At 51.9% G+C, this 56,792-nt stretch carries 58 protein-coding genes, 1 tRNA gene, 1 pseudogene and 1 riboswitch (1 of these 61 running past the window's edge); of the genes and pseudogenes, 18 read left to right on the forward strand and 42 right to left on the reverse strand.

Annotated elements, in window-relative coordinates:
- The first annotated feature begins 201 nt into the window (after positions 1 to 201).
- Positions 202 to 1,113 carry a LysR family transcriptional regulator gene (locus WMO20_RS03280; protein WP_308564249.1) on the forward strand — a complete coding sequence of 304 codons (912 nt, stop codon included), beginning with the start codon at positions 202 to 204 and terminating at the stop codon, positions 1,111 to 1,113.
- A gap of 54 nt (positions 1,114 to 1,167) precedes the next feature.
- Here WMO20_RS03280 and WMO20_RS03285 read toward each other — a convergent pair whose 3' ends face one another.
- The gene (locus WMO20_RS03285; protein ID WP_349185834.1) at positions 1,168 to 1,959 is read right to left on the reverse strand and encodes a YoaK family protein; all 792 of its coding nucleotides are present in this window, start codon (positions 1,957 to 1,959) and stop codon (positions 1,168 to 1,170) included.
- Between the two features lie 182 nt (positions 1,960 to 2,141).
- Here WMO20_RS03285 and WMO20_RS03290 point away from each other — a divergent pair, with 182 nt between their 5' ends.
- From WMO20_RS03290 to pyrB, 3 genes are all read left to right on the forward strand, one after another.
- Positions 2,142 to 2,552 carry a NifB/NifX family molybdenum-iron cluster-binding protein gene (locus tag WMO20_RS03290; RefSeq protein ID WP_316540645.1) on the forward strand — a complete coding sequence of 137 codons (411 nt, stop codon included), beginning with the start codon at positions 2,142 to 2,144 and terminating at the stop codon, positions 2,550 to 2,552.
- A gap of 185 nt (positions 2,553 to 2,737) precedes the next feature.
- Positions 2,738 to 4,039, forward strand: coding sequence for an adenylosuccinate synthase (locus WMO20_RS03295; protein ID WP_349185835.1), 1,302 nt, complete (start codon positions 2,738 to 2,740; stop codon positions 4,037 to 4,039).
- Complete coding sequence (gene pyrB / locus WMO20_RS03300) at positions 4,036 to 4,983, forward strand: aspartate carbamoyltransferase (RefSeq protein WP_435387752.1); 948 nt, start codon at positions 4,036 to 4,038, stop codon at positions 4,981 to 4,983. The genes WMO20_RS03295 and pyrB overlap by 4 nt, the downstream gene beginning before the upstream one ends.
- A gap of 67 nt (positions 4,984 to 5,050) precedes the next feature.
- On the opposite strand, the gene WMO20_RS03305 is transcribed toward pyrB, so the two are convergent.
- From WMO20_RS03305 to WMO20_RS03320, 4 genes are all read right to left on the reverse strand, one after another.
- Positions 5,051 to 5,932 (reverse strand): aldose epimerase family protein, encoded by an 882-nt coding sequence (locus tag WMO20_RS03305; RefSeq protein ID WP_349185837.1) that lies wholly within the window; start codon positions 5,930 to 5,932, stop codon positions 5,051 to 5,053.
- Positions 5,933 to 5,975: 43 nt separating this feature from the next.
- Positions 5,976 to 6,128, reverse strand: a complete 153-nt coding sequence (locus WMO20_RS03310) for a hypothetical protein (protein ID WP_005920785.1) — start codon at positions 6,126 to 6,128, stop codon at positions 5,976 to 5,978.
- A gap of 76 nt (positions 6,129 to 6,204) precedes the next feature.
- The gene (locus tag WMO20_RS03315; RefSeq protein WP_349185838.1) at positions 6,205 to 7,695 is read right to left on the reverse strand and encodes a UxaA family hydrolase; all 1,491 of its coding nucleotides are present in this window, start codon (positions 7,693 to 7,695) and stop codon (positions 6,205 to 6,207) included.
- Between the two features lie 84 nt (positions 7,696 to 7,779).
- Entirely contained in the window at positions 7,780 to 9,294 is a 1,515-nt protein-coding gene (locus WMO20_RS03320) for a tagaturonate reductase (protein WP_112090853.1), read from the reverse strand.
- A 322-nt stretch (positions 9,295 to 9,616) separates the two neighbouring features.
- Between WMO20_RS03320 and uxaC the strand changes: the two genes are divergently transcribed.
- From uxaC to WMO20_RS03335, 3 genes are all read left to right on the forward strand, one after another.
- Positions 9,617 to 11,050, forward strand: coding sequence for a glucuronate isomerase (gene uxaC, locus WMO20_RS03325; RefSeq protein ID WP_316544478.1), 1,434 nt, complete (start codon positions 9,617 to 9,619; stop codon positions 11,048 to 11,050).
- A gap of 248 nt (positions 11,051 to 11,298) precedes the next feature.
- Positions 11,299 to 12,183 (forward strand): YitT family protein, encoded by an 885-nt coding sequence (locus WMO20_RS03330; RefSeq protein WP_316544477.1) that lies wholly within the window; start codon positions 11,299 to 11,301, stop codon positions 12,181 to 12,183.
- 72 nt (positions 12,184 to 12,255) lie between these two features.
- A tRNA-Pro gene (locus WMO20_RS03335) sits at positions 12,256 to 12,331 on the forward strand.
- A gap of 278 nt (positions 12,332 to 12,609) precedes the next feature.
- On the opposite strand, the gene WMO20_RS03340 is transcribed toward WMO20_RS03335, so the two are convergent.
- Positions 12,610 to 12,858 carry a DUF6061 family protein gene (locus WMO20_RS03340; RefSeq protein WP_349185839.1) on the reverse strand — a complete coding sequence of 83 codons (249 nt, stop codon included), beginning with the start codon at positions 12,856 to 12,858 and terminating at the stop codon, positions 12,610 to 12,612.
- Between the two features lie 63 nt (positions 12,859 to 12,921).
- On the opposite strand from WMO20_RS03340, the gene WMO20_RS03345 reads away from it, so the two are divergent.
- Genes WMO20_RS03345 through WMO20_RS03360 form a run of 4 tightly spaced genes read left to right on the forward strand, consistent with a single transcriptional unit; the run spans position 12,922 to position 16,369 of the window.
- Positions 12,922 to 13,497 (forward strand): RNA polymerase sigma factor, encoded by a 576-nt coding sequence (locus WMO20_RS03345; RefSeq protein ID WP_349185840.1) that lies wholly within the window; start codon positions 12,922 to 12,924, stop codon positions 13,495 to 13,497.
- Positions 13,494 to 14,225 carry a hypothetical protein gene (locus tag WMO20_RS03350; RefSeq protein ID WP_349185841.1) on the forward strand — a complete coding sequence of 244 codons (732 nt, stop codon included), beginning with the start codon at positions 13,494 to 13,496 and terminating at the stop codon, positions 14,223 to 14,225. The genes WMO20_RS03345 and WMO20_RS03350 overlap by 4 nt, the downstream gene beginning before the upstream one ends.
- Before the next feature lie 12 nt (positions 14,226 to 14,237).
- Positions 14,238 to 15,119, forward strand: a complete 882-nt coding sequence (locus WMO20_RS03355) for an ABC transporter ATP-binding protein (protein WP_349185842.1) — start codon at positions 14,238 to 14,240, stop codon at positions 15,117 to 15,119.
- Positions 15,116 to 16,369, forward strand: a complete 1,254-nt coding sequence (locus WMO20_RS03360; RefSeq protein WP_349185843.1) for a hypothetical protein — start codon at positions 15,116 to 15,118, stop codon at positions 16,367 to 16,369. Before WMO20_RS03355 ends, WMO20_RS03360 begins: the two co-directional genes overlap by 4 nt.
- A 554-nt stretch (positions 16,370 to 16,923) precedes the next feature.
- Here the strand turns inward: WMO20_RS03360 and WMO20_RS03365 are convergent.
- The 11 genes and pseudogenes from WMO20_RS03365 to WMO20_RS03415 all read right to left on the reverse strand — a co-directional run bounded on the left by WMO20_RS03365 (position 16,924) and on the right by WMO20_RS03415 (position 26,288).
- Complete coding sequence (locus tag WMO20_RS03365; RefSeq protein WP_349185844.1) at positions 16,924 to 18,198, reverse strand: SLC13 family permease; 1,275 nt, start codon at positions 18,196 to 18,198, stop codon at positions 16,924 to 16,926.
- 359 nt (positions 18,199 to 18,557) lie between these two features.
- Positions 18,558 to 19,184, reverse strand: coding sequence for a L(+)-tartrate dehydratase subunit beta (ttdB, locus tag WMO20_RS03370; RefSeq protein WP_349185845.1), 627 nt, complete (start codon positions 19,182 to 19,184; stop codon positions 18,558 to 18,560).
- On the reverse strand, positions 19,184 to 20,083 hold the full coding sequence (ttdA, locus tag WMO20_RS03375) for a L(+)-tartrate dehydratase subunit alpha (protein WP_044953528.1): 900 nt from the start codon (positions 20,081 to 20,083) through the stop codon (positions 19,184 to 19,186). The genes ttdB and ttdA overlap by 1 nt, the downstream gene beginning before the upstream one ends.
- 74 nt (positions 20,084 to 20,157) lie before the next feature.
- A complete protein-coding gene (locus tag WMO20_RS03380; protein WP_349185846.1) occupies positions 20,158 to 21,426 on the reverse strand; it encodes an SLC13 family permease in 1,269 nt (422 codons plus the stop codon).
- 427 nt (positions 21,427 to 21,853) lie between these two features.
- Positions 21,854 to 22,474 carry a DUF1847 domain-containing protein gene (locus WMO20_RS03385; protein ID WP_044953533.1) on the reverse strand — a complete coding sequence of 207 codons (621 nt, stop codon included), beginning with the start codon at positions 22,472 to 22,474 and terminating at the stop codon, positions 21,854 to 21,856.
- Positions 22,475 to 22,493: 19 nt separating this feature from the next.
- Entirely contained in the window at positions 22,494 to 23,138 is a 645-nt protein-coding gene (locus tag WMO20_RS03390) for a GntR family transcriptional regulator (RefSeq protein ID WP_317393322.1), read from the reverse strand.
- Positions 23,116 to 23,694 (reverse strand): GntR family transcriptional regulator, encoded by a 579-nt coding sequence (locus WMO20_RS03395; protein ID WP_154258460.1) that lies wholly within the window; start codon positions 23,692 to 23,694, stop codon positions 23,116 to 23,118. The genes WMO20_RS03390 and WMO20_RS03395 overlap by 23 nt, the downstream gene beginning before the upstream one ends.
- 202 nt (positions 23,695 to 23,896) lie before the next feature.
- Positions 23,897 to 24,147: pseudogene (locus WMO20_RS03400) on the reverse strand (DUF6061 family protein).
- A 214-nt stretch (positions 24,148 to 24,361) separates the two neighbouring features.
- Positions 24,362 to 25,594, reverse strand: a complete 1,233-nt coding sequence (locus WMO20_RS03405; protein ID WP_349185847.1) for a site-specific integrase — start codon at positions 25,592 to 25,594, stop codon at positions 24,362 to 24,364.
- 107 nt (positions 25,595 to 25,701) lie between these two features.
- The gene (locus WMO20_RS03410; protein ID WP_435387753.1) at positions 25,702 to 25,989 is read right to left on the reverse strand and encodes an excisionase; all 288 of its coding nucleotides are present in this window, start codon (positions 25,987 to 25,989) and stop codon (positions 25,702 to 25,704) included.
- A 77-nt stretch (positions 25,990 to 26,066) separates the two neighbouring features.
- Positions 26,067 to 26,288 carry a hypothetical protein gene (locus WMO20_RS03415; RefSeq protein ID WP_349185848.1) on the reverse strand — a complete coding sequence of 74 codons (222 nt, stop codon included), beginning with the start codon at positions 26,286 to 26,288 and terminating at the stop codon, positions 26,067 to 26,069.
- Positions 26,289 to 27,350: 1,062 nt separating this feature from the next.
- Positions 27,351 to 27,465: riboswitch (FMN riboswitch) on the forward strand.
- A gap of 151 nt (positions 27,466 to 27,616) precedes the next feature.
- Here WMO20_RS03415 and ribD point away from each other — a divergent pair.
- From ribD to WMO20_RS03445, 6 genes are read left to right on the forward strand one after another with little or no spacing between them, the layout of a single operon-like run.
- Complete coding sequence (gene ribD, locus WMO20_RS03420; RefSeq protein ID WP_349185849.1) at positions 27,617 to 28,741, forward strand: bifunctional diaminohydroxyphosphoribosylaminopyrimidine deaminase/5-amino-6-(5-phosphoribosylamino)uracil reductase RibD; 1,125 nt, start codon at positions 27,617 to 27,619, stop codon at positions 28,739 to 28,741.
- Positions 28,705 to 29,346: a riboflavin synthase gene (locus tag WMO20_RS03425; RefSeq protein WP_349185850.1), complete on the forward strand. Its 642-nt coding sequence runs from the start codon at positions 28,705 to 28,707 to the stop codon at positions 29,344 to 29,346. The genes ribD and WMO20_RS03425 overlap by 37 nt, the downstream gene beginning before the upstream one ends.
- A gap of 12 nt (positions 29,347 to 29,358) precedes the next feature.
- On the forward strand, positions 29,359 to 30,555 hold the full coding sequence (locus WMO20_RS03430; protein WP_349185851.1) for a bifunctional 3,4-dihydroxy-2-butanone-4-phosphate synthase/GTP cyclohydrolase II: 1,197 nt from the start codon (positions 29,359 to 29,361) through the stop codon (positions 30,553 to 30,555).
- A 21-nt stretch (positions 30,556 to 30,576) separates the two neighbouring features.
- Positions 30,577 to 31,053: a 6,7-dimethyl-8-ribityllumazine synthase gene (gene ribH, locus WMO20_RS03435; RefSeq protein WP_005944123.1), complete on the forward strand. Its 477-nt coding sequence runs from the start codon at positions 30,577 to 30,579 to the stop codon at positions 31,051 to 31,053.
- Positions 31,054 to 31,073: 20 nt separating this feature from the next.
- Positions 31,074 to 31,490, forward strand: a complete 417-nt coding sequence (locus WMO20_RS03440) for a winged helix-turn-helix domain-containing protein (protein ID WP_349185852.1) — start codon at positions 31,074 to 31,076, stop codon at positions 31,488 to 31,490.
- Complete coding sequence (locus WMO20_RS03445) at positions 31,487 to 31,936, forward strand: low molecular weight protein-tyrosine-phosphatase (RefSeq protein ID WP_349185853.1); 450 nt, start codon at positions 31,487 to 31,489, stop codon at positions 31,934 to 31,936. Before WMO20_RS03440 ends, WMO20_RS03445 begins: the two co-directional genes overlap by 4 nt.
- A 552-nt stretch (positions 31,937 to 32,488) precedes the next feature.
- Here WMO20_RS03445 and WMO20_RS03450 read toward each other — a convergent pair.
- Both WMO20_RS03450 and WMO20_RS03455 read right to left on the reverse strand, forming a co-directional pair.
- Positions 32,489 to 33,724 (reverse strand): site-specific integrase, encoded by a 1,236-nt coding sequence (locus WMO20_RS03450; protein WP_349185854.1) that lies wholly within the window; start codon positions 33,722 to 33,724, stop codon positions 32,489 to 32,491.
- Between the two features lie 36 nt (positions 33,725 to 33,760).
- Positions 33,761 to 33,931: a hypothetical protein gene (locus tag WMO20_RS03455; protein ID WP_165852560.1), complete on the reverse strand. Its 171-nt coding sequence runs from the start codon at positions 33,929 to 33,931 to the stop codon at positions 33,761 to 33,763.
- A 221-nt stretch (positions 33,932 to 34,152) separates the two neighbouring features.
- Between WMO20_RS03455 and WMO20_RS03460 the strand changes: the two genes are divergently transcribed.
- A complete protein-coding gene (locus WMO20_RS03460; RefSeq protein ID WP_349185855.1) occupies positions 34,153 to 35,034 on the forward strand; it encodes an Abi family protein in 882 nt (293 codons plus the stop codon).
- 95 nt (positions 35,035 to 35,129) lie between these two features.
- Here WMO20_RS03460 and WMO20_RS03465 read toward each other — a convergent pair whose 3' ends face one another.
- From WMO20_RS03465 to WMO20_RS03575, 23 genes are all read right to left on the reverse strand, one after another.
- Positions 35,130 to 35,339, reverse strand: coding sequence for a DUF6462 family protein (locus WMO20_RS03465; protein WP_097777257.1), 210 nt, complete (start codon positions 35,337 to 35,339; stop codon positions 35,130 to 35,132).
- Between the two features lie 123 nt (positions 35,340 to 35,462).
- Positions 35,463 to 36,812 carry a DNA primase family protein gene (locus WMO20_RS03470; protein WP_349185856.1) on the reverse strand — a complete coding sequence of 450 codons (1,350 nt, stop codon included), beginning with the start codon at positions 36,810 to 36,812 and terminating at the stop codon, positions 35,463 to 35,465.
- Complete coding sequence (locus WMO20_RS03475; RefSeq protein ID WP_349185857.1) at positions 36,739 to 37,254, reverse strand: CHC2 zinc finger domain-containing protein; 516 nt, start codon at positions 37,252 to 37,254, stop codon at positions 36,739 to 36,741. Before WMO20_RS03475 ends, WMO20_RS03470 begins: the two co-directional genes overlap by 74 nt.
- Positions 37,255 to 37,359: 105 nt before the next feature.
- A complete protein-coding gene (locus WMO20_RS03480; RefSeq protein ID WP_349185858.1) occupies positions 37,360 to 39,126 on the reverse strand; it encodes a plasmid recombination protein in 1,767 nt (588 codons plus the stop codon).
- A gap of 415 nt (positions 39,127 to 39,541) precedes the next feature.
- A complete protein-coding gene (locus WMO20_RS03485; RefSeq protein ID WP_349185859.1) occupies positions 39,542 to 40,060 on the reverse strand; it encodes a hypothetical protein in 519 nt (172 codons plus the stop codon).
- Positions 40,061 to 40,136: 76 nt separating this feature from the next.
- Complete coding sequence (locus WMO20_RS03490; protein ID WP_349185860.1) at positions 40,137 to 41,393, reverse strand: leucine-rich repeat domain-containing protein; 1,257 nt, start codon at positions 41,391 to 41,393, stop codon at positions 40,137 to 40,139.
- Between the two features lie 28 nt (positions 41,394 to 41,421).
- Positions 41,422 to 42,609: a hypothetical protein gene (locus WMO20_RS03495; protein ID WP_349185861.1), complete on the reverse strand. Its 1,188-nt coding sequence runs from the start codon at positions 42,607 to 42,609 to the stop codon at positions 41,422 to 41,424.
- Between the two features lie 24 nt (positions 42,610 to 42,633).
- On the reverse strand, positions 42,634 to 43,830 hold the full coding sequence (locus WMO20_RS03500) for a hypothetical protein (protein WP_349185862.1): 1,197 nt from the start codon (positions 43,828 to 43,830) through the stop codon (positions 42,634 to 42,636).
- Entirely contained in the window at positions 43,827 to 44,567 is a 741-nt protein-coding gene (locus tag WMO20_RS03505; RefSeq protein WP_113620836.1) for an OmpA/MotB family protein, read from the reverse strand. The genes WMO20_RS03500 and WMO20_RS03505 overlap by 4 nt, the downstream gene beginning before the upstream one ends.
- Positions 44,564 to 46,573, reverse strand: a complete 2,010-nt coding sequence (locus WMO20_RS03510) for a hypothetical protein (RefSeq protein WP_349185863.1) — start codon at positions 46,571 to 46,573, stop codon at positions 44,564 to 44,566. The genes WMO20_RS03505 and WMO20_RS03510 overlap by 4 nt, the downstream gene beginning before the upstream one ends.
- 15 nt (positions 46,574 to 46,588) lie before the next feature.
- Complete coding sequence (locus WMO20_RS03515; protein WP_349185864.1) at positions 46,589 to 47,524, reverse strand: fibronectin type III domain-containing protein; 936 nt, start codon at positions 47,522 to 47,524, stop codon at positions 46,589 to 46,591.
- Positions 47,525 to 47,587: 63 nt separating this feature from the next.
- On the reverse strand, positions 47,588 to 48,817 hold the full coding sequence (locus tag WMO20_RS03520) for a protein phosphatase 2C domain-containing protein (RefSeq protein WP_349185865.1): 1,230 nt from the start codon (positions 48,815 to 48,817) through the stop codon (positions 47,588 to 47,590).
- 28 nt (positions 48,818 to 48,845) lie between these two features.
- A complete protein-coding gene (locus WMO20_RS03525; protein WP_243120177.1) occupies positions 48,846 to 49,631 on the reverse strand; it encodes a vWA domain-containing protein in 786 nt (261 codons plus the stop codon).
- A gap of 19 nt (positions 49,632 to 49,650) precedes the next feature.
- Positions 49,651 to 50,973, reverse strand: coding sequence for a protein kinase domain-containing protein (locus tag WMO20_RS03530; RefSeq protein ID WP_349185866.1), 1,323 nt, complete (start codon positions 50,971 to 50,973; stop codon positions 49,651 to 49,653).
- 22 nt (positions 50,974 to 50,995) lie between these two features.
- Positions 50,996 to 51,505: a hypothetical protein gene (locus WMO20_RS03535; RefSeq protein ID WP_349185867.1), complete on the reverse strand. Its 510-nt coding sequence runs from the start codon at positions 51,503 to 51,505 to the stop codon at positions 50,996 to 50,998.
- 6 nt (positions 51,506 to 51,511) lie between these two features.
- Positions 51,512 to 51,877 carry a TerY-C metal binding domain-containing protein gene (locus tag WMO20_RS03540; RefSeq protein WP_349185868.1) on the reverse strand — a complete coding sequence of 122 codons (366 nt, stop codon included), beginning with the start codon at positions 51,875 to 51,877 and terminating at the stop codon, positions 51,512 to 51,514.
- Positions 51,878 to 52,093: 216 nt separating this feature from the next.
- Positions 52,094 to 52,477 (reverse strand): TnpV protein, encoded by a 384-nt coding sequence (locus WMO20_RS03545; RefSeq protein ID WP_349185869.1) that lies wholly within the window; start codon positions 52,475 to 52,477, stop codon positions 52,094 to 52,096.
- 8 nt (positions 52,478 to 52,485) lie between these two features.
- Positions 52,486 to 52,713 (reverse strand): DUF6462 family protein, encoded by a 228-nt coding sequence (locus WMO20_RS03550; protein ID WP_005920629.1) that lies wholly within the window; start codon positions 52,711 to 52,713, stop codon positions 52,486 to 52,488.
- Positions 52,710 to 52,976: a DUF6462 family protein gene (locus WMO20_RS03555; protein ID WP_112148723.1), complete on the reverse strand. Its 267-nt coding sequence runs from the start codon at positions 52,974 to 52,976 to the stop codon at positions 52,710 to 52,712. The genes WMO20_RS03550 and WMO20_RS03555 overlap by 4 nt, the downstream gene beginning before the upstream one ends.
- Before the next feature lie 266 nt (positions 52,977 to 53,242).
- A complete protein-coding gene (lysS, locus tag WMO20_RS03560) occupies positions 53,243 to 54,754 on the reverse strand; it encodes a lysine--tRNA ligase (protein ID WP_349185870.1) in 1,512 nt (503 codons plus the stop codon).
- A gap of 12 nt (positions 54,755 to 54,766) precedes the next feature.
- Positions 54,767 to 55,252: a transcription elongation factor GreA gene (gene greA, locus WMO20_RS03565; protein ID WP_055186361.1), complete on the reverse strand. Its 486-nt coding sequence runs from the start codon at positions 55,250 to 55,252 to the stop codon at positions 54,767 to 54,769.
- Positions 55,253 to 55,511: 259 nt separating this feature from the next.
- Positions 55,512 to 56,150 (reverse strand): GDSL-type esterase/lipase family protein, encoded by a 639-nt coding sequence (locus WMO20_RS03570; protein ID WP_349185871.1) that lies wholly within the window; start codon positions 56,148 to 56,150, stop codon positions 55,512 to 55,514.
- Between the two features lie 7 nt (positions 56,151 to 56,157).
- Positions 56,158 to 56,792, reverse strand: the 3' portion of a protein-coding gene (locus WMO20_RS03575; RefSeq protein ID WP_349185872.1) for an ROK family protein. Its footprint extends 295 nt past the window's final position; the window shows 635 of its 930 coding nt (coding positions 296–930); its start codon lies off the right edge, out of view; the stop codon is at positions 56,158 to 56,160.

The following is a 56,792-nucleotide window of genomic DNA, read 5'->3' on the forward strand; positions in this document are numbered from 1 at the left end:
TTCTGCGCGGCTCGCGCAATCCACCCGCGCCCACCAAGAACTCCAGTATCCGAACCGGGTACTGGAGTTTCTGTTTTCCCCGGCCTTTCCCTCTCCCGCAAAAAACACTTGCATTTCCGGCACGCCGTGTTATGATACAAATCAGAAAAAGTCGTATAAAGTCATCAGGCGATATTGAAATGGAAAGAAGGCGCTGCACCCATGTATGTAGACTGGGAATACTACAAGATCTTTTACTATGTGGCAAAATACCAGAACTTTACCCGCGCGGCGCGGGTGCTGGGCAATAACCAGCCCAACATCACCCACGCCATGAACCGGCTGGAAAGCCAGCTGAACTGCGTGCTGTTCATCCGCTCCAACCGGGGCGTCACCTTAACGCCGGAGGGGGAGCTGCTGTACTCCCGCATTGCATCGGCGGCGGTACAGATCCAAGATGCAGAAGAAGAGCTGAGCGCCAGCGCCACGCTGGAGCACGGTGCCATCAGCATCAGCGCCACCGAGACCGCTTTGAACATCTACCTGTCCGAAAAGCTGCGCGCCTTCCATACCGAGTACCCGGGCATCCGGCTGCGCATCTCCAACCACTCCACCCCGCAGGCGGTGCAGGCAGTGCGCAACGGCGAGGTGGATTTTGCCATCATAACCACCCCCGCAGAGGTGGAAAACGGGCTGAAAATGGTGGAGCTGATGCCCTTTTACGAAGTTCTTGTGGGCGGCAGGACCTTTACGGCGCTGGCCAGCCAGACTTTGAGCCTGAAAGAGCTGGCCGGTTATCCCCTGATCTGTCTGAACGAAGAGAGCATGACCCGCAGCTTTTACCGGCAGTTCTTTCTGGAGCACGACGCGGTGCTGAAACCGGACACCGAAGCCGCCACCACCGACCAGATGCTCACGCTGGTCAAAAGCGAGCTGGGACTGGCCTTTATGCCGGAGCCTATGGCAGCGCCCCTGCTGGCAAGCGGGGAGCTGGTGCAGCTGCACTTGCAGGAGATCATCCCCTCCCGCTCCATCTGCCTTGTCTACGACCATCACCGCCCGCTGAACACTGCCGCCCGCAAGTTCCAGCAGCTGCTGACCAAAGCCGGTGCACGGGGTGCAGCGCACAAATAATACCAATACAGCAAGGGGCTGCTGCACCAATGATGTGCAGCAGCCCCTTTTCTCTTATTTTTTTACGCTCTGCTTCAGCTCCCGCTGTTCTTCCTGCAGTTCCTGCTTCAGGGTGCGGTCGATCTCCCGCGTCTCCTGCCGGATGGCGGTCAGATCCTTTTCGATGACCGGGTTTTCCTCCAGTTCCTCCCGGATGAACATCAGCGCAAAGCTGACCAGCAAAAAGCAGCAGGAGATCCAGATGGCTCTGCCGCCCAGCTGCGCCGCGCTTTTACTGCCCAGCCCAGCCCCCAGCGCGAACAGCAGGATGATGCCGAAGTACCGCACCATCCGGTCCTTTGCGTGGGGCTCGTGGGTCTTGCGCCAGATGCAGAAGGCTTCTACGCCGCTGCGCAGGTCTCCGATGCACATGGTGCTGGCAAAGGCATAGCCGTCCACCTTGCGGAATGCCTGCACCTGCATGGCGCAGGAGAAGGAAACGATGGCGTTTGCCAGCAGGTTCTGCGATTGCGGCAGAAAGCCCACCGCAAACAGCAGCAGCACCTCGCCCAGCACCACCAGCTGCCGCCAGTGCAGCCGCTGCATTGCCTGAAACTGCTCCCGCATTTTTTCTGCGACCAGCACCCCCAGCGCAAAAGCGCACAGGGGCACCAGATAGTGCAGCACCTTATCCCACCGGCCATCCATGATGTTGGCGCTCAGCAGCACGATATTGCCGGTCTGGGCATTGGCAAACACCTTGCCCCGGAACAGATAGGTATAGGCGTCCTGCAGGCCGCCGGACAGCGAAAGGAACACTGCCGTAAGAAAGGACTCGGACATTTGCCCGTGATGCTTTGTTTTCATACTTTTACCCTCTTTTCGGGCTCTATTATAATACATTTTACGGCAGTTTCTGATATCACTTTTACATACCGGCCATGTTTACCGCCCCAAAAGGCGCAAAAAGCGCGGGTGCCCTTCCCTATTCCAGCGCAATCTGTTAGAATAGGGAAAGAGAATCTCGCACACAGGAAGGAGTTTTTAGTATGAAGATCGCAATTCCTTATGAAAACGGTCAGGTGTTCCAGCACTTCGGCCACTCCGCGCAGTTCAAGCTTTACACCGCCGAGGAGGGCCGCATCACCGGTGCTGAGGTGGTCTCTACCGACGGGCAGGGGCACGGTGCACTGGTGGGCTTTCTGGTGCGCAGCGGCGTGAACGTGCTGCTGTGCGGCGGCATTGGCGGCGGGGCACAGATGGCGCTGGCACAGGCCGGCATCCGTCTGTGCGGCGGCATCACCGGTAATGCTGACAGCGCTGCGGCGGCTTATCTTGCCGGCACACTGGTCTTTGACCCCAACGCCCGCTGCACCCACCACGATCACGAAGAGAGCCACAGCTGCGGCGCTCACGCCTGCCACGCCGACAAGGGCGGCTGCACCGGCAGCTGCCACTGAGCAATACTTTTTTATGGCACAGCCGGATCTGCGGGTCCGGCTGTGCTCTTTTTATGTGCAGCATACAAAAAACATATCGTGACTATATGCAGGATACTTTTTACACATTCTCTTTTCCCTCGTATAATAGGCAAAGCGGTCTGAGACCGCACAAGGGAATTTATAAAAGAAGGTTATGAAGTATTATGCTTACCGCTGTTACTGGAATCAACTGGGGCGATGAGGGCAAGGGCCGCGTCATCGACCTGTTGGCTGAAAATGCCGATGTCGTGGCGCGCTATCAGGGCGGCGACAACGCCGGACACACTGTGGTGACGGAGCAGGGCAAATTTATCCTGAATCTGCTGCCCTCCGGCATCCTGCACCCGGAAGTGACCTGTGTGCTGGGCGCAGGCATGGTCATTGATCTGGATCACCTGTCCCGAGAGATCGATGCCATCGAGGAGCGCGGCGTGAAGGTCGACCCGGAAAACCTGAAGCTTTCCGATAAAGCCACCATCTCCATGCCGTGGCACAAGGTGCAGGACGGGCTGGAAGAAGATCGTCTTGCCCAGAAGGGCCGTGCGTTCGGTTCTACCCGCCGGGGCATTGCCTACGCCTACAGCGACAAGTACCGCAAAAAGACCCTGCGTCTGGGCGACCTTTTGCATCTGGACGAAGAGCGCGTCCAGAACCGCCTGCACGTGATTTTGGAATCCAAAAATCTGGAGCTTGCAGGCTGCTACCATCAGGAGCCCATGAGCTACGATGCTCTGCTGGAGTGGTGCCGGATGCAGGCCGGGCAGTTTGCACCCTTCATCTGTGACGCGGGTGCCTTTTTGCAGCAGGCGCACGACAGCGGCAAGCGCATCGTGCTGGAAGCACAGCTGGGCGCAATGCGGGATATCGACTACGGCATCTTCCCGTTCACTTCCAGTTCCAACACGCTGGCAGCATACGCGCCGCTGGGTGCAGGCATCCCCAACTGCAGGCTTGACCATGTGGTGGGCGTGCTGAAAGCCTATTCCACCTGTGTGGGTGCAGGCCCCTTTGCGGCAGAAAATGCCATGGGCGAAGCTTGGAACGAGCAGCTGCGCAAGGCCGGCGGCGAGTACGGCGCTGCCACCGGACGTCCCCGCCGGGTAGGTCCCTTTGACTGCGTGGCAAGCCGGTACGGTCTGTCCTGTCAGGGTGCGGACAAGATCGCCCTGACCAAGCTGGACGTGCTGAGCAGCATGAAGGAGATCCCGGTCATCACCGGTTACAAGCTGGACGGCGTTGAAGTCCCCCGCTTCGACCCGCTGTCCGACCTTGACCGGGTGCAGCCGGTGGTCACCCTGCTGCCGGGCTGGAACAAGGATATCTCCGGCTGCAAGAGCTGGGATGAGCTGCCCACGGCCGCAAAGCAGTATGTGGAGTTTCTGGAAAAGCAGCTGGGTCACGAAATCCAGTTCGTTTCCACCGGTGCCGAGCGCGAAAAGTTCGTGCTGAAAGGAGAATGGCTGTGAGACACTTTATTGAACCCAACAGCTTTTCTCTGGCTGAGCAGCTGGCACTGCTCGACCTTGCCGACCGGATGGAAGCTGACCCCGCGCCTTACGCCCACCTGTGCGATGGCCGCATTCTGGCCACCCTGTTCTACGAGCCCAGCACCCGCACCCGCCTTTCCTTCGAGTCTGCCATGCTGCGGCTGGGCGGTAAGACGCTGGGCTTTGCAGGGGCGCAGCTTTCCAGCGCCAGCAAGGGCGAGACGGTGGCCGACACCGCCCGCGTGGTAAGCAACTATGCCGACATCATTGCCATGCGCCACCCCAAGGAGGGTGCGCCGCTGCGCGCCTCCCAGTGTGCCCGCGTGCCGGTGATCAATGCCGGTGACGGCGGCCACGCACATCCCTCCCAGACCATGATCGACCTGATGACCATCCGCCAGCGCAAGGGGCGGCTGGATCATCTGACCATCGGCTTTTGCGGCGACCTGAAATTCGGCCGGACGGTGCACTCCCTCACCGCCGCGCTGAGCCAGTTCGAGGGCAACCGGTTCGTGTTCATCTCGCCGGAGGAGCTGCGCATCCCGCAGTACCTCAAGGACGAGACTCTGACCCCGCTGCACCAGACCTACAAGGAGACCGCCGATCTGGAAGCCGAGCTGCACGGGCTGGATGTGCTGTACATGACCCGCATCCAGCAGGAGCGCTTTTTCAACGAGGAGGACTATCTGCGGCTGAAGGGCTGCTACCAGCTGGACGCAAAAACGCTGGCACTGGCAAAGCCCGACACCCCGGTGCTCCATCCCCTGCCCCGCATCGACGAGATCAAGCCGGAGATCGACAGCGACCCCCGCGCCGCCTATTTTGATCAGGTGCACAACGGCGTGTATATTCGCATGGCGATCATACTGGCGCTGCTGGGCATTGCCGACCCCATCACCGGCAAAAAGGTGCTGGAAGCATAAAGGAGCAGTATACAAAAACGGGCTGCCGTGCAGACATTGCACGGCAGCCCGTTTTATGTTTTATACCTTATGCCTTCTCGATGGTGATGCTCCACTCGCTGGTCATGGTCTCGTCCGGCTCCAGCACCTCGTGCTTGCCTTCCTCGTTCACGCTGTTTGCCCAGCCGTTCCAAGGCTCCATGCAGACAAAGCTCTCGGCATCCTGCTGCCACAGCACGCCGTTTTCAAAGGTCTCGTCCGCGTCCACGGTCACCTTGTGGCCGTTGCCCTTGTCGGTAAAGGTCATGGGGAACTGCACACCGGTCAGCAGACGGATGGTGTTGTCTGCACCCTCCTTGCGGGTGAGGGTGATCTTTTCCGGGGCGGCAGGCTGCTCGCCCTTGGCGTTCTCGGAGCAGGTGGCGCACTTGATGTCAAACTCCACGTTCTCCAGCTTGGAGGCGGTAAAGTAGGGGTGGTAGCCAAAGCTGAATGGCATATCGGTGTTGCCCTCGTTGATGACGGTCAGGCTGACCAGAGCCTTGTTGCCCTCCAGATTATAGTTGAGCAGCAGGGTGAAATCGAACGGGTAGAGGAACTTGGTCAGCGGGGTGGACTCCAGTGCCAGCGTCACGCCGTCCGGGCCAACGCTGTCCACTTCCCATGCGCACAGGTCGGCAAAGCCGTGGGTCTCCATGGGATAAGCCTTGCCGTCAAAGATGTGCACGCCGTTGTCCGGGTTGCCGCAGCTGGGGAACAGCACCGGCACGCCAAAGCGGGGACGGTTGCACTCCGAGAAATTGGGGCGGCGGGTCCAGACGAACTCCTCGCCGTCCAGCGTAAAGCTGGTGATCATACCGCCGCGCTCGGGGGTGATGGTGAGGGCGGTCTTTGCCTCGGGGTCGGTGATGACGTACTGCTCGTAGCAGGCGCCGTTCTCGGTGATGTACCGGGTGGTGATCTGATTCATAAGTAAAAGCCTCCTATTATTGCCGCCGGGTCGCCCCGGCGGGTCATTTTTCTTGCTCGGTCTGCCGTGCATCCAGCTTTTTGAAGTAGTAATCGATGCCGTAGCGGATAAAATATTTGATCAATCGTACTACACCATAAATGATAGCCGCATAAAGCAGCAGTGTCAACAGCAGCACTCCATTTGTGCCCAACATTTCATACACTTCCTTTCTTTTTATGCACAAAAAGGCCGCCGTACCGCTTTTTGCCGTACAGCAGCCCTTTTTTCAGTTACAGAACCACGCCGTCCTTGAAGATGGAGATCTCGCGGAAGCCGTGCTTTTCCGCCTTGGTCTGCTCGCCGCTGGCCACGCGGATGACCAGATCCAGCAGATCCTTTGCAGCCTCGTCAATGGTCTTTTCACCGTCTGCGATGACACCGGTGTTGAAATCGATCCAGCCGTCCTTCTTCTCTGCCAGCGGGGTGTTGGTGGAGATCTTCAGGGTAGGAGCCGGAGCGGAGAACGGAGTGCCGCGGCCGGTGGAGAACAGGATCAGGTGTGCGCCTGCTGCCGTCATGGCGGTGGCAGACACCAGATCGTTGCCGGGGCCGTACAGCATATTCAAGCCCTTGGTCACCACGGGGTCGCCGTAGCCGATGACGTCCATGATGGGGGCGGTGCCGCCCTTCTGCACGCAGCCGCAGCTCTTATCCTCCAGCGTAGTGATGCCGCCGGCCTTGTTGCCCGGAGAGGGGTTATCGTACACCACCTCGTTGTGGCTGATGAAGTAATCCTTAAAGCCGTTGATCATGTGCTCGGCCTTGACGAATACCTCCTTGTTGATGCAGCGGTCCATCAGGAAGCCCTCTGCACCGAACATCTCGGGCACCTCGGTCAGCACGGTAGAGCCGCCACGCTGTCCCATCATGTCGGAGAATCGGCCGATGGTGGGGTTGGCGGTGATGCCGGACAGACCGTCCGAGCCGCCGCACTTCATGCCCACCACCAGCTCAGACACGGGGATGGGCTCGCGCTTGAACTGCCCGGCGTAGGCAGCCAGTTCCTTCAGGATATCGCGGGCGGCGGCAAACTCGTCCTCCACGTCCTGACAGGTCAGGAACTTGACGCGGTCGTGGTCGTACTCGCCCAGCTCTTCCACGAACTGATCGTGCTGCAGGTTCTCGCAGCCCAGATGCAGCACCAGAACGGCAGCGGCATTGGGGTGGCGCACCAGCGCAGCCAGCAGCTTGCGGGTCTGTGCGTGGTCGTGGCCGGTCTGGCTGCAGCCGAAGGGATGGGTGAAGGTGTACAGACCCTCGATGGAGCCGGTGACCAGATCCTGATTGTCGGCTACCATCTTCTTGGCGATATCGTTCACGCAGCCCACAGTGGGGATGATCCAGATCTCGTTGCGGATGGCGGCGCGGCCGTCCTTGCGGCGGAAGCCCATAAAGGTCTCCGGCTCGACCTTAGGCAGCGGAGCCAGATCCGGGGCGGGGTTATAGCTGTACTCCACCTCGCCGGACAGGTTGGTGTGCACGTTGTGGGTGTGCATCCAGGTGCCGGGGGCGGCGTCTGCGGTGGCGTGACCGATGGGGAAACCGTACTTGATGACGTTCTCGCCGTTCTTAATGGGCTTGACTGCCATCTTATGACCCTGCGGGATATCCTCCAGTGCGGTGACGGCAAGGCCGTCCACCTCCACCAGCGTGCCCTTGGCAATGGGGTGCAGGGCAACGACCACATTGTCGATGGGGCTGATATGAATTGCCTGCGGCATAGTTATTCTCCTTATCGTATCGCACAAAAGGGCTGCTGCCCAAAGCAGCAGCCCTTTGTTGTGCGGGTAGGTTGATTTTTCAGCTTACAGGCAGCTCTTGTAAGCAGCCTCGGCACCCTGAGTGCGAATCATTTCCAGATCTGCCAGCACAGCGGCCTCCAGACCCTCGATCTTGGTCAGATCCTGATCCCACATCTGGGTGTTGGTCAGCACAGCGTGCACCAGCTGGGCAGCGGTGTCATCCTTGTGTGCATAGTAGAAGTCCAGCGCCCATGCATCGTCCTGGATCTTGTAGGTGTTGCCTGCGGGGCGCTTGCAGATCAGACCATCAGCGGTGCGCTCCTGAATGTCGTTGGAGTAGAAGGCGATGTAAGCAGCCAGAGACATGGTCAGGCACTTGGGCAGCTGCTTCTGCTCCTCGATGTAAGCCAGGAAGGAGGGCATATTGCGGGCCTTCCACTTGGAGGTGGAGTTCAGGGAGATGCTCATCAGCTCGTGGTTGACGAAGGGGTTGTTGAAGCGGTCCTCAACAGCAGAGGCAAAGTCCTCCAGATCCTTCTTGTCCAGCGGCAGGGTGGGGATGATCTCCTCGTGCAGCATCTTGTTCATAAAGCCGCGCACGGTATCGTTGTGCATACAGTCGCGAACGATATCAAAGCCTGCCAGATAAGCGCCCAGCACAAAGCCGGTGTGTGCGCCGTTCAGGATGCGGACCTTGCGCTTCTTGTAGGGGGTAACGTCGGGCACGACCATAACGTTGACGCCGGCCTTCTTGAACGGCAGCTTGTCCTCCAGACCTGCAGGGCCCTCGATGACCCAGACGCCGAACACTTCGCCCACGTCCAGCACGGTATCGTGGTAGCCGTTGGCTTCTTCCAGAGCAGCCAGCTCCTGCGGGTCACGGATGCGGCCCGGAACGATGCGGTCCACCAGCGTGGAGCAGAAGGTGTTGGCAGTGTTCATCCAGTCGATGAAAGCGGGCTCCAGATCCCAATCCTTAGCGTAGTTGTTGCAGCACTTCTGCAGCTCCTTGCCGTTGTTGTCGATCAGCTCACAGCTCAGGATGACCAGACCCTTATCGGCAGCGCCGTTGAAGGCCTTGTAGCGCTCGAACAGCACACGGGTCAGCTTTGCAGGGAAGCTGTTGGGGGGAACCTGATCGAACTGGCTGTCGCCCTTGGTGTAGGCAATGCCGGCCTCGGTGGTGTTGGATACAACAGTCTCCAGATCCTCAGAGCGAGCCAGTGCCAGAACCTCGTCCCACTTGTTATCGATGTAGGGGCACACGCAGTCGGACACGCAGGAGATCACCCGCTTTGCGTCCACCTTCTGGCCCTTTTCGCTGCCGCGCAGGTACAGGGTGTACAGACCCTCCTGCTCGTTGATCCAGTCTGCCATCTGGGGGAAGTTGCCGATGGGCTGCACCAGCTTGACCTTGCCGTTGTAGCCGGCCTTCTCGTTTGCAACATCGTAGAAGTAGTCCACGAAAGCGCGCAGGAAGTTGCCCTCGCCGAACTGCATCACCTTAACGGGAGCATCCTTCAGGATGTAGCCGTTGTAGCCAGTGCCTTCCAGAACCTTGTAGTTCAAAGTTTCCATCTTATTGATCTCCTTTATAAACTTGCTTTGCATGGCAGGCTCTCGTTTCCCCTGCCATCTTCTGCTCCTATTTTATGCTGTTGTATACAAAGAAGTCAAGTGTTTTGTGCAATGTTTTTAGTCCAAAAATGGCTATTTAGCGCATTTCCAGCGGTTTATACAATTCCAAGGGTGAAATTTTGGCAGTTTTTCAGTTGTATACATCGGCATTTTCCGGTATACTAAGGATAAGGCAGCCTGCCTGTTTAAAGCAGGTGCAATTCCATGCCCGTTTTTGTCTAAATTTTAACAAAATTTATCAGAGAAAAGGAGTTAAAATCCCATGAAAGCATTTATGGATAAGGACTTCATGCTCCAGTCTGCTACCGCACAGCATCTGTATCACGACTATGCAGCTGCTATGCCCATCTGCGACTATCACTGCCACATTCCTCCCCGCGAGATCTACGAGAACCGCCGCTTCGAGAACATCGCTCAGGTGTGGCTGGGCGGCCGCAACCCGGACGGCAGCTACTTCGGCGACCATTATAAGTGGCGTGTGATGCGCTCCAACGGCGTGCCCGAGGAGTACATCACCGGCGATAAGCCCGACCGCGAGCGCTTCCAGAAGTTTGCCGAGGCTCTGCCCATGGCCATTGGCAACCCGATGTACCACTGGACCAATCTGGAGCTGCACGTTTTCTTCGGCTACGACGGCGTGCTGAACGGCGACACCGCTGAGGAAGTGTGGAACCTGTGCAACGACAAGCTGCAGCACGATCCCAAGCTGACCGTCCGCGGCCTGATCGAGCAGAGCAACGTAGCCTTCATCGGCACCACCGATGATCCCATCGATGATCTGTACTGGCACCAGAAGATCAAGGAGGATCCCACCATCAAGTTCACCGTGGCTCCTTCCTTCCGTCCTGATAAGGCCATCAACATCAATAAGCCCGGCTTTGCTGAGTACATGGGCAAGCTGGCTGCCGTTGTGGGCAAGGAAAAGCTGGCCTGCATCGACTGCGTGACCGATGCCCTGACCAAGCGCATCGAGTTCTTTGCCGAGATGGGCTGCCGCGCTTCCGACCACGGTCTGGACTACATTCCCTTCCGTGCTGCCGACAAGGACGAAGTGAACGCCATCTACCAGAAGGTGATGAAGGGCGAGAGCTGCACCGTGGAAGAGGCTGAAAAGTACCAGACCTACATCCTGATCCATCTGGGCAAGCAGTACCACCGTCTGGGCATTGCCATGCAGATCCATTACAACTGCCTGCGCGGCGTGAACCGCAAGATGAACAGCCTGCTGGGTCCCGACACCGGCTTTGACATGATCAACACCGCCACCTGCGGCGGCGAGATCGCACAGCTGCTCAGCGCCCTGAACGACACCGACGAGTGCCCCAAGACCATCATCTACAGCCTGAACCCCGCCGACGACGCACAGATCGGCACCATTCTGGGCTGCTTCCAGAACAGCGAGGTGCCGGGCAAGATCCAGCACGGCTCCGCATGGTGGTTCAACGACCACAAGATCGGCATGGAAGAGCAGATGACCCGTCTGGCAAGCCTTGGCCTGCTGGGCAACTTTGTGGGTATGCTGACCGACAGCCGCAGCTTCCTGAGCTACACCCGTCACGATTACTTCCGCCGCATCCTGTGCAACATCATCGGCCAGTGGGTCGAGGACGGCGAGTATCCCAACGACGAGAAGGCTCTGGAGAAGATCGTCAAGGGTATCTGCTTCGACAACGCAAAGCGTTACTTCAATCTGTAAGGCCTTTTCCCTTTTCCTGAATTAGATCCTTCCGCGCCGCCCGCAGACAGCTTTGTCTGCGGGCGGCGCTTTATTTTGCCCTTTTGCGCCCAAAGTGCACCGGATGTGTCGGTTTTTTTACCTTTCAGCGGCTGTTTCCCGTCTTTTTCTACAACTTCTCCTTTATCCCTTGACTTCCTTGTACAAGGAGAGTATATTTTTGCATGGCATTCAGGCCAAATCGCTGTATTTTTTGATGGAGGAACCCCATGAACGGTTTAAAAGAAGCCTTCAGCCGCGAAAATCTGCTGAAGAATCTAAATTTCTTTGCCCTGCTGAACCTCGGCCTTGTGCTTACGGCAGTAGGCATCGTATATTTTAAAAATCCCAACCATTTCGCCTTCGGCGGCACCTCTGGTCTGTCCATCCTGCTGGCAGACCTGTTCCCCCGGATCAATGTGGGCGGCTTTATGTGGATCATCAACGTGGTGCTGGTGGTGCTGGGCTTTGTGTTTCTGGGCATCAAGTGCATGGGCTGGACGATCTACTCCTCCTTTGCGCTCTCCTTTTTCGTGTCCTGCTGCGAGTGGCTGTACCCTTCCGGCGCGTCCCTGAGCGGCGATGCCATGCTGGATCTGGTGTTTGCGGTGTTCCTGCCCGCATTGGGCGCGGCCATCGTGTTTGATATCGGCGCTTCTACCGGCGGCACCGACATCGTAGCACTGATCCTTGCCAAGTACACCTCCATGGAGATCGGCAAGGCGCTGATGGTCAGCGATATCCTCATCGTACTGGCTGCCGCCGTGCGGTTCGGCATGGGCACGGGCCTATACTGTATCCTTGGCCTGATCGGCAAATCCTTCGTGGTGGACGGTGCCATTGAAAACATCCGTCTGCGCAAGGTGTGCACCATCATGACCGCGAACCCGCAGCCTATTCTGGACTTCATCATTCATAACATGAACCGCTCCGCCACGGTGGAAAAGGCCTACGGCGCCTACACCCACCACGAGCTCAGCGTGCTGGTGACCGTACTCACCCGCCGTCAGGCTTTACAGCTGCGCAACTTCCTGCGGGAGAACGACCCCCACAGCTTTATCACCATCGTCAACTCCAGCGAGATCATCGGTAAGGGCTTCCGCTCCTTCAACTGAGGATTTTGTATTGACGAACTGCACAAAAAACGATATACTATACTTCGGCGGTGCAGTTGTGCCGCCGGATTCCGGGGTGTTGCGCAGTTGGTAGCGCGCCTGCTTTGGGAGCAGGAGGCCGCGAGTTCGAGTCTCGCCACTCCGACCACGAGAAAAGCCACGATGAACCGTTTATAAATGCGGTTTTGTCGTGGCTTTATTTGTTGCTTTCTTTGGTGCATTCTTCCAGAATGAACCATATTTTTGCCTTGTTTTGGGCATAGACAGCTGTTAACGGGGGGCTTACCACTCTTGACAAGACTTGATTGATACGCAAAGCAGTTTTTACTGGAACAGATCGAACGAAAATGCAAACAGTGCCCGCTCACCGTGGAGATTTGGCTCCATCGGTAGGCAGGCACTGTTTGCGTCAAATCATCAGATAGCTCAATCTTCCAGCCAGCCATGGTCACAGCCGAGGGAAAGATAATGCTCCGTCTCCCCTCTCAGCACCATCTGTGCATACTCCAAGGGCTTGTTGTATAGCAGCCAGTCCAGCTCTGCCCGCTGCGCCGGAGTGTTGCCATACTCGTCTTCAATGGCGATGCAGTCGAGGGCAAGGACGGTTTCATCCTCGAATTGGGCTTCCACCCGGTTGGTGTCCATATTGAAGCGACAGGAAAGCAGTTTGTTCATAAAGCTATAAGAACATAATAAAGGCAATTATTTGAAATTTTTGAAAAAACAGAAATCATTTTGATGATATGGGACGTTTTAATAGACAGGAAGGGGGTGAACCGTATCCAGACAGAATTATTGCTGCGGAAAGCGCAGAGCGGAGATACGGGTGCGCTGGACACTCTGATTACAGCGTACTATCCACAAATTCTGAACTATTGCCGTTGGCATACAGCGGACGAGCAGCAGGCGCAGGATGCAGCACAGGAAACCTTTTTGAAAGCGGTGCGCTGGCTGGATTCCTGTGGTGGATTTCAGGGGGCATTCCGTCCCTTTCTGTACAAAATCGCAAAAAACATTTGCATCGATCTGAACCGTACGACGGAGCGGACGGAGGTATCGCTGGAGAGCTTGCCGGGCGAACCCGCCTATCAGGAAAGCGGCTTTGCTGCGGCAGAGGAGAAAGCAAACCTGCGAGCGCTGACGGCCCAGCTGGAGCCGGAACAGCGGGAACTGGTATTGCTGCGGTTCGCACAACAGCTTAAATTGCGGGAGATCGCGCAGATTACAGGTCTGCCCCTGCGCACAGTGCAGTCCCGCCTGCGTGCCGCATTGAAAACCTTGAAAATGCAATTGGAAAAGGAGGACTGGAGATGAATCGAGCCTTTGAAAAAGAACTGTCCAGAGCACTGGCGACAGAGCTTGACACAGCCGCACCGAAAACGCTGCTGCGCCGCTGCCGGGCGGAATATGTCGTAAAACAACGGAGTGATTGGCGTGATTTGCTGCACTGCCAGTTCAAATTGCTGGGCTGGAAGGTCTGGGCGCTGGAAGCAATGGCGGCACTGGCGTTGTACAGTGTGGGTCGGGAACTTGCCCTGTGGGAGAAGGCATGGACATTACGCAATGCACTGTTTGGTCTGAGCACACTTGCCATGCTGACAGCCCTGCTCGGTCTGCCGTTTTTATACCGGGCAAGTCAATATAAGATGCTTGAACTGGAATATGCCACATATGCAGGAATCGGTCGTCCGCTGGTGATGCGGTTTTTGCTGCTGCTGGCGGGGGAAACAGTCCTGCTGGGAGTGCTGGTACTCAATGTGCGGGCAGCCGTTCCATGGAGCATCGGGCAACTGCTGGCGGTGTTGACCGTGCCATTCCTGACCGCAAACAATGAGCTGCTTCTGCTGCTGCGCTGGGTGCGCCCGGAATGGATGATGACCGGGGCTGTACCACTGTTTGCAGGGCAGATGTGTTTGCTGCGGTTCGTGCAATTATCGGAACTGCCGAAAGGTCTGCCGCTGGCGGCGGGTGTACTGGTGCTCTGCATGGTGTTGCAGTGCATCCAGCTTGCCGCCCGGTCAGAATATATTGCAGAAGCTTGAAAGGAACAAGTCATGGAACTGAAAATTCAGAATATTACAAAGCGATACCGGGATAAAACGGCGGTGGATGATGTGTCCATCACTCTCACGCCGGGTGTGTGGGGGCTGCTGGGGGCGAATGGTGCAGGCAAAACAACCTTAATGCGGATGCTGGCGGGCATTCTGCAGCCCAGCAGTGGCCGGATTTTGTGCGATGGGGTGGAGATTGGGACGCTTGGTGCGGCCTACCGGGAAAAGCTGGGGTATCTGCCGCAGGAATTCGGGTTTTACCCGGAATTCACGGTGCAGGACTATCTGGAATATATGGCGGCGCTCAAGGGTCTGCTGCGCACAGAGGCTGCCCGGCAGATCGACGCACTGCTGGAGCGGGTAAGCCTGACTGAGGTGCGCCGCAAAAAGATCATAAAGCTTTCCGGCGGTATGAAGCGCCGGGTAGGCATCGCACAGGCACTGCTCAACGACCCGGAAATTTTAATTCTAGATGAGCCCACGGCAGGGCTGGACCCCGGAGAACGGGTGCGCTTCCGCAATCTGCTGTCGGAGTTTGCACAGGAACGGATCGTTCTCATTTCAACGCATATCGTTTCGGATGTGGAATACATTGCGGCCGAAAATGCCGTGATGAAGGCTGGCAAAATCATTGCACAGGACACCACCGAAGGGCTGGTAAAGCAGATCGAAGCCAAAGTCTGGCAGGGAAATATCCCGATGGAACAGCTTGCCCGGTGGGAACACCGGCTGCGGGTGGTGAACCTGCGCAACGAGCCGGACGGAACGGTAACATTGCGGTATCTGGCGGATGCACCGCAGCTGCCGGACAGCGTCCCGGCACAGCCCCGGCTGGAAGATCTGTATCTGTGGCTGTTCCCGGAGGAAATGGAGGAAGCAAAATGAACCTGTATCGTTTGGAATTGAAACGTGTGTGCAAAACCCGTATGACAGCTATTCTGTTGGCCATTGCACTGGTGCTGGCTGTGGTCATGGCATATCTGCCGGTGACCTTTATCGGCTGGACGGAACTGGATGCCAGCGGAAACAAAGTAAGTTACACGGGTCTGAAAGCAATCAGGAAACGGCAGGAGCAGCAGGTATCCGGTACCATCACGCCGGATGTCATGCAGGAAGCACTGGAAGCCTATCAGCGGGTGTACCGGCAGTATGATGCAAGCTCCATCAACGATATCCCGGTCGAGGTATTTTATAAAGAACTTGCCCGGTATCAGCCTCTTGTGAACAACGCAAAGGAAGCCTTTGCCGACCCGAAAACCGGCATGGCACCGGGCGTGATGGGGCTGACCGCAGAGGATATGCAGAACTTTTACAGCCAGCTCCCCAAACGGCTGGAATCGGTGATCTGGCTGGAACAAAGCGGAAAGCCCGGCTATGAGCAGGCGCAGGCCATTGCACAGAAAAAGTTCGATGCTGTACAAAAACCGTTCACCTATTCATTTGGGGTCAGTTCAGACGCAATGGATTACCAGACCCTGTTGAGCTTACTGCTCACCCTGCTGTGCGCGGTGATTGCGGCCCCGGTGTTTGCATCGGATGCACAGACCGGGGCGCAGGACATCCAACTGTGCACAAAAAACGGCGGTCTGCGGCTAGCAGCGGCAAAGCTAGCGGCGGCGTTTAGTATCACAGGGGCGGCGTATCTGCTCTGCGGCGTGGTGTGGATCCTGGTCACGAATGCTCTATTTGGCTGGGAAAGTACCAAAACTTCCGTGCAACGGCTGTTTTCTGTGACCAGCCTGCTGCCGTATACCGTTGGCCAGATGGAGTGGGTCATGCTGGTGGCAAACTTCCTGATCTTCTTTGCGGAGGTAGCCTTTGTGCTGATGGCATCCGTATGGGCCAAGAACAACCTGACCGCTTTGTCTGTGGCGCTGATCAGTGTGGTGGCACCGCTGATTGTTTATATGGTCGTGCCGGGCTCCTTTGGAGAATGGCTGTCCACCCTGATTCCGGCAGGGGGCATTGGGCTTTCCAATGCATTGCTGTATAAAATGATCGGCTTTGATTTTCTCTATGCAGGCGGGTATGCCTTCTTTCAGGCAGATGTACTGCTGGCATCGGCACCGATCAAGATCGTTCTGCTCGTTGGATTGGCAGCATGGGGGTATCTGCGAAAGACCAAGGTGGCTTAAAAGGAAACGCTACTGAAAAAAGTTCATCGGATGCATAGAAAACTGCATCGGATGAACTTTTGTGTCCTAAGCTCCCTGCCATGAATCGTAGTTGTTGATAGACTACCACAAAAATCGAGCCATGTCAGCGTGAACTTGTCGGGGCAAGGCCCCTCCATCTTGCTACGCAAGACCGTTCTGTCGCTTAAAAGCCCCACTGGGGCTTTCATTGCTCCGCTCCACTGCGCAAACGCGAACTTGTCGGGGCGTGGCCCCTCCATCTTGCTGCGCAAGACCGTTCTGTCGCTTAAAAGCCCCACTGGGGCTTTCATTGCTGCGCTACGCTGCGCAAACGCGAACTTTTGAGAACACGTCACTTTCAGCAGCTTGCAAGAAAACACAAGGGAAACTTTGGCAAAAAGAGAGAGGGCCGGACGGTGCCGGCCCTCTTGACAGAATTATGAGATGCTCAAAAATTTCTGCTACTTTTATTGCGGTTTTCAAAAATAGCGCCGAACAGAACGGCATATTTACGATATGCAGTTTGCGCATACTACTGCGGTTGGAAAATAGAATCAGGCAAAAGGATAAAGTGTCGGCAGGAAAAATACGGACACGACAATGAGGATGAGCGCCAGCGGGGTACCACACTTGAGATAATCCTTCAAGGTGTATCCGCCCGGCTCGATGATCATGATCTGGCAGGGAGCTGCCATGGGGGTCATGATGGACACACAGCTGGCTGTGATCACGCCGACCACGGCAGCACGGGGATCTACGCCCATGCGGATACAGGCGGAAGTGACCAGTGGGATGAAGATGGTCAGGGTAGCCAGATTGGACATGACCTGTGTCAGAATGAAGGGAACAAGGAAGAACACCAGCATAATGATGTACGGATTGGTAGTATCGCCCAGCAGGCGGATCATCCAGTCTGCCACCACATCGCCTGCACCGGTGGTCTGGATGGCGTCCGACAGAGCCAGCACACCGGCAAACAGGAAAATGGTCGGCTGGTGGATGGAGTTGAGAGCTTCCTTCTCGGTCAGCACACCCGTCAGCACCAGAGCGGCAGCGCCGATGCAGGAAGTGAGATACATCTTGACACCAATGACATTTTCCAGCAGCATCATTGCAATGGAGACCAGAACGATCAGGACAGCCAGTTTGCGCTTGAAGGGGCTGAGTTTTTCGCTCTCAGAAGCCGTATGTGCTGCATCTGAAAACTGCTCGTTGGGAATATCCGGCATCAGCTTATAGCCAACAAAGGTCATGTACAGGATGGCAATGGTCAGCATCGGGATGCGCGCAATGGTGAAATCCCAGATGTGCAGCGGTGTCGGTGCGCCGGCCTGCATCATGACATCGTTCCATGCCATGTTGGAAGCACCCTGACCGAGAAAGGTCATCTGGGTGGCAATGTTGGCACAGGCCATAGAAGGATACAGCAGCTTGCTGCGGCTCACGCCGATGTCGTTCGCAATGCCTATCAGCAGAGGGATCATGATAGCGGCAGTTGCGGTGGCACTGGTGATGGCGCCCAGAAACGCACCTGCCACACAGGAAAGAAAAATCAGCATCCGCATATTGTCCTTGTAGCGGATGACCAGACTCTGGGCTTTGTCAATCAGGGGCGTTTTGGTCAGCCCTGCACCGATGACGAACATGGCTACGAACATGACCACGTTCGTGTTGATGAAGCCGCCAAAGGCCTCGGCAGGGGTCTTGATGCCGGTGAGGATCAGCGCCAGAATGATGCCGGTAGAAATGACCGAGAACGGGACTTTACCGGATACAAAGGCGATGATCGTTACAAGCAGGATGACCAGTGTGATCTCCAATGGGCTCATTTGGGTTGTCCTCCTGTGGATTACTTCCACCTTGCAGATGCAAAGCAGTGGCAAAGGTGTGTAGAACAAAAAGAACGGTCAAGATCTTCTTTGTCTGCATTTTTTCCGTGCACATATTTGACCGCAAATAGCAACACCCAGGATGCTGATATGGCAGACAGCATCCGGGGTGTTTTGCGGAGAAGCAGGATAAGCAGGGTAATGAAGATAGGAGTAAATGATAAGAAGTCTGTTGGATCTGTGAAAGCAAATATGGTTGTTAGAATTAACGTGATAGTGAGTTCATTTTAGGAGAAGAAGCTTTTGATGGATGGTTGCTCTCCGCAGGGTATAGGCAACGCTGGCTTCGCAGTTGGATCTTATTTGATGAAGCCAACGTGCTTGCAAATTTCTTCGACGGCCTTATCCTTGCGCTGATTGAAGATGACCTTGTTCTCTTCGAACAGGTTGCGACCCTCAGCGTCGATGGAAACGATCAGGGGGCCAAACTCGTTAACATGGCAGTGCCACAGAGTTTCCGGCATACCGAGGTCACGCCACTGGGCCTCGACGATCTCCTCCACCTCGGTGGCAGCCACAACGGCGTTACCGGCAGGGAAAACACAGTGGATGGCACCGAACTCCTTGCAGGCGCGCTCGGTGTTGGGGCCCATGCCGCCCTTGCCCACGATGACGCGGACACCGGACTTCTGCGCGAACTCATACTCGAACTTCTCCATACGCATGGAGGTGGTGGGGCCCACAGACACCATCTCGAACTTGTCGTCCTCCAGAGGGCGAATGATGGGGCCGGCGTGGAAGATGGCAGCGTCCTTGACGTCCACAGGCAGCGGGCGGCCCTCTTCCACGAGGCGGCGGTGCGCCACGTCACGGCAGGTGGTCAGGTCGCCGTTCAGGTAAACGACATCACCGATATGGATGTCCTTCAGGTCTTCTGCGGAGACCGGAGTAGTAAGGATCTTCTTTCCGTCTTTAATGGTCAGCATTACAAAGTCACCCCCGAATGAGTATCAATGGTGTAGTTCAGGTCTTTATCAAAAATGATGTGGCCGCGGCGATGGCTCCAGCAGCCCACATTGACGGCAACGCCAATGGCAGAAGGATGGCGGGCAGTGTTCTCAATGTGCACGCCCATGACGGAGTACTTGCCGCCCATGCCCTGAGGGCCAAGGCCGATGGAGTTGATGCCGTCCTCCAGCAGCTTCTCCATATAGGCTGCGCGCTCGTTCTCGTTGTGGCTGCCCAGAGGACGCATCAGAGCCTTCTTGGACAGCAGAGCGGCGGTCTCAACAGAGGTGGCAACGCCCACGCCCACCAGCAGCGGAGGGCAGGCATTGATGCCGTAGCTGGTCATGACATCCATGACGAACTTGGTCACACCTTCGTAACCTGCACCGGGCATCAGAACCATGGCCTTGCCCGGCAGGGTGCAGCCGCCGCCTGCCATATAAGCGTAGATCTCACACTTGTCGCTGTTCGGGATGATATCCCACCACACGGTGGGAGTTCCCTTGCCCACGTTCAAACCGGTGTTGAACTCATCGAAGGTCTCAACACTGTTGTGGCGCAGAGGTGCTTCAAAGGTGGACTTGACCACAGCCTCCTTCAGCAGTCCCTCCACCTCACCGATGAGGGGGAAGTCCACGCCGCACTTTACCCAGAACTGCAGCACACCGGTGTCTTGGCAGCTGGGGCGGTTCAGCTCCTTGGCCAGCTTCTGGTTGCGCTTCATAGTCTCGTAGATGACCTTGGACAGAGGAGCATCCTCCTGTGCGCCCAGCTCATCCAGCTTTTTGATGATGTCGTCCGGCAGCACCTTGGCGATATGGCTCACAAAGTTGGCCATATAGGTCGTCATCTGCTGCACCTGTTCCTGTTTGTTCATTCCATTTCCTCCTTGAATGATTTGGCTTTGGTACATTTGTGTGTTTGCTTCACTTATTCAACGCTCTGCCCGTATTACTGCGGGAAGAACGGAAATGCGATGGGAAGGATCACCATGCTGACGATGGTTGCGATGAGGATGAGGGGCAGGCCAGCCTTGGCATAATCCTTGAAGGTGTACCCGCCGGCAGAAACCACCATGGTGTTGGCAGGCATACCGATGGGTGTTGCGTAAGCGCAGGAGCCGCCGATGACACAAGCCATCAGGACGGCGCGGGGGTCGGCACCCATGCCCTGTGCGATGCTCAGGCAGATGGGAACCATCAGAGCGGTGGTTGCGGTGTTGGACATGAAGTTGGTCATGACGCAGCAGAGCAGGAAAACCACCAGAGTCAGGACGTAGGGAGAGGGATTCTCGCCCAGAGCACCAATGACGATGTTTGCAATCTCTGCGCCTGCCCCGGTCTTATCCAGTGCAGAGGCCAGAGACAGCGTACCACCGAAGAGGAAGATGGTCTTGAGGTCGATGGACTTCAGGGCATCTTTCTCGGAGATGACACCGGTGAGGATCAGAGCCAGCGCACCGATACAGCCGATGATGTTGAGCTTGATGCCGATCTGCTTTTCAAAGATCATGCCCAGCAGGGTGAGCACGAGGATGACAAGGGAGAGCACCTGTTTCCACTTGGGAACATTGCTGAAGTCCTGCTCGCCGCCGAAGGAGTCATCATCGGAGACGGGGCGGTTGGGCAGCAGCTTCATGCCAAGGGTGGCGTAGAAGAGGATGCCGACGGCGAGGATGGGCAGGCCCACGATGGCGTACTCAAAGAAGCCGAAGGACATCCCGATCTCACCCAGAGCGCTCTGGGCGATGAGGTTGCCCGGTGCGCCGATGAGGGAAAGGTTGCCGCCCATGGCCGCTGCAAACACCAGCGGCATCAGCAGCTTGGAGCGGGCATAACCGGACTTTGCCGCAATGCCGATGACCACGGGGATCAGGACGGCGGCGGTGCCGGTGTTGGAGAGCACGCCGCTCATCAGGCCAACGATGACCATGATGGCCACGATGAGGCTGCGCTCGGATTTGGCAAAGTGGGTAACAATGCCGCCGATCTTGTTGGCCATGCCTGTTTCAAACAGTGCACCGCCGACAATGAACATGGCGACGAACAGGATGACGTTGCTGTCGATGAAGCCCGCAAAAGCAGTCTTGATGTCCAGAACGCCGGTGACGACCAGACCGATACAGACAATCATGGACGTTACGCCGAGGGGGATCTTCTCAAACACGAACATGACGACCGCGAAGAGAAGAAAGAGTAGGGTGATAGTTGCTGCTGACATACCGGGGGGTCCTCCTTTAATGAAATATAATGTATCCATTTCATCAGAGCATAACAGCCCTGACTTTCGGAACGCCCCAGCTGCACCTCGTTGTGCAGAGTCTTTGCCGCCGTGCTGTGCCCTCACAGCCCTTTTTCGTTCTGGAAGGATCTGCCCGGAACCTTAGAATTCCGGGAATCTCGGCAGCGTCTTTTTTAAATTTTTGTATTTAATCTTTGATAATGTATCCACTTGACGACACGAGAATACACCCGAAACAGAGATTTGTCAATCCTTTTTTTCGAGTTTTGTCGTATTGCACGGATTATGTACCAATTTTTGTGCACGCCAGACAAACAGTAGGATACAAGAAAATCTCCCTCCGCCGCTTTCTGCAAAAAACGTGCGATCTCCAAAGCAGATGGAGATCGCACGTTTTTTTCTTCTTTTATTCCAGCCGCTTTTTGAAATACCCCTCGGCACAGTAAATGGCACCACAGGGATTATGCGCCAGAACGCGATCCTTGGCCACCAGCGTTGTGACCATGGCATCCGAATACTTATAAAACATCGAGTCGTGTCCCACACAAAGTCCGACCTCAATGTTGAAATCGGTGTGCTGCTCGTTCAGAAGCTTTGCCTGTGCGATGGGGTTGCACATGGCCTCAAATTCGCCGGGGTGGATCTTGACCTCTTCCGGGATGCCCACTTCTTCTTTGGAGATGCCACCGGTCTTGCAGATGACCGACACCACCTCAAACCCCTGCGCACGGAGCAGGTCGGCCACGATGCGGGCTTCCTTCCGCAGACCTTTGCAGAATGCAAGACCCAGCTTGTGGTAGCCCATCCGCTTGCAGAACTCCACCGTCTCCTTCAGGCGGGGCCACTGGCAGTAGCCAAGCCCCTCAATGGCCGAACAGTTGACGTAGAAATCGTGATTCTCGGGCAGATCGTAGCCGGCGCGGGCGGCCTCCATCACCGAAGCATTCCGCATAGGGCAGTTTTTGGGCATCTTTTCCGGCTCGTTGTTGGCGCAGGCCAGAACCGTACAGTTCGCACAGGTATACACTGTCTTGTCCTCCCTGATCTTATAAATAATAGGTCAGCGCATCGTCCATACTGCGGTAGATGTGTTTTTCCATTTCAGCCCGTGCGGCCAGCGCATCCCGTGCTTCCAGCGCCGCATAGATCTTTTTATGCTCGCTCTGGGAGTTGAGGGCATAGTCCAACTCGCTCATTTCCACACCAATGGACAGGCCGTTCCACAGTTCCGAGAGAAGATTGCGCATTTTTTCATTGCCGGAAGCTTCCCAGATCTCAAAATGGAAGGACTGGTTGTAGTCAGTATAATTTCCGGCCTGCTGATGAGAAAGAGCCTCCTCTGCAGTATCCACGCAGTTTTTGATCTTGGACAGGTCGGCATTGTTCTGGCAGCAGAGCATACACGCCGTCCCTTCCAAGGCAGCGCGCAGCTGGTAGTGCTCCCGAATCGTTTTTTCCGTTACGCCCAACACAATGGCACACTTGTTTTGCTTGACTTCCAGCAGACCGTCACGGGCAAGGATCTGAAAGGCCTCCCGCACCGGTGTGACCGACACGCCGAGTTCCTGTGCGGTGTTTTCCAGCGTGAGTTCTGCACCCTCCGGGATGCTTTTTGAGATAATGGCTTTCCGCAAAGCGGAAGCTACCCGCTCGCGGGCAGGCAGCAGCTTAATGGGTTTCAGTCCCAGCATATTGACTCCTTATCGTTAAAATCAGATGCAGCAGTTCTTCTTCATAGGCGTTCCATGCATCCGGCACATCAGGGGAGCCCTGACGGTCCAGCATCAGCAGGCGGGCAAGCCGGTCGTTCACCGGCGTAGGACGTGCGCTCACGGCAAAGGCAATGTAGGTCTCCTGGATGCTCTCCAGCAGCTTGCGATGCAGCGGATATGGCAGGACGGTCCGCAGGGTACGGTGCTGCAGCATCTCGCCGCCTGCCAACATCGCATCCTGCGGCAGCGCACGCATAGCCTGCCGTTCCAATTGAGCCCCCAATGCCAGAATTTGGCGCAGTGTCTCTTCGGTCAAATCTGCCGCTTTTATCCGATTGTTGGGCAGGCGGATGATAAGACCCTGATATTCAAGGATCATCAAGGCCTCCCGCACCGGCATCCGAGAGACACCGAGACTCTCTGCCAGTTCGTTCTGGGTCATTTCAGTGCCCGCCGGGATCTGCCCAGATAAAATGGCCTGCTGCAGGGCTTCCACCACACCGCCGTTTTTCTTCTGGATGCCGATATATTCCATAGAGTCCTCCGTGCAAATGTCTTTTTTATATTGTATCCAATTTTACAATAAAAAGCAAGACTTCCTTTATGACAAACAAAAATACCCGGCAGATTCTTTATGAAAAATCTGCCGGATATAGACCGGATGCCCTTGGGGCGTTCCATTCTGAAAAATTGCAGGGCAAATGCAAGCTGTGTTAACTGTTATGTAACCTTGTCAATCAATCTTCCATTCTTCCATGGTCACAGCCAAGTGACAGGTAGTGCTCAATCTCCCCTCTCAGCACAAGCTGTGCATACTCTCCAAAGGCTTATGGTACAGCAGCCAGTCAAGTTCTGCCCGTTGTTTCGGGGTGTTGCCGTATTCGTCCTCCACGGCGATGCAGTCAATGGCAAGGGTAGTGCCATCCTCGAACCGGGCTTCCACCCGGTTGGTGTCCATGTTGTAGCGGCAGGAAAGCAGTTTGTTCATACGAAAGCCTCCATGTTTTTCACATTTGCTTCTTCTGCGGTGGAAAGTTCCGGCTGTCCGTATACAGATTCATGAATCCGCTTTGTGATGTAGCCCTTTACAAGCCTATCCATGCGGCTTCCTTTTTCCCGTTCCCGTACGTCACCCTACGCAACTCTCCACAACTTACCGACAATTTGGTGTAAAAGTGGTGTAGTAGTTGGTGTAGTGGATTTCAGACCGAAATGCCCAGTTTACCGTTTAGATTTGCAAAGGAATAGGCTTTGGCTTCCTTAGTGGCTTCCGCGTAAATCTCCATCGTGGTGCTGATGTCCTTGTGTCCCATGATGTCCTGAATGATCTTCAGGTTGGTCTCATTTTCGCACAGCCGGGTGCAGAACGTGTGCCGGAGATTATGGCAGGAGAAGGGCGGCAGCAGCTGCGGCTCCCGTTTTTCCTTTTCGGCCTTTTCCAGCTCGGCTTCGTTGTGTGCCACGCTGATGCGCTTGATGGCGCGGTTGACCGTCTGCGGGTTCTGCGGCTGGCCGAAGCGGTTCAGGAATACGAAGTCTGAGATTCCGTCGATTTCGTATTCGCATACCAGTTCCAGCTCCTGCTGGTTGGCGCGTTCCTGTTCCAGTGCCTTCCGCACTTCGGGCAAGATCGGAATTGCCCGCTTACCTGCGGCAGTCTTGGGGGTGGACATAGTGAAGTAGCAGCCGCCCACCTCGTGGTCATGGTACACCAGATTGTGCTGGATGGTGATAAACCCACTCTCGAAGTCGATGTCGCCCCAGCACAGGCCAACCGTTTCCGAGATACGGCATCCGGTGCCCAGCATGAAGGTGAACATCGGGAGCCAGTGCTGGAACTTCGGCGTTTTCTTGATGAAATTCAGAAACGCCTGCTGTTGGGGCAGGGTCAGAGCGTGGCGTTTGGGCGTTTCGTACTGGTGGGCGGCTTTTATAGCCGTCAGGACACCATCCGTGGGATTCACACGGATGTACTCATCGTCCACCGCCACCGCAAAGACCTGATGGAGAACATTCTGGATGCTTTCCAGCGTGTTCAACGCCATCTTGCCATTGCGGACGATGCCATTGTAGTAGCTGCGGATATCCGACTTGCGAATGTCCTTGAGCTTCATCATGCCGATCTCATCCCGGACGAACCGATTGTACATATAGACGTAATTGGCGAAGGTATGCTCTTTCAAGCCCACCTTGTTCTTACGCCACAGTTCAAACAGGTCATTCAGGGTCAGGCTGCACTCCGGGATGCGGATGCCATCTGCCAAGTCGTGCTGGATCTTCTCTTCCTTTTCGCGCAGCCCCTCCAAGGTTGCATCATAGATGGTATGGCGTTTTCCGTTTTTTGCAGTCCAACGGTACATATACAGCCCGTCGCTCTTGCGGTAGACCTCGCCATCCTTCAAAACACGGCCTTTATTATCTTTACGTCTTTGCACATAAACTCTCCTTTTCATTCACGGAATGTTGAAAAGGAGCCTTACGCCATGAGTATACCATGACGCAAGACTCCCTGCAACATCAAACGGTCAATTTTTGAACCGCATCAGATCGAGAATGCCTTGTCCAGATATTCGTCCAGCTTACGGCGTTTGATCAGCCGTTTGGTTCCGTTCCAAAGGACGAACTTGCATTCATCACTATCGGTCATTGACCGCAGTTTATTGATACCGATCCCGGAGTAAGCCGCCGCTTCCTCCAAGGTCAGATTACTCTTTTGCCAAATCGGAACTTGTCGGGACTTAGTCCCTCCATCTTGCTGACGCAAGACCGCTCCGTTGCTTAAAGTCCCCACTGGGGACTTCATTGCTTCGCAAACGCAAACTTCTTTCACTTGCACCTCCACTTCCTTGTAACCGGGTGTCGGGGCAGAAAGTGCCAGCTTTCTGCCCCGGACGCTCCCGATGAGGTTCAGATTTCCGAGTGCCCCTCCTGTGTGCGGGGTTGTGCCGATGGTTTATTTTGTGCCTGTTCTGCCTGCAAGCGATTCAGCAGTTGCAGAACGGAATCCCGCGCTTTCTCCTTGACCTGCTCCTTGCCTTTCTGCCGAACTTCCGGTTTCAGCAGCTTTTTCTGCAGACGTGCAGCGGTGGTCTGCATGGTCTTGAGAAACTTGTCCAGCACGGTGTCCAAACGGTGCGCTGCATATTCTCTCGTGGCCTGCGGAGCCTTGCGTTCCGGGGAGAACGCAGCAGCGAAGCTGCTGGATCTGCCGCCATTTTGCGCCAGATAATATCCGGTAGGATATGTCGCACAGCATCATATCACTGGGGCAAAGGACTGCGTCCTCTGCACTCCTGCACCGGGCAAGCTGTCCCGTATGGACAGCTCGTCCGGTTTTTCAGAGGGTCATTTTGACCCTCTGATTTTGGCAAATTGTCAACCTGACACTTCGCCAACACCCCTATATGGTGCGTTTTTGGTCAATCGCTGCGTACGTGCGTACAGAGAAAGCCGACTGCCGCGTACGCACGTACGCAGCAAAACGCCCATATTCTCCTTTATGGGGGTCATGTCCGCCAGCTATTGGGGGTGAGGTCGGGCTGCACAAGGGCCTCGATGCCCACAAAGCCCCGGACACGCCGCCCGGACGAGTTGACGATGTTGTTGGTGGATTCCAGATTACATCGCTTTACTCCGTAACTGAGAAATCAACGTCCTGCCGTTCTCTCTGCATGGATTTCCTGCCCCCTTCCGGCGGCGTTTTCCGGCTCTCCTTCTCAGGGTCATCGCCGGGTATCCCATGCAGACGGTCATGCGGTTTTCAAGGTCCAACGGGCAAAACGGCAACAAAAAAGCCGTCACAAAACAGACCGGACATGCCTTCGCTTTTTCGGAAGGTCATGCTAGTCGGTTATGTAACGGCTGAAAGCCAAGATGTTCAGCCCCGCAGGGCCTGAACGAATATGTAAAAATATGTTATATTCAATTGTTGGGATAGGTTACCACAAAAATCGAGCCGTGTCAACAAAAACTTTTGAGAACGCGTCACTTTCGGCAGCTTGCAAGAAAAGGCGAGGAAAACTTTGGCAAAAAGAGAGAGGGCTGGACGGCACCAGCCCTCTTGACAAGGCAACAACAGCCAAAAAGTTTCATTCCCACCCTCAAACCATCTTCATCCCGGTTTCGTCCCGGTTTGCAGAATGCCCTTGCAATCCGAAAGGAGCCGTGCTATAATGCCGCTGTAATTGAATCAGAAATCTTCAGGGCAGGGTGCGATTCCCTACCGGTGGTACAGCCCACGAGCCGTAAGGCATGATTCGGTGAAACTCCGAAGCCGACAGTACAGTCTGGATGAAAGAAGATACCAAGCGCAGAACCCGTACGGTCCTGCGCTTGTGGAGGCTGCTCTGGGATGCGTTTGCATTCTGGAGCTTTCTTTTTTGCACAAGGATCCCTTGTGTTTTTTCGGCTTGCCCTGAACGTTTTTGTTCAGGGCTTTTTCTTTTGGAGGCAACACGATGAACGACAAAGAGTATATGCGTCTGGCTTTGCAGCTTGCAAAAAAGGGCTGCGGGTGGACATCTCCCAACCCGATGGTGGGTGCCGTGGTCGCAAAAGAGGGCAGGATCATCGGACAGGGCTGGCACCAGAGATACGGTCAGGCTCATGCGGAGCGCAATGCGCTGGCATCCTGCACCGAAGATCCGCAGGGAGCGACCCTGTATGTGACATTGGAGCCGTGCTGCCATTACGGAAAGCAGCCGCCCTGCGTGGATGCGATTCTGGACGCGGGCATTCACCGGGTGGTCGTGGGTTCTGCTGACCCGAATCCGCTGGTGGCTGGAAAAGGAATTGCAATCCTGCGCGCACACGGCATAGATGTGACCGAAAATGTTCTGCAAGAGGAATGCGATGCGCTGAACAAGGTGTTCTTCCACTATATCACCACAAAACGCCCCTTCGTTTCCATGAAATACGCCATGACGATGGACGGAAAAATCGCCACATACACAGGCGCTTCCAAATGGATCACCGGGGAAATTGCCCGGAATCATGTTCAACGGCAGCGACACCGATTCCGCGGCATTATGGTGGGAGTCGGAACCATCCTAGCAGATGACCCGCTGCTGACCTGCCGGATAGAGGGTGTCCGTGATCCCGTCCGGATCATCTGTGATACACATTTGCGGACACCGCTGCAATCACAGGTGGTCATGACCGCCAAACAGGTTCCGACCATTCTTGCGACCTGCTGCAGCGACCCGGAGAAGCAGGCGGCATATCAACAGGCCGGGTGCCGGATCCTTTGTCTGGAAGCGCATTGCGGTCATGTGAATCTTCTGCAACTGATGGAACAGCTGGGGCAGGAGCAGATCGACAGCATTCTGCTGGAAGGCGGCGGAACCTTGAACTGGTCTGCACTGGAAAGCGGCATCGTGCAGCAGGTACAGGCTTACATTGCCCCGAAGCTGTTCGGAGGAAGGGATGCCAAAGCACCCATTGAGGGTGCAGGTGTCCCGCTTCCGGATGCTGCATTCCGCCTGAAGAACAGCCGATTGGAACAGCTTGGCAAAGATTTCCTGATCGAAAGTGAGGTGGAGTACCCGTGTTTACCGGAATCGTGGAAGAAGTCGGAACAATAAAATCCATCAATCGGGGACAGCATTCTGCCGTACTGACTGTTCGTGCAAAAATGGTTCTGGAAGAAACCAGGATCGGTGACAGCATCGCCGTCAACGGCATCTGTCTGACCGTCAGGCAGCTCTTCCCGGATAGCTTTGCTGCGGATGTCATGCACGAGACCTTGAACCGCTCTGCACTTGCACAGCTCACCGTTGGAAGTGCTGTCAATCTGGAACGTGCCATGCCGGCCAACGGACGTTTTGGCGGACACATCGTAGCAGGCCATGTGGATGGCGTCGGACGCATTGCTAATATCCGAAAAGACGATACGGCTATCTGGTACACCATTCATGCAGATTCTGCGATCCTTCGCTATGTCGTTGAAAAAGGCTCTATCACAATAGACGGTATCAGCCTGACCGTGGCTGCGGTGGAACCTACGGGCTTTTCCGTGTCCACGATACCGCACACCGTCCGTCAGACGAACCTGAACCAACGGCACAAAGGGGATTTTGTCAATTTGGAAACCGATGTTGTTGGAAAATATATCGAGAGGCTGCTTCCATCAGAAACACCGAAGCAAAACACGCTCACAAAAGAAATGCTGCTGCGCTGCGGCTTTTAAGGAGAGTTTACGATGAACTTCAATACCATTCCCGAAGCTTTGCAAGACCTGAAGCAAGGAAAAATCATTCTGGTAACGGATGACCCCGACCGTGAAAACGAGGGGGACTTCATCTGTGCTGCCGAATTTGCCACCACCGAAAACATCAACTTTATGGCGACCCACGGCAAAGGTCTGATCTGTATGCCGATGTCCGAGGCTTTCGTCCAGAAGCTGCAATTTCCGCAGATGGTGCAGTATAACACCGACAACCATGAAACGGCATTTACGGTGTCCATCGACCACGTTTCTACTTCTACGGGCATTTCTGCCGCAGAGCGTTCCATTACGGCGATGGCTTGTGTGGACGATCACGCAAAAGCAGAAGATTTCCGCAGACCGGGCCATATGTTCCCCCTTCTGGCAAAAAAGAACGGTGTGTTGGAGCGCAACGGTCACACGGAAGCAACCGTTGACCTGTGCCGTCTGGCAGGGCTGAAAGAATGCGGCCTGTGCTGCGAGATCATGCGGGAGGATGGCACGATGATGCGCACCGCTGAACTGGCAAAGCTGGCAGAGCGTTTCCAGATCAAATTCATCACCATCCGTGATTTACAGGAGTACCGCAAGTGTCACGATAAACTGGTCGATCAGGTGACAGCAGTGAACCTGCCCACCAAGTATGGCACCTTCAGAGCTTATGGTTTTGTGAGCCGTCTGAACGGAGAGCATCACATTGCACTGGTAAAAGGTGACATTGGCGATGGAAAGGATATTCTGTGCCGCGTCCACTCGGAATGCCTGACAGGAGATACATTTGGCTCTTTGCGTTGTGACTGCGGCCAGCAGCTGGCCGCTGCCATGACGCAGATCGAAAAAGAAGGCCGGGGTATCCTGCTCTATATGCGGCAGGAAGGCCGAGGCATCGGTCTGATCAACAAGCTGCGTGCCTATGAACTTCAGGAGCAGGGCATGGATACGCTGGAAGCCAATCTCGCTCTGGGGTTCCATGGAGATGAACGGGAGTATTATCTCGGCGCACAGATTCTCCGGGAACTTGGCGTAAAAAGCCTGCGCCTGCTTACCAATAACCCGGACAAAGTATATCAGCTCTCCGAGTTTGGGCTGGAGATCTCCGAGCGCGTACCCATTCAGATGACGGCGACCCCGTATGACCTGTTTTACCTGAAAACGAAGCAGGCACGGATGGGGCATCTTCTGGAATATTAACAACGAAAGAGGTATTTAAAAATGAAAACATTTGAAGGTAAGCTGGTTTCTCAGAACATCAAGGTCGGTATCGTAGCTGCCCGCTTCAACGAATTTATCACGTCCAAACTTCTGAGCGGAGCAATGGATGGTCTGCTCCGGCACGATATGCAGGACGCTGATATTCATGTTGCATGGGTTCCAGGTGCTTTTGAGATCCCACTGGTTGCCTCTAAAATGGCAAAAAGCGGAAAGTATGATGCTGTGATCTGCCTTGGTGCCGTGATTCGCGGTTCTACCAGCCATTACGACTATGTGTGCAATGAGGTTTCCAAAGGCATTGCCACGGTCTCGCTGGAAAGCGGGGTTCCCGTCCTCTTTGGTGTTCTGACCACCGAAAACATCGAACAGGCCATCGAGCGGGCAGGCACCAAAGCAGGTAATAAAGGCTATGACTGTGCAGTCAGTGCCATCGAGATGGTAAACCTGCTCCGGGAAATGGATACCGCCGCAGAGTAAAATACACGCAGGAGTTTGCCATGATCGTTATAAAGACCCGACAGCCTGACCCGGAATTGGAGCAGAAGATCCGGATGCTTCTGGAACGAGAGCACATCGAGACAGAGCAAATATCCATTGATTCATGGGAGAAGTTGGTTCTTCCGGGGCTTACACTGGACGGAATGACCCACGAAGTGTCGTGTAACGGCAGAAAAGTCTCCCTTACACGACTGGAGTTCGATTTGCTGCTGATGCTTGCCTCCCACGAAGGACAAATCTTCTCAAAAGAAGAGCTTTTCCGTGCTGTGTGGGGACAAAACTGTGACGACACCTTAAAGGTCGTGGCAAATACCGTTTCCAATCTGCGAAAGAAGCTGGCCGGCTGCGGTAGCTTTATCCGCACTACCCACGGCGGCTATGCTTTTGTAAGCCAAAAGGAGAACGACCCGGCATGACCAGGATCTTATTTATTTGTCTCGGAAATATCTGCCGAAGCCCGATGGCGGAGTATGTGATGAAAGACCTTACGTCCAAGGCAGGACTATCCGAGCAATTTGAAACCGCATCAGCCGCCACCAGTGCATGGGAAATCGGAAATCCGGTCTATCCTCCTGCACGGCAGAAGATGGCAGAACATGGCATCGACTGCAACGGCAAGACCGCCCGGCAGATGACCCGGCTGGATTATGCACGGTATGATCATCTGATTGGCATGGACGAAAGTAATCTGTGCGACATCCTGCGGCTTGTCGGCGGAGACCCACAGCATAAAGTCTCGCTGCTGATGGCGCATACAGATCATCCCCGTGAAGTAGCAGACCCATGGTTCACGGGAGATTTTGAAGCCACATGGCAGGATATACTGGAAGGATGCACGGCATTGCTTGAGGAACTGCGCTAAATTGGCGTAAATTTTGGCGTATGCCAAATCAGGAGTGTTTGACACTTGCCAACGACAAATTGATTTAACCACAGGAGAAGTTGCCTGTCAGCATAAAATCTCTATACGAAACAAAAAGCGGCAGCTACGTTGTATTTTTACAACATAGCTGCCGCTTTTTTGCGTTTGTGGTTCGGTGTACCTACTACACCAATCCGCCTATTCATTTCTTACACCACACCGCTTTGTAAGGCTCCTTTTCGGGAAAACGTCCCAAAATTGGTGTAGTTGTGGTGTAGTACCGCAGATACCGCTTGAATACCGTTCGGAAATTCATCGCATCTGCGTTTTAATTTTGCATTTTACTGCTCAATCGGCTTCATCGTGGGGATACTTTCCGGAACCAGCTTACAATGCTTCGTGATGCTTCACAATCGCGTTTTCACTTGCGTTCCCGGTATTCACAATCCTTCGTGATTCGCCGTCATTCTCGTAGTTTTGCTGTCAATTTGCTGTCCTTGGAAGAATTTTGCTGTCAGACAAAACGCTCATTAAGAGCCCTTCTTTGTTGCTTCAAAAAATGTCCAGTGTAGCAGCCAAACGCTCAAATGATTCCTGTTTTTTCTCCTCAGTCGCTTCGGCATAAATGTCCATCGTGGTCTGAATATCCTTATGCCCCATGACCGATTGGATGACCTTCAGGTTGGTCTCTTTTTCGCAAAGCCTTGTGCAGAACGTGTGCCGCAGATGATGTGCCGAAAAGTCCGGCAACAGAACCGCCTCCCGGTGCCGCTTCTTTGCTTCCACTTCTTCACCTGCATTATAGTCTGCAACGATGCGCTTGATAGCGCGGTTCACAGACTGCGGATTCGGAACATTACCAAAGCGGTTGCAGAAGATGAAGCCCGACATACCATCAATCTCCACATCGTTCCAGCCGGATTCTTTTTGTTCTTCATGCAGCATTTCAAAGGCATCCTTTACGGTATCAAACATAGGGATCGTCCGAACGCCTGCTTCCGTTTTAGGCTTTGAGATGTGCAGAACCGAATTGCGGCTTTCGCCCACCGGGTAATAGACCAGACTGTGATTGATACTGATAGTGCGCCGCTCATAGTCCAGATCATCCCAGCGCAAGCCCAACGCTTCACCAATGCGGCAGCCTGTTCCCAGCAGCACCGTAAACAGCGGCCACCAGTGGCAGAAGACCGGGTGATTGGCGATATGTTCCATGAACGCCCGCTGCTGCGGAATCGTCAGGGCATGACGCACACCAGTGGTCTGCTCGGAACTTTTCTTGATTTCTGCCATCACACCATCTGTGGGATTCTTGCGGACGATCTCATCCCGAACCGCCAGCTGAAAGGTGGGATGTAGCAGCGTATGAACGCTTTCCAACGTGTTTGCCTGCAAGCCCTGCTTATCCAGCAGATAATTGTAGAACTGCAGCACATCCGAATACCGAATCTCTGCAATTTTCTTCTTGCCGAAGGTATCGCGGATGAAGCGATCATACATATAAAGATAGTTGCTCCGGGTGGTCTGGCGTAGATTCGTTTTCAGGCTCATATAACGGTCAAACACAAAGTTGACCGTTGCTTTGCCTGCAACGTAAATATCCAGACCGTCCATCTGGTCTTTAGTTAGCTGCGCTTCCTTCTCCCGAAGGGTCACAAGGTCATTTGCGTAGATGTATTTGCGCCGCCCCAGCGGATCCGTGTAAGAATACGCATATCGCTTATCGGAGCTGCGCTGCATCTCACCTTTTCGCAGGGTACGCCCCCGCAGGTCTTTTCGTGTCGTTGCCATATCAATTCTCCTTCCCGAAAGAAGAAGGGCTTGATACTATTTAAGGTCGGACAAAACTTTGTCCAGCCCCTGCAAGACAACTTCTGTTACAGTCAGTTGATGTTGTTCGGCATAATTGCAGATACGCTCATACAGGGCATCCTCCACCCGAATGCTCAAGGTTTTCTTTTTTGCATTTTCGGATTTTGGTCGTCCCATCTTTGCCATAGCTGCTCTCATACCTCCACAGCACCAGTATACTTTCCGTGTGACAGGAAGTCAAGCTGCAAAAAGCCCTTCTTGAAATTTTTTACGAAAAATCGAAAGTTCACACTCTGCTCATTGACATTTCGTCCTTGATTTGCTATTATAATGGTAACAACTCCCCCAGGCCTCTGCGCATAGCGTATGCACACTTGGGGGCGTTTTGCTTATAAAGGAGATTTTTCATGGCAGACAAGGACTTCAAAACGATAGATGAACAAATCGAAATTCTTCGTTCACGCGGCCTTACCATCGAGGATGAAGCCGAAGCAAAGGATTTTCTGTTGCGGAACAATTATTACCGTGTCAGCGGCTATTCTCTGACGCTCCGCAAGAACGATGTTTTTGCGAAGTCTGCCACGTTCCAAAATATCGAGGACATTTACAATTTCGACCATGAGTTCCGTCACATCATTCTGCACCATATCGAAACCATTGAGGTGCAGATGAAGTCCATCTATGCCTATGAATTTACAAAAGTGTATGGGCCGCTGGGCTATCTGGATGCCTCAAATTTCTCCAATCAAGCAAAACATAAGGAAATCGTCGACAAAGCCAACCAGCAGAAGCGGCAGCGGCTGGCCCACGAAGCCTACTTAAAGCACTTCATCAACGACCTGCACCAAGAGATTCCGCTCTGGGCCTACGTTGATTTGCTGACGATCTCCGACATTTCTTTCCTGTATTCCATTTCCGAACGTCCGCTCAAAGAAACGGTTGCCCATCGGTTCGGGCTTACCATGAATCGCGGCCCGGAAATTCTGGGACAGTATATGCACAGCATGACGATCATTCGCAATCTGTGCGCGCATGGAAGCCGCATTTATAACCGTCTCTTTGAGCAAAAGCCTTCCCTTAACAAGAAAGAACAGGCGTTGCTGATCCGCCGCGAGGATGGCACGATGGATAACGCGCATTTCTTCGGGTTCTTCCTCATCATGAGAAGGCTTCTGCCTACTGAGAACTTTGCAGAGATGAAGGAAGCCGTCATTGCTTTGACGGAAAAATATCCGTTTGTGCGAATGGATTATTACGGCTTCCGGGATGACTGGAAAGAAAAGCTCTGATTTTGCATAGAATAAAGGTGACTTTTCCCACGAGCTGTTATGCAGCGCAACACTGTGGGCGGTCTGGGGCCGGGGGATTTTCCTCCGGCCTATTTTTATGCGATGCGGAAGGATTCCAGATACCGCTCGAAAATCTCGCAGTTGACCAACGCCACCTTGTCGATTTTATAAACGGCCTTGGCTTCCTTCGCCAACTCCTGAAATTTTGTCAGACCAAGGCTGTATTTTTCAGCCCCTTCCTGATAGCGGACAAACTTTTTCGCGTTCATTTTTGTTCTTTCAACGTCCTTTCGGGCGTAACCCATAAGCAAAACCTCCGTGTTTTATTTTGATGTAAATTCAAAATCGCCTGCTCACTCTGCTCATCCTGCACCTTTTGCGCACTGTGAGCAGGCTGAGCAGGGCTTTTTCAAGTTGATTCTTATTTTTTAATCCCACGGACTGGGAACATCAACGGGTAAAAACAGGTCAACGTCTACATTGTGAAAGCCCCGATTTGTGCCAATGCACTTATCATCGTAGACGATGCCCAGACTTTTCTGATTATCTTTTAGATGGTGGATAAAGGTTGATGCTGCCAGTGGCTTTTCCAGGTTATCCAGACACCAGCGTTCATAGACTTTATAGAAATCCGTGGATTTGCACTTGGCCCCCTGCCGAATTTCAAAGTAGCCCTCAGATTTGAGGAAGCCCAGGATATTGTTGCCCTGCTCCATTGCTTCTTTCAGATTTGCCGCAGTGCGTTCGCTGATGGTAAACCGATAGTTGTTCCGAATCAGCCGATGCAGCCCTTCCAACGCCCAAAGCAGGATGCCCTCTTTTTCGTTCCGCATCTTATCAATGAGAAAAGGATCATCCACCCGGCCAACGGGCTTTTCCTTAGTGGTGAGCAACAGCTGACGGCGATAGAAACCGTTAGACTTGTCATAGAGTGCGTGTAAGCTGCCATTCCCGAAGCAGGCAAACCGCACATACAGCGTACCCTGCACACTCTGCTGGCCCTTGCGCTCAATGTCGATTTTATCTTCCAGTGTAACAAGGGTCTTGATGTTGTTGGTCTGCGGCAGGGTCTCAGTTTTCATGTCATCGTCCACCAAAAGCAGCTTGTACTCCAAGTCTGCACGGGCAAAGCGGTTGGTTTCCACTTTTTGCAGACTGCCTGTATACATACTGCTGCCGAACAATTCTCGCAGGATCAGCCCGATTCTGGATTTTCCCTCGCCGCCCTTGCCAACCATCAGCAGCATTTTCTGTGCTTTGGTAACAGGTAGCAGACAGTAGCCAATGTATTCTTGTAAAGCCGGAATATCTTCTTCGTATAGCAGTTCGTTCAAGAATTGCAGCCAGCGCGTTGGTGCTGGTGCATCCGGCACATAGGCAATGGGCAGACGGTTCATGCAGTATTCTTTTTCAGGGGTAAAGTGACCGTCTACAAAATATGTACCGTTTCGGACATGAATACGATCCGTCTGAATCTCCGGTGGTTCGGATGCACAGGCCAGCTTGATGGCTTGCACGATATGTTCGATGCGCCGTGCTACGCTGGTGGTAGCGTAATAGCGGACTTGCTCATAGATTTCCTTCTTCAGCGGAGCTTCATCCTCTACCATGCCATCCACCGTGAACAGTCTGCCTTGAAAGCAGCGCATGGGATGCAGGCTCAAAAAGTAATCTGCGAACAATGGTTCAATGATTTTTCCGTTATCACCCACCCAGTTTCGGGCAGGTGCACGATGCTGCTTCTTCGGTTTCCTTGCATCGTTCGATTGCTTTTCCAAGGGCGGTCACTTCCTTTCCGTTGAGTAGTTGTTGTTTTTCATGCGAGCTTCCCTGCAAAAGAATATCCAGCAGATATTGTACACGTTCTGCATAGTGCATACTTGCGACAAAACAGGGATGCAGGGTTTCCTCTGGATTTTGTGGCGCATAGATCATGCGCCAATCTGCCAGCAGAGAACGATAGCCACACAGGATTTTGTAGAATTGCTCTTTCTGGTTCAATGACTTTTCCACAGGTTTGCACAGAAACGGTGGAGAACTGCCAGTTGCAGGAAGTCCAAAATCTGCGGCCAACTTTTCAGCAGCCTGCCGCAAAGACAGCTGAAACATTTTTGCGGTAAGGTCGATTGCATCGCCATCCGCTCCACAGCCAAAGCAGTGAAACCGGGAATCCACTTTCATGCTGGGGTTACGGTCTGCATGGAATGGACAGCAAATCATGTTGCTGCGGTTGGGCTGAAAGCCGTAGGTTTCTGCGGCCTGCCGGGTGGTGATGGTCTGTTTTATCGTTTGAAATAGATTATTGTTCTTGAAGATTTTCCTCCTTTACAGTTCCATGCCATGACTGCGCTTTTTCGGTTTGGTGCGTGTCTGCTCACGCTGCTTGATTTCTTCCTGTCGCTGCTGTAACTTTTGCAGAACAGACAGACGAGCATTTTCTTTGATTTTCTCGACAGCAGGCTTTTTGATTTCTGGCTTTATAAGGGCAGCTGTCAATCTTGCGGTAAGCCTGCTTACCGCTGCAACAATATTTTTTCGTAGCGTTATGATTTGGTATGTGGTGTAGTCCACTGTTTCCTTGCTTGCCTTTCGTCCCGGCTCTTTTAGCCAATCCAAATAAATATCGACCTGCTCCGTGCTTTCTCTTAGAGCATCCTTTGCAGCTTTTTCGGAAACAACCGCAACTGCTTTGTCATAGGCAATCGCAGAAATTTCTTCCAGAAAATTCTCGGTATCTTCGATTTGCTGAGAAAGCTCATCTATCCGTTTTTCCTGCTTTTGAATTTTCTTGTCGTTGCGCATAATCGTCAAAGACTGATATGTTGTGCGTCGAACTTGCAGAAGATTTTCATTCTCATGTTCCTGTTTCAAATTTTCAAGCTGGACGGTTTGCTCCTGCACAGCTTTTTCCTGTTGGGCAAGCTGCTCTTTTTGCTTTGCCATGATATAATCCTGCTTTTCCAGGTATGCCCGTCCACCGTATTCCGGCACTTCATCCAGTTCCAGACCGTGGCGTCTGGCAATCTCGAACAGCATCGTGCGGCAGGCTGCATCGAACGTGATCTTGCGGTTGTTGTAGCGGCCAAGGGGCTTGTCTGGCTTTGGCAGTTCAAAGCCAAGTGCTTCCAACGCTTTTTCCTGCTGTGGGGCAATTTCACCATATTTATTCTCACAGTCGAACACATGGCGTTCGTGGATGTGCGGCGTTCCCTCATCCAGATGTAACGCCCAATCCAGAATGTGGACGTGTTTGCCGAAACGCTCGTGGAACTCATCCATAAATTCTGTGGCGATTTGAAAAAGCTCTTTCGGGGAAGCATGACTTTCCAGCGTTCCCAACTGATAGATGCTTTCTTCGGGACAGGTCTTTTTGCTGGTTAGCAAATCTTCTGTTGAGCGGTTTCGTTCCGTGTGCCGGATTTTGGCGTTGCGCTCATTCTGCTTTTCGCTGAAGTTGGTGTAATGCAGTTTGTAATAGAGCTTTTCGACTTCTTCAAAGGTGTCGGCCAGACTGTCCTCACTCTTGGGATGCAGGGCAGAACGGATGCCGTTGTAGCAATCCCAATAGATGTTTTGCTGGACACGTTCCGGATTGATATGCTCGCTGTTGGCAATTTCAAAACTGCGGTCATTGTGCTTTGGATTGTAAGTGCCGTGCTTTCCGGCGCGGCCATTGTGTCGGGTCAGTTTCAGCGACCATCTCTCCTTTCTGGGGGTACGCAGAGGACGCCGTGCGCGAGATAGGGGCAACGCGGTGCAGCGAAGCTGCAAATCTGCCGCCTGCTGTGCGCCAGATAATACCCAGTAGGATATGACGCAGAGCATCACATCCACTGGGCAAGGCTGCCGCCCTTGACCCGCGCAAAGAGCTGCGCTCTCTGCACTCTTGCGCCGAACAACCTGACAGACAAGACTTTGCGAAGTCCTCTCTGCCAGCTTGCCCGATTCTTCTTCGGTGTCGGTCTGCCTGCAAGCGGTTCCTGCCCGATCTCCTCCGGCGTATGGCTTCTTCTTGGTGCGCTCGTGTCGTGGCGGCACTTCCCCGAAAAAGCATAGTGGCTTGCAGCCGATCATGCTGTTGTCAAAGTACAATGTTGTCTTGTAAGAAGTTGAGGGCTTTCAAAAATACCGGTAGGGCTGTTTTTTGAAAAGTAGTCCCTATACCCTATACAAACTTTAAGGGGTGTTTTTAAACTGGGTCTTTTAAAAGTTCAAAGAAAATTCATTTTTTCAACGTTCCCCTCTACCTATAACAATCTAAAATGGGTGTTTGGCAACCAGATTTTCAAATTTTGTTGAACTGCCTAATTTTAGAATATAGATTTTGTTCGATTTCCACTTATAGAACCAGAGGAAAGCTGTTTTACAAAAGATTTTGAAAACCCCTACACTAATAGGAATCCGCAGAGCTGTTTTGGAATACAGTTTTGGAAATTTCACAAATTTGGAGCAAAAGGAAAACGGCAAAGTTCGCAATGAAACTTTGCCGCTCTTGGGTGAGACTGTATTATTGTATTAACTGATACTGAAAAAAATCGAAGAGTTCTTTATTACTGTGATAGTAATCGGAAGCTGCACGCGTTAATTTTCCGCAAAGGCTATAAAGGTCCACCTTCATTCCACAATCCGAACGAGCACCATCGTGGTTTAACGCGAACTCAGATGAAGTTATGTGTTCATCATTGTTAATCACGAGAATAAAGTAGTCCATCTTGCAACGCTTTTCTGTGATTTTGTTATTGTCGATATTGGGAGTTCCTTGATGCAGCAAGCAATTTCTCAAACTGTAAACGACCTCACCACTTAAATACGAGAAATCTTCACTATGTGGTCCACTTGGAATTTCACGGAATCCAATATACTCATCATACCATTTCTTGTACCGCAGCCCAACATTCTGCTTTTTCCATTGGGGATATTTAGCTTTTCCACAAATATCCGGCAGGGTCAATGCCATTCCCAATGCTGAAATGTAGCAGTCATTTTCCAAGCAGATGTTAATCTCTTTGACAATACGGTCAACCATAAAATCACACCCTTTCCGGAAAGTTGATATAAGTGTTCCCTGATGTGCGTATTTTCATTCGAGAATAACGCTAGGACTAATGTCTTTCTACTCGAAATTCAATATTATTTTTTTGCGCATATTCAAGTGCATGGGAACCCAAGGCGCAGTAAATCAACAGATTGAGGTTTTGCCGCCTGCTCCCATAAATCACTGCATTCCCATTTGCTTTGTGAATTGGAACGTATTCAAAAAGATGTTCTCCAAGCAGAGTTACTGTTGATGGAACATGGAGTTCCTTTAGGCTAGTACAGCTTAGAAAAGCCCCCTGGCGAATACTTGTTAATCCAACATTCAATCGAATCATATTGAGTGAAGTGCATCCAAGAAAAGTCATTTCACCAAGGCTTTTTACATTTGGTGGTAATGCAATTCTTTGCAAACTTTCACAGAACGCAAATGCTCGATTGGAAATAATCTTAACGGTATTGGACAATTCAATTGTAGTAAGCCGCTCACATCCTAAAAACGCTTCCTCTGGCAAACATTCTATACTTGACAAAATCGAGGCACTCTTTAATTTTGAGCAATTTCTGAATGCACATTTTCCAATATATCGAATAGCTTCCGGCAAAATAATATGTTCTAGGGCTGTGTGCTCAAAAACTCCGGTAGGATTTGGTAGTGTATTAAGCTCTGAGCCAAGACGAACAAGGGACTGTGGGAGCAAACAGCTCTTCAATGCCGAACAATTAAAAAATGCGCTATCTTCAACGTAGCGAATTCCTTCTGAAAGTCGTAGATATTCGATTGTCGTACAACGTTGAAATGCACCTTTTCCGATACCAACAATATTTTTTCCGTCAATAATGCTAGGGATAATAACATTCTTAGAATTATGCCCATGATATCGGGAAATCTCAGCCGTCGCTAGAGTAAGAACTTTCAACTCATATTCTGGAGCAGTATTGACGATTTGATTAGAGTTTTCTGAATCTTGTGAAGCATTTGATTCAAAACTTGTAGGGCCAGACAACACACGAGAATCCTTAGCAGGAACTTCGTTTTTCTGAATCGCTACATTGTAGGCTTCAAGCCACAAAGCAAGTCCACGAAGTGCATATTGGGCCGGAAGTGCATACTCGACTTCGAGTTGGCGACAAAAAGCTTGTACCTGCAAGGCGTCAATGTTTTTAAGATGTTTGATTTTATCTGCTATGCCGCATTCGTATATATCCAAAACAATATTGATTTCTCGGCGTTCGCTGGGGTACAAGTCGCGCAGGATGGCAGATAGCTTTGCACGGCTCTCTAGACATTGTGGATACTGGTCAAGGATAATGCGTAAGTTCATAAAGATAGTTCAACCTTTGCATCCATATTTAATTTTTGTATCTCAAGTATAATCCATTGACAAAAACAGCAAACAGGATGACGCCAAGAAGATACTCTAGTGTCACAATCCAAAAACTAATACCATTACAGATTGTCAATCCGCTTTGCCCTGCAATCCCTGCCACTGCGTAAGCCAGACATTGTGATACCTTGCACTTGTTGGGACGAAGAATCACGAGCAGCACAAAGACGCTTCCAATCAATATACTACCTGCTTTAAAAACTCTCAGAGGCTTATAACCATATCCGCTGCAAAAATCAAAAACCTTTCCCATAATCTTACCAAGACCTTTTTCTTCTTGATATAATGCTTTAACAATATTATAGTTTGCTTCAGCTATTATTTGCGAATTTCCAGAATGCTCTGCTGATTTTACGATAATTTCCCATACAACTGAATTTTTATTATTAAAGGATTCTGGATCAAAATTGTAAGCATCGCTCCATTCCGTTGAGACCGAGGAAATATCTCCTATGTGACATTTTCCTTTCGCAATAAATTTTGAGATAGAACTATCTTCAACTTTAAGATTATTGACTTGACAATCGACTTCTAAGTTTCTAATTTGGCAGAACTGCCAAATATTAAGCGTATTCACCACTGCTACTACTTTTCCAACAAAACCACCATAAAAATAAAAATTTGATATAGTGCTTTCCTGAACATTCACATAATTGCATTGAATATATGTTTTTAATGTTTCAATATGGCAGGAACGAATATCGAAAACATTCATAGTGTAAGCAGTACAAGTGTCAGTTTGGCTATTCCTGCTCTTTAATACCTCATAGTGTCCATTCAGCCCAATATTCGCTTGTGCAATTTGACATTCAGCTAAAAGAATTTTTTCGCAATCCAGTTGGAGCAAGTCAGTTGTGCAGTCAACAAGATGAATGTTAACGCCAAATACCTGAAATGAATGAAGTTTCATTGGCATATTGTGAAATGCAAAAAAGCAAATCTCATCAGTTAAACTGTAGTTGCTCACGCATACTGATAGATTATCACTTCCTATTGTGAAGCAACAGCTGACGATTGTGCAAGTATCTACAGAAGGAAAAATTTTCTTTATCATATCATCACAGATAGATAAAAAACTATCCTTGTAGACAAACTCATTATCAACACTCTGCCCATTATTAAGTTCTAGCTTGATTTTCACAACTGTTTGCATCAAAAAATCTCCTTTAGTGGATTCTTAAATAATACTATGCGCCATTAGATAACGGCTGGTCTTATACTGCCAATTATCGTGATGAATGATTCTTTCCGTGGCGTACTGCAATAGTTCATTGTACAAGCTGTGCCGCAGTTCCGTATTATTCATGCGTTTAAGATATTTCTTGACAAATTTTTCAAAAATATCTTTGCGATAAATATATAACGGCCCCATGGTTTTCGTAGTAAACTCAATAATACTATACATTTCAAATTCGATTACAAGGCATTCGCTTGCAGATACACGATAAGCATCTGTACTATATGGAACATATTGGCTCCAGAATTGCAGACGTTCATCATTGCTGTTTTTGGAGAAGCTCTCTCGAATCAGAATATAATTCAGCCAGCGGTGATACTTGAGTTCCTGCTCAGGCGTGAAACCGGAAAAGAAATTCTTATACTTTAGCGTTCCTGCATCGCTGGTATAAATATTGCGAAGATAGGAGCCACACTGGTAGTATCTCTGAAAGTCCTCAACTTTCAGTTCTGTCAAGATATTCTTCAGGAACAGCTTTATAGAATCCGGAGAATACTTCTTCAAAGCAGGCAGCATATCCCGGTCAGAAATTTCAAGATAGCCTGTTCGATCACAGAAAGTAAGGTATTCCTGAATACAACGCTGTCCTAGCCGAGTGGATGGCATGATTCCCAACGTCATCAGACGGTCAGAAAAACGGATGCGGTCAGATTTTTGCCAACGCATACACTCTCTGCCGACTGCATAGGGGATATTTTTACTGGGAAACCACTGCATCATAGTGGTGTTTTCCAGTTTGGTGTTGGAAACGATTTTCTTTACCAGTTCAGGCTTGTCCTGTACGATACGATAAAGGAGATAACATAGATCTTGATTCGTGAAATAATCCTGCCAGAGAATAAAGAGCGACCGTGCGATTTCTTCATTTGCGCGCAGAAATAAAATCCTTGTCAGGTTGAGAAGCGGAAGATGCAGAGAGTTTGCTGGCACATAATTTGCCAGCAGCCGCACTTTGCGAATTGGAATGGTAATGGCTTCTCCATCTACATCTTCTTTGGGTAGTTTAGCCCACTGGCGCACTTCGTCTAAGAAGCTATTATCAAGCTGATAATTCTTGATTTCAGAACTTGTAGGATGTTCTTTCCGCACCTGCGCAGCAATAGCCGGAAGTTTAGAAGGCTTATAGCTTGTTTTCATTTTGTTTCCTCAAGCATTTCGGCAATCTGATTCATCATTTCCTCATCCTTTAAGCGGAACTTGATTTCCACACGGCGGGATGCCTGCATATCAACCGTTCCGTCCGCTGCATAAATAGGTGCACTCCACGAACGTCCATTTGCGGTCAGCAAAACACGCAGTTCTTCTAACTGGCTGTCCGAAAGAAAATGGTTGTTTTCATCCAGACAGTAGGACACGACGGCAAATGCACGGTTCTGCGACAATTGCAGGTTGTACATATAACCGCCATCCGTGTCAGTGTGTCCCTCAATGATGATTTCAGCGACATACGGTGAAAAATCCTTGCCCAGCAGAACCGAGAAATATTTCGGCAAAAACTCTGCAAGAAAAGCCTTGCCGGAATCCTGAAGTTTGTCATCGTTGTAGCCAAAGAGCAGCGTTGAATCAAAAGTGATTGCACCAGACTGTGCATCTACCTTGACGGAAAGGTCGTTACCAGAGAACTCTTTGCTCAGGGCATCAATCAGATCTCCACGAACACCCACAATCGTATCAATTTGCGACTGCTGATTCAGAATAATCTGTTCTTTTTCTTCCAGCTCGGCCTGCTTCGCTTCATAGGTTGCGCGGGTTTCCAGCAGGGTACAGGATAGAATCAGAATAAAGACCAGCAGCAATGCCGCCATCATGTCAGAGTAGGAAAGCCAGAAATTCAGCTTTTCGCCGTTTTTATTTCGTTTGGTATAGCGTCTCATTGACGATTCCCTTCTTCATCAGCCACAACAGGAGCCTTTTGCTCAACCAGTGCTGTCAGCTTTTCCATTGCATCCAGATAGGTCTGGGTCTGGCTTGTCAGTTTAGCGAGAACCGCTTCATACTGCTTCTGAGATTCACGGATAACGTGCGGCAGGGCCTCGGTAGTATCGCGCACATCGGCAATGGTGCCGCTCAGATGCTGCGAAATATCGGTCAGACTGCTGTCGAACGACGTAAAGGTGCGATCAAGTACATCATCCAGATTCTTATCCAGCAGCTTTGCCGCATTCTCCATGCCAGCAGTCGCAGACTGAATTTCGCTTGTAGTCTGACCTGCAAAATTGGACAGACCAGACACCTCTTTGTCCACAGCTTCCACCAATTTTTTGTGCTCTTGTTGTACAAAGTCGGAGAAGTCATTGGTGGCCTGCATCAAAGCTTCCGACTGTGCCTGTGTTGCCTTGATTGCTTCCTCAATCTGCTGCTTGCTATTTTGCATCACATTATTTGCCGCCTCGGAAATCACAGACATCTGCTCAGAGGATGCCTTTGTCAGTTCCATCAGCTGTTTGTGGTTTTCTTCGCTAAGCTGGGCGGCAGTGTTGGACAACAGCTGCATTTCGCTTTCAGCAGTCTGTGCCAGCGTTTCCATCTGCGAATGGCTGGCCTCAGTCAAAACCTTTGTAGATGCAGCCAGCGCGTCCATATCCTGCTTGGCAGCATCCACAATACCACTGATCTGGTCTTTGCAGTGATCCGACAGCATATCAACGGCCTGCTGTGCAGCCTCTGCTTCTTTTTTCACGTTGTCCGCCAAATCAGCAACGCGGCTTTCGCTTTCCACCAGTTTGTCCAGATAATTGGCTTGCCGTTCGCTGATTTCATTGCTGTTTGCAATCTGCTGCTGAATGAGTTCTGCTTCAGAATGGAGTTTTTCCTGATACTCCTTCAGAAGCGTGACAAAACCGTTCATTTCTTCAACGGTCTGATGGGAAACGGCATTGACCTTTTCAATTTCATTCGATGTATCGCAAATGCTATCCACAATTTTTTGCATCTGCTCAGTAGATGCTTTCTGCCATTCGCAAGTTTTCTGAATCGTTGCGGCCAGTTCATCAAACTGCCCACGCAGGGATTCGTTCATGCAGCGAATAAATTCCTGCACGACCTGATTCAGGCCATCTTTCTGCTGCTGGCTTGCAATTTCGCTGAACTCTTTAACAGTAGACTTCATTTCATCGAAAATCGGAACCAGCTCGGTACGCATGGTATTAGCGATAGAGGTGCTGACAGCTTCCGAAACGACGGTAGCAAAGTTTTTCATCAACTCGGTCTGCTGCTGTTGGTAACCCAAAAGCTGGTTTTCGGCATTACTGGAAGAGCCATCTAGATTCTTGTCATGGAATGCAGTTACAAAATCTTCAAGGCTTTGATTTGTGCTGTCGACGTACTTTTTATAGATATGTGAAAACGCAAGAGATAGTAGCACACCAACAATACTTGTCAAAAAAGCTGTACTCATGCCACCAAGAAGGTGGGTGATACTAACCATAACAGCATCTGTAGTGGATGTGTCAAATCCACCAACACCGAGAACTAAGCCAACAAAGGTTCCTAAAATTCCAAGGCCAGTCATAGTTCCGGGAACCAATTCACAGAATCCGGTGTGTCCCAATTCGTCTAAGAATTCCCCGTTAAAGAAATCTGTAATATCGACAAAAGGAGCCGCAAAACTAGTGCTTTTTGTTCGCTGATACGCAGCTCGATACTCTTCAAGTTTGGCGTTTAATTTATCAGACTGAAATAATTTGTTTTGCTCGCTAATCGTTCCGTCAAGATACTCCTGTAAATCAATAACAGCCTGGGCATCGGTTTTAATTCTTTTCCCTATTAATGCAAAGTCTTTCTGATATTTTGATAGATTGACAATATGGTAGAATCCACATCCAACAAAAAACGCCATGAGTGCATAAATTATAATTGACACCAACAGGTTTAGACTCATAGTAGTCTGGCTCCTTTATAAATTCAATTCAATTTCAGCGGTTTCTATCGCGGTGCCATTTTTACAGACACACCGGATTTTATATTTAATTGTCTTTCCACCCTGAGCGGCAGCATCCAGATACATGGTCTGCTCCACAGGAAGCTCCGCAAGAGTTGTCCATCCATAGACATCCGAGTATTTCTGGACAATATATTTTTCTGCTTCAAAAAGCATACTCCATTTGAGTTGGAGGCCAGAAAAGGTAAACTGCAACTCTCGAATTTGAAATACAGGTGGCTTGCTTGGGGCAATCAGCTGAATATCTGCGGAATGTGCAATATCTTTTCCAGATTCATTCAATCCCCGGATTGCATAAGTATAGCAGCAGTTAGCTTCCACATCGTAATCCTGATACCGTGGAATAGGGAAAGAACCTTCCTTGATTTTGACAGGTTGCTCTGATTCTTTTGCCCGCCAGATTTCATAGCATTCGATTTCCGATTGTTTTTTCCATTGAAGCCGAATGCCCATGCGAATAGAATCCTGCGAAATTGATTCGATCTTGAGCAGATTTTCAGCTGGATTCTGTTGTGGCTTTATCGGAATTGCAGGTCGTGCGGTAGATTCAGCGGAATTTATGCGAGATTCTCTGCACTCGTCAGCATCATTAAGTGCACGATAAAGAATATCTGCATCAACGCTGTCTTGCCAATAATCAATAGCATTCTTAGCTGCGTTTTCCAGCATGGCATACTGGCTGACAAGACCTGTCGTGATTTTCAGCCTATCATCTGTTGAAATCGGATTGCTGAGTTGGATGGCTTCTAGTATTCCAAGTTCATAGGCTGCTTGCAATACGCGAAACTTCGGCAAGTCATTCTTCAGAGCATCTTTTAGCAAACTTAATGTTCGGGTTTTATCTTTGAGTGCCGCTGGACACTGTTTCAGATATCTTCCAAATTCGGTCATGATCTTTCCTCACACACAACACAAAAAGGCCCACGCCATATCTGGCGAAGACCTTTTGACGAATCAATGTGAAATTCCTTGAGTTTCCTGCATTACTTCCGATTTTGCCGCATCCTGAATGGAAATCAAGTCATTAGCATCGGGATCAAGTGCAGCTGCATCCTCAGCTTGTATCGCAACATTTCCCACAGCATCGCGTTCCAGTGCGTTCAGTCTGGCTTGCAGTGACTTCCATTCAGCCTGCGCCTTATAAAGAGCGACCTCCGATGCTTTTAGACCAGCTTCAGCATCCAGCAGACGTTCCGCCAGTTTCTGAAGTTCCGCCCGGTTTCGCTCCATGTTGTTTTCAATATAGTTTTTCTTCTCGATGGCAGATTGATGGGTGCGCTCTGCCTTTTCTAATTGGGCTTTCAGCCGGATTTCTTCGCCGCACAGCCTAATTTTAGCGACTGAATCTTCAGAAAGATCCGTGCGAATAATGCCTGCAATGGAAACATCATCACCGCTGCCCCGTCTGGTGATTTTTGGCAAGTAGTCACGGACTTCATTGCTACCAATTTCTGTACCATGTTCTGCAAAGATAATGAAAATGTTGCGATACAGTTCATGCAATTCTATCTCAGAGGAATAGCTGTCATCAATGCCATCACTTCCGATAAAAATTGCAGCAGGGAAATCCTTTTGAATTATATAACGAAATTCTTCAATCGCATCACTGTCACAGATGCTGGTGGTGATATTCTGTTCACAAGCTTCATCCCATGGGATAGGCTCGCAAAGCGTCCCGTTTTCCAGCAATTCAACGCATTTTCCATCTCCAATATGGATGCCAAACCAACCCTCGTTGGTCATGCAGACTGCAATCAGGGTCGTTCCATAAGCCTTGGCATTATATTGCCCGGAAGCGTACCGTTGCTTATATTTCTCTGATACTTTTGCCAGTTCTTCCGGCTGGAATGGTTCACAGGCAACATCATTTTCTACCTGCGTATACCACCGAGCAAGAATATTTTTGGAAACTTGAATCAATTCGGTTTCAGAATCAGGAACAGTGGACAGATGATTTTCCCGCGCTTCCTGTACAAAGGCCTTGATAGCTGTCAAAGCCGCAGAAACCGCAAATTTACTGCCACGGTCTGTGCGAATATAGTTATCGCTGCCGTGACCGTCTGCCACAGCGATAATGCATACATCTTCAAAGTGGCACTCACCGGATGCATCCTGACAAACCTTGTTTGCTTTAATATGGTTATAGCCTTGTACAGAATGAGCGAACTGGTAATATTCAGCCATAATTTGACCTCCCACCGAGAATCAGCTTTTACCAGTTGCCCCAATCCTGATCCAGTGAAACATCAATGGCACCAGAGTCACCACCAGAAACAGGGCTGTTCTGAGAAGCATCCTGCTTAATCTCATTGACGGCATCCTGTGCAATTTTGGCACTATCATCCTCGGCACTGGAGGTCGTATCACCGGATTGCTTGCTGTGACTCTGGAACTCCGATGCGCGGACACTGACCTTGCGAATCAGAGCTTTCAGCGTGTGCTTATCATTGACCGTAATGACGGACTCAATCGTTCCGGTAAACTCGGCCAGAACCGCCTTATCTGCATCGTCGCCGATGGCAATAGCAATTTTAATAGCGTGTTTGAACCAGTTGTTCAGCTTCAGCTGCTTCAGTTCCTTTTCCCAGTTGTCCGTGGGGCCGCCATCACTGAACAGCAGAATGACCGGAGCATACGCTCCTGTCTGGCTGTTCAAATACTCATTGCGAGAGAGTTTTTTATCCAGCTCCTTACAGGCTGCGCCCAAATCGGTCACGCCGCCTGCGTTCAGATCGTTCCAGATCACATCTCCAATAGCAATAGGACCACTCTGCGGAGTGATCCACGAACAACCACTGCTGAACTGCATGATGGCCACTTTGATTTCAGCATCATCGTTTGCTGCGCTGATCTCCGGCAAATCACTGGTAATGGCTTCTTCCATTGCGCTGTTGACGCTGCCGATTTTGCTTCCGCACATACTGCCGGAGGTATCGACCACATAAAACAGCGTCATGACTTTTCGAGGGGCAGGTGCTACGTTATCCAACAGAGACATTTTTCTTCACCTTTCTCTTTTACTTGATAATTCCAGAATCATTTGTTCCACCAAGGAAATGGATTTCAAATCCAGCGCGAACGGGTACAACTTGCTGTGGCGGCAGGGGACGCTGAGAACCATCTGGCAGATTTACGCTCCAAGTGCGCTGGCTGAGGTTTCGGAAGCCAAGTAGTTTCGGATCTTTCGGATTCTTCACTACTTCGGCTACCTGTGTGCGGATATCTTCCAGAGAGCTGTCCACTGTCCACAAACTGATTTTCAAGCCGGGGAAGATAGGCAAAATCTGATTTTTGATTTGCAGCGCATTTGCAATGGAAATCTTTTTGCTGCATTCCATGCAGGGAATATCGTGGCTTCCCCTGAATGTATAAAACGTTTCCTGCCCACAGTGTGGGCAGCGGCCAATTTCCGTGCGCAGGCGGATAAAAATATCCAGCCACTCTTTTTCCAGAATGCGTGGCTTCTGCTTCATCATTACATCATGACTGAATGCACGGATGAACGCTTCTTTTACATAGTCCGGATAAACATTCCAGAACAGTTTCAGATTATGGTCGGTTCCCGGAATCGGACGGTTTTCCGATGTGGATGGGTCATAGACAAAAATCGGAGCACTACCATAATATTTTTGCTCTGCTTCTTTGGTCATACAGGGAGGGGTGCTGTAACGGCCTTCCAATGGGTGATTGATAAACAACAGCCGAAATAGCACTACGGCCAGACTGAATCGGTCGCTGTTTTTGTCCGGGTCATTCTTACCCATAACAATTTCCGGAGCCATCCAGCGCTGCTTACCCATAATGCCAAGATTGGTTCCGAATGGACTGACATTATCATTATCGCAAATCAGCACATCGCCATTTTCCGGATTGATAAAGAAGTTGCCGTTGTTGATATCCTGATAACTGTACCCATTATTGTGCAGAGCACGGAAGGCTTCGATAATATTGATTGCTGCCGTACAGAGGGCGTAGAAACTTTTGAAACGCGCCTGTTTTTGCTTTCGGCCACCCACAAAAAAGTTGGTCAGTTCTTCGTAACCAGACGGGCGCATATCCATCAGATAACCAAACTGGTCGTTATAAACTTTGGTAATGGCTTTTGGCCAGAGAAAAGCATCCGTTGGCGCACCATTGCTGATATTGTTTTCGAGGTTCTTATAGAAGTCATTTTCCTTTCCCTTGAAAACTCCCGGATGATACCATTTCAGAGCATAGGTTTTACCGTTGTACGATACCTTGTAGACTGTGCCCTGACCACCAGAACCAAATTCATCCAGAACCTCAGCCTGTCCCCCAGCTTGAATATCCAGCTTATCATGTACTTTTAGATTTCCCATATTGCAATACCCTTTCGATGATTTACGTCATAATTTGAAGCGTTTGTACTGCCAGATCCGCACGAGGCAGAATAAAGTTTATGACCTTTTGCCCAAATTGAAGCCCAATCGCATTGGAATAGGGATGAAATGCAGAAAGTGAACCAATGGTTTTTTCTAGGCCGCCTTTCTGCGAGGTGAAAATGATGCGCTTGTTGGTAATATAAAGGTATCCCGGTATGTAGTCGACCTTGGTTTCCGTTACCGGGATAGATTCACTGCTGCCCATGTGGTATCGAACGCCCTTGAAAAAGACACTTGGCATACTGGTACCGCCGGATTTTCGGACATTTCGAGTGATGCTTGTCTCGACCATTTCATAGCTCTTGTCTACAAAGCAGCATTTTTCGCCCTTTTTGAGCATCAAGTTAGGCACATTCAGTTCTGCCAGACTGCCACTCTCAATCCGGGAGATTGCAGCAGAAGGAAGAACCGTCTGACTGGCAGAGAAAGTCGGCATGGGTTTCTGTTGTTGCTTGTTGAAGATACTCATAATCTTTTACCGATCTCCACTGCTTCGGATGCCAGAGCCGTCATAACCCAAACTGACAACACCATGTACTCCGCACCATCCACAGGAGAACAACCTAGAACCATTATAGCAATTCAATTTTCCACAGGTGCCGCATATTACGAAGGTAGTTGCTTTACAGTAAGGACATCCGGGATAATCTTCTGTTGGCTCAATCTTACCAATAATTGTGGTTTCATCGTAGCCTTCATGTTTTGCGGCTGATTCTTTGATAGGAAACGCCCATGTGTACTTCCAGTGCTTCTTGCCAGTCTTTTCAAAGCGGACACCGTAGGCTTTGTGGACTTTTCCGCATTTGCAAAGAGCAACTGTTGCTTCTATGCCATTCGTCATAACTTTTCCCTATTGCTCAATTGTACAGGTGTGGTTTGTGTGAATTTTATGTAACAATTATAATGCTTTTACAATAGAGCGTCAATGAGAATGCAAATATATTCCATTTTGCATTCAAAATATTTTGAAATTTATGCCTTTACATCAATTTATAGCGATAGTCTGTAAACATAAGAGGGGCAGATACCAAGTTATACGGTATCTGCCCCTCCGACATTATGCAAAGATCAATTTGGCCTTAATAACTTCCTCCGCTCGGTTCTGGATACTGTTCATCCTACGCACCCATTCCATTTGATTTGCGGCTTTCAGTTCTTCGTTCACACCCTCACGTTCAGCTATCTGCTGAGTAAGCAACTCCAACTGTTCCTCTGCCTGTGCATCAATGTCAGCCAGATAGCTGTTCAATCTGCCAGACAGCAGGAGGGCCTGATACCGTGCTGAATGATGTTCTTTAAGATACCGTTTGTACATTCTACCCCAACGACCAACAGGGCGAGAATCCTCTGCCAAAATCAAGGCAGGAAAGTAGTAATCTCCGACCAGCACATAGTCCAGCCCATTATTTTCATCATGCAATCTAGTGTTCGGCTTTTCCATTGCACACCTCAAATCTTTCTCTGCTGGCGCAGGTACTCTTCAAAAATGCTTCTCCGAATTAGAATCTTCCGGCCAATCTTATAGATAGCCCCACATTCATGTGCCATCCGGGTGACAGGTTTCAATCCCAGCCCATAATAATCGCTTGCCATGCTGTAAGTCACGAACTCATGCCGCATGAAGTCCATATCTTCATCGTCGATCTGGTCAGAAAACATCCACACACTGCCGCTCACTCGTCCTCGACCTCCTCCGCGGTAATTTTTCTTGCAGGTTCATGGAAGCGTTCCAAATAGGCATCAAAAATCTCCCGGTTGATAAGTACCGTGCTGTCGAAGCGGTAGATTGCCCCGGCATCGCTGGCAAGCTCCAGCAGCTTCTTGTGGGATAAGCTGTACACGATTTCTGCCTGCTGGTAGCGCAGGAACTGGCGGCGCAACTTGCGAAGCTGGTCAGGAATTTCTTTCATGGGTTTGATAGTCTTATAGTCGTTTTTCATAATCTTATCCTCCGTTTTTTTGTGACTGTCTGACAGAAGTTGGCCGCAGGAGCAAACAAAAAGAGCACTTCTCAGATGATTCCAAGAAGTGCTCTTACAGCTTTGTTCAAGCCTTGTGCGTTTTTATCTGAAATCCGTCACGCTTCATAACGGGACGTGATTCTTCAGGATTTTGCTGTCAAATTGATGTCAAAACAGGGATAACACAGTTTTTGCAAGAAAATCAGAAGTCAAATCTTTCGTTTCTATGTTAATTTTCTTGTAGCTCACTGGTCGATGGGCTTCATCGTGGGGAACAGCAGCACGTCGCGGATAGAGGCGCTATCAGTAAGCAGCATCACCAGACGATCCACGCCGAAGCCCAGACCGCCCGTGGGGGGCAGGCCGTACTCCAGTGCGTTGACGTAGTCGTAGTCCACCTGTGCCTTGCACTCGGGCTCCAGCGCCTTGCGCTCGGCCACCTGACGCTCGAAGCGGCCCTTCTGGTCGATAGGATCGTTCAGCTCGCTGAAGGCGTTGCCGTACTCGGTGCAGTCGATGAAATACTCAAAACGCTCAGTGAAAGCGGGGTCATCCGGCTTGCGCTTGGCCAGCGGGCTGATCTCCACGGGGTAATCGTAGATGAAGGTGGGCTGGATCAGCTTGTCCTCCACAAAGGCGTCGAAGAACTCGGCCAGAATGGCGCCCTTGGTGGGCACCTCGGGCAGCTCCACGTTGTGTGCCTTGGCGGCGGCGATGGCATCTGCATCGGTCTGCCAGTCGTTGAAGTCCACGCCGGAATACTTCTTCACGGCTTCCACCATGGTCAGGCGCTCCCAGTGGCTCATGTCGATCTGCTTGCCCTGATACGGGATGACCAGACTGCCGCAGATCTTGAGGGCAAGGCGCTTGTACAGCTCCTCCACCAGATCCATCATGCCGTGGAAATCGGTAAAGGCCTGATACAGCTCAATGGTGGTGAACTCCGGGTTGTGCTTGGGGTCCATGCCCTCGTTGCGGAAGATACGGCCCACCTCGTACACGCGATCCATGCCGCCCACGATCAGGCGCTTGAGGTACAACTCGGTCTCGATGCGCAGCACCATGTCCATGTTCAGGGTGTTGTGGTGGGTGTAGAAGGGGCGTGCGGAAGCACCGATCTCGAACGGAGTCAGGATGGGGGTATCTACCTCCAAAAAGCCCTTCTCGTCCAGATAAGCGCGGATCTCCTTCAGGATGCGGCTGCGCTTGATGAAGGTGTCCTTCACCTCCGGGTTTGCGATCAGGTCCACATAGCGCTGACGGTAACGCATCTCGGTATCGGTCAGGCCGTGGAACTTCTCGGGCAGGGGGCGCAGGCTCTTTGCCAGCAGGGTCAGCTCAGTGGCGCGCACGCTCAGCTCGCCGGTCTTGGTGCGGAACACCTCGCCCTTCACGCCGATAATGTCGCCCACGTCCAGCTTTTTAAAGGCGGCGTAGGCATCGTCACCCAGCTCGTCGCGGCGGACGTAAAGCTGGATATCGCCCTTGTCGTCGCGCAGGTGGGCAAAGCTTGCCTTGCCCATAACGCGCTTGGACATCATACGGCCTGCCAGTGCCACCAGCTTGCCGCTGTCGGTCTCGTTGGGCAGCTCCTTAAATTCTTCCTTCAGGTCGGCAGAATAAGCGTCCTGCGGGAACTTGGTCAGGGTAAAGGGGTCGTTGCCGGCGGCCTGCAGGTCGGCCAGCTTCTGGCGGCGCACCTGTACCTGCTCGCTCTCGGACAGACCCGCAGCGGGGTTTCTCTTTTGCTCTTCCATGGTTACTCCTACTTAGTTTGCAGAATGGGTGATGGCCAGCACGGTGTATTCCACGGTCTGGCCGGTGGGCAGCAGCACTTCGACCTTTTCGCCCACAGCCTTGCCCATCAGGGCATGACCCACGGGGCTCTCATCGCTGATCTTGCCGTTGAAGGCGTCAGCTTCGGTGCGGCCCACGATATCGTATTCCTCGGCCTCGTCCTCGCCGGTCTCACGGATGGTGACGTGGGTACCAACGGAGACGTTATCCACGCTCAGCTCGCTCTCGTCGATTATAACTGCGTTCTTGATGGTCTGCTCCAGCTCGGTGATGCGGTTCTCCACCAGACCCTGCGTATTCTTGGCCTCGTCGTACTCGCTGTTCTCAGACAGGTCGCCGTGGCTGCGGGCTTCCTTGATCTCTTCAGCCAGCTCCTTGCGGCGGACAGTTTTGAGGTATTCCAGCTCCTCCTGCATTGCCTTCAGACCGGCAGCGGACATCTTGATCTCTTGTGCCATTTGAGAATCTCTCCTTGTTATTAGCTGTATTTCTTTCGCGCAGCCACAAAGCCGCACAGGAATGCCATTTTGACTACACTATTATAATAGCAAGCCGGTGCCTTGTCAACAAAAAAGGCGGCAGTATGGAGGAAAAAGCGGCGCTTGCCGTGTGCCTTTTCCATGCCGTCCCGGAAATCGTGCTCTCTCCCCTGCTTACATGAAAATGCGATCCCGGAAAGTCCGCAGACCTTCCGGGATCGCTCTGACATCTTTTTGCTCAGACCAGCTTCGGCACCTCTGCGGTCAGCAGCTCTGCCAGCCGGGCGTGACCCTTGCGGGTCAGGTGCATAAAGTCCACCTCGTTGAACTCGCACTCGGCGGCGTCCATAAAGTGCACGCCCTGCCGCTCGGCTACGATGCGCAGCTGCTCGGCGACCCCGCGGGATTTCTCCACGCAGCCTGCGCCCATGACGGCATCGTGGAAGCCATCCTTGATGCAGGGCGGTGCCACCACCAGAATGTTGGGCGCCTTGCCGCCCCAGCAGTCCACGCTCTTCGCCTTGAGCAGCAGCCGCTCCATGCCCGCGCCGATGCAGGCAGCGTTTGCACCAAAGCGCTCCTTGACGTCGTTCGTGCCCAGCATGATGATGAGCAGGTCGATGACTTCGTGGCTTTTGAGCAGGGCGTAAGCCACGCTCAGTGCATCCATGGACTCATGCAGCGGGTCCACGAACACGGTAGTGCGGCCGGAAAGTCCCTCCTCTGTGACCAGATACTCCTCGCCCAGCGCCTTTTGCAGGCGGCAGGTCCAGCGCTCGTCCTCGTTGAAGCGGATGCCGTGGTCGGCGCAGTCGTTGGGGTCGGCGCAGTAGCCGTGGGTGTTGGAATCACCCAGACAGAGAATATGCTTTTTCATAACCAAATCACTCCTTTTCCATCGTCTGCCGGAAGTAGTACACAGCACCCACCATCCCGGCATCGTTGTGCAGCTGCGCGGCACGAATTTCCAGTCCTTCGGCAAAGGCGGGCATGACAGCAGCCTTTACCTTGGCGGCAATGGGGTCGATGAGCAGCTTCTGCTGGGCAGATACGCCGCCGCCGATCAAAATCAGCTGCGGGTTGAAGATATGCACCATGCCCGCCAGTCCCTGCGCGATCTCGTCCGTCCATGCGTCCAGCAGCGCCAGCACGGTCTCGTTGCCCGCTTCTGCGGCGGCAAAGATGGCGCGGCCATCCTTCCATGCCGGGTCCTTTTCCTGCGCGGCGCGCACCAGAGCGGTGGTGGCGGCGTAGCGCTCCCAGCAGCCCTTTGCGCCGCAGGTGCAGTCCACGCCGTCCAGCGCGTGGGTGCGGTAGTGACCCAGCTCGCCGCCCAGACCCCGCGCGCCTTCCAGCAGACGTCCTCCGGTCAGGATGCCGCCGCCCACGCCGGTGCCCAGTGTCACGCCGATGACGTCCGTATAGCCCTGTGCACCGCCGCCCCACACCTCGCCCAGCGTCATGCAGTTGGCGTCGTTGGCTACCGTGACCGGCAGGCCGAAGGTCTTTTCCAGTTCCG

Source organism: Faecalibacterium intestinale (assembly GCF_040096575.1).
Taxonomy (GTDB): Bacteria; Bacillota; Clostridia; order Oscillospirales; family Ruminococcaceae; genus Faecalibacterium; species Faecalibacterium intestinale.

Bases quoted from the DNA above. Each gene is read 5' to 3' on its own strand.
- WMO20_RS03380 (WP_349185846.1), bottom strand. From the start codon at position 21,426: ATGTCAGCAGCAACTATCACCCTACTCTTTCTTCTCTTCGCGGTCGTC.
- WMO20_RS03455 (WP_165852560.1), bottom strand. From the start codon at position 33,931: ATGGCAAAGATGGGACGACCAAAATCCGAAAATGCAAAAAAGAAAACC.
- WMO20_RS03515 (WP_349185864.1), bottom strand. From the start codon at position 47,524: ATGACCGAATTTGGAAGATATCTGAAACAGTGTCCAGCGGCACTCAAA.
- WMO20_RS03445 (WP_349185853.1), top strand. From the start codon at position 31,487: ATGACCAGGATCTTATTTATTTGTCTCGGAAATATCTGCCGAAGCCCG.
- WMO20_RS03510 (WP_349185863.1), bottom strand. From the start codon at position 46,573: ATGAGTCTAAACCTGTTGGTGTCAATTATAATTTATGCACTCATGGCG.
- WMO20_RS03360 (WP_349185843.1), top strand. From the start codon at position 15,116: ATGAACCTGTATCGTTTGGAATTGAAACGTGTGTGCAAAACCCGTATG.
- WMO20_RS03520 (WP_349185865.1), bottom strand. From the start codon at position 48,817: ATGGCTGAATATTACCAGTTCGCTCATTCTGTACAAGGCTATAACCAT.
- WMO20_RS03505 (WP_113620836.1), bottom strand. From the start codon at position 44,567: ATGAGACGCTATACCAAACGAAATAAAAACGGCGAAAAGCTGAATTTC.
- lysS (WP_349185870.1), bottom strand. From the start codon at position 54,754: ATGGAAGAGCAAAAGAGAAACCCCGCTGCGGGTCTGTCCGAGAGCGAG.
- WMO20_RS03290 (WP_316540645.1), top strand. From the start codon at position 2,142: ATGAAGATCGCAATTCCTTATGAAAACGGTCAGGTGTTCCAGCACTTC.
- WMO20_RS03330 (WP_316544477.1), top strand. From the start codon at position 11,299: ATGAACGGTTTAAAAGAAGCCTTCAGCCGCGAAAATCTGCTGAAGAAT.
- WMO20_RS03540 (WP_349185868.1), bottom strand. From the start codon at position 51,877: ATGACGAATGGCATAGAAGCAACAGTTGCTCTTTGCAAATGCGGAAAA.
- WMO20_RS03320 (WP_112090853.1), bottom strand. From the start codon at position 9,294: ATGGAAACTTTGAACTACAAGGTTCTGGAAGGCACTGGCTACAACGGC.
- WMO20_RS03315 (WP_349185838.1), bottom strand. From the start codon at position 7,695: ATGCCGCAGGCAATTCATATCAGCCCCATCGACAATGTGGTCGTTGCC.
- WMO20_RS03310 (WP_005920785.1), bottom strand. From the start codon at position 6,128: ATGTTGGGCACAAATGGAGTGCTGCTGTTGACACTGCTGCTTTATGCG.
- WMO20_RS03475 (WP_349185857.1), bottom strand. From the start codon at position 37,254: ATGATTTGCTGTCCATTCCATGCAGACCGTAACCCCAGCATGAAAGTG.
- WMO20_RS03305 (WP_349185837.1), bottom strand. From the start codon at position 5,932: ATGAATCAGATCACCACCCGGTACATCACCGAGAACGGCGCCTGCTAC.
- WMO20_RS03390 (WP_317393322.1), bottom strand. From the start codon at position 23,138: ATGCTGGGACTGAAACCCATTAAGCTGCTGCCTGCCCGCGAGCGGGTA.
- WMO20_RS03280 (WP_308564249.1), top strand. From the start codon at position 202: ATGTATGTAGACTGGGAATACTACAAGATCTTTTACTATGTGGCAAAA.
- WMO20_RS03495 (WP_349185861.1), bottom strand. From the start codon at position 42,609: ATGCAAACAGTTGTGAAAATCAAGCTAGAACTTAATAATGGGCAGAGT.
- WMO20_RS03465 (WP_097777257.1), bottom strand. From the start codon at position 35,339: ATGGGTTACGCCCGAAAGGACGTTGAAAGAACAAAAATGAACGCGAAA.
- WMO20_RS03295 (WP_349185835.1), top strand. From the start codon at position 2,738: ATGCTTACCGCTGTTACTGGAATCAACTGGGGCGATGAGGGCAAGGGC.
- WMO20_RS03530 (WP_349185866.1), bottom strand. From the start codon at position 50,973: ATGGGAAATCTAAAAGTACATGATAAGCTGGATATTCAAGCTGGGGGA.
- WMO20_RS03430 (WP_349185851.1), top strand. From the start codon at position 29,359: ATGAACTTCAATACCATTCCCGAAGCTTTGCAAGACCTGAAGCAAGGA.
- WMO20_RS03450 (WP_349185854.1), bottom strand. From the start codon at position 33,724: ATGGCAACGACACGAAAAGACCTGCGGGGGCGTACCCTGCGAAAAGGT.
- WMO20_RS03555 (WP_112148723.1), bottom strand. From the start codon at position 52,976: ATGAAAAACGACTATAAGACTATCAAACCCATGAAAGAAATTCCTGAC.
- WMO20_RS03365 (WP_349185844.1), bottom strand. From the start codon at position 18,198: ATGAGCCCATTGGAGATCACACTGGTCATCCTGCTTGTAACGATCATC.
- WMO20_RS03460 (WP_349185855.1), top strand. From the start codon at position 34,153: ATGGCAGACAAGGACTTCAAAACGATAGATGAACAAATCGAAATTCTT.
- WMO20_RS03395 (WP_154258460.1), bottom strand. From the start codon at position 23,694: ATGGAATATATCGGCATCCAGAAGAAAAACGGCGGTGTGGTGGAAGCC.
- WMO20_RS03355 (WP_349185842.1), top strand. From the start codon at position 14,238: ATGGAACTGAAAATTCAGAATATTACAAAGCGATACCGGGATAAAACG.
- WMO20_RS03485 (WP_349185859.1), bottom strand. From the start codon at position 40,060: ATGGTTGACCGTATTGTCAAAGAGATTAACATCTGCTTGGAAAATGAC.
- WMO20_RS03285 (WP_349185834.1), bottom strand. From the start codon at position 1,959: ATGAAAACAAAGCATCACGGGCAAATGTCCGAGTCCTTTCTTACGGCA.
- WMO20_RS03440 (WP_349185852.1), top strand. From the start codon at position 31,074: ATGATCGTTATAAAGACCCGACAGCCTGACCCGGAATTGGAGCAGAAG.
- WMO20_RS03535 (WP_349185867.1), bottom strand. From the start codon at position 51,505: ATGAGTATCTTCAACAAGCAACAACAGAAACCCATGCCGACTTTCTCT.
- uxaC (WP_316544478.1), top strand. From the start codon at position 9,617: ATGAAAGCATTTATGGATAAGGACTTCATGCTCCAGTCTGCTACCGCA.
- ribD (WP_349185849.1), top strand. From the start codon at position 27,617: ATGAACGACAAAGAGTATATGCGTCTGGCTTTGCAGCTTGCAAAAAAG.
- WMO20_RS03340 (WP_349185839.1), bottom strand. From the start codon at position 12,858: ATGAACAAACTGCTTTCCTGTCGCTTCAATATGGACACCAACCGGGTG.
- WMO20_RS03570 (WP_349185871.1), bottom strand. From the start codon at position 56,150: ATGAAAAAGCATATTCTCTGTCTGGGTGATTCCAACACCCACGGCTAC.
- WMO20_RS03500 (WP_349185862.1), bottom strand. From the start codon at position 43,830: ATGAAAACAAGCTATAAGCCTTCTAAACTTCCGGCTATTGCTGCGCAG.
- WMO20_RS03545 (WP_349185869.1), bottom strand. From the start codon at position 52,477: ATGGAAAAGCCGAACACTAGATTGCATGATGAAAATAATGGGCTGGAC.
- WMO20_RS03345 (WP_349185840.1), top strand. From the start codon at position 12,922: ATGATATGGGACGTTTTAATAGACAGGAAGGGGGTGAACCGTATCCAG.
- WMO20_RS03350 (WP_349185841.1), top strand. From the start codon at position 13,494: ATGAATCGAGCCTTTGAAAAAGAACTGTCCAGAGCACTGGCGACAGAG.
- ribH (WP_005944123.1), top strand. From the start codon at position 30,577: ATGAAAACATTTGAAGGTAAGCTGGTTTCTCAGAACATCAAGGTCGGT.
- greA (WP_055186361.1), bottom strand. From the start codon at position 55,252: ATGGCACAAGAGATCAAGATGTCCGCTGCCGGTCTGAAGGCAATGCAG.
- WMO20_RS03490 (WP_349185860.1), bottom strand. From the start codon at position 41,393: ATGAACTTACGCATTATCCTTGACCAGTATCCACAATGTCTAGAGAGC.
- ttdB (WP_349185845.1), bottom strand. From the start codon at position 19,184: ATGCTGACCATTAAAGACGGAAAGAAGATCCTTACTACTCCGGTCTCC.
- ttdA (WP_044953528.1), bottom strand. From the start codon at position 20,083: ATGAACAAACAGGAACAGGTGCAGCAGATGACGACCTATATGGCCAAC.
- WMO20_RS03525 (WP_243120177.1), bottom strand. From the start codon at position 49,631: ATGTCTCTGTTGGATAACGTAGCACCTGCCCCTCGAAAAGTCATGACG.